51 protein-coding genes, 1 tRNA gene and 19 pseudogenes (2 of these 71 running past the window's edge) are annotated in these 57,671 nt (G+C 32.2%); 21 read left to right on the forward strand and 50 right to left on the reverse strand.

What is annotated here, in order from left to right:
- From IGI63_RS14845 to IGI63_RS14860, 4 genes and pseudogenes are all read right to left on the reverse strand, one after another.
- Positions 1 to 112: pseudogene (locus IGI63_RS14845) on the reverse strand (glycoside hydrolase family 125 protein) (it extends 1,005 nt beyond the left edge of the window).
- Positions 113 to 155: 43 nt separating this feature from the next.
- Positions 156 to 290 (reverse strand): hypothetical protein, encoded by a 135-nt coding sequence (locus tag IGI63_RS14850; RefSeq protein WP_429976126.1) that lies wholly within the window; start codon positions 288 to 290, stop codon positions 156 to 158.
- 15 nt (positions 291 to 305) lie between these two features.
- Complete coding sequence (locus IGI63_RS14855) at positions 306 to 2,927, reverse strand: glycoside hydrolase family 38 C-terminal domain-containing protein (RefSeq protein ID WP_429976127.1); 2,622 nt, start codon at positions 2,925 to 2,927, stop codon at positions 306 to 308.
- A gap of 30 nt (positions 2,928 to 2,957) precedes the next feature.
- Positions 2,958 to 4,292 carry a PTS sugar transporter subunit IIC gene (locus IGI63_RS14860; protein WP_429976128.1) on the reverse strand — a complete coding sequence of 445 codons (1,335 nt, stop codon included), beginning with the start codon at positions 4,290 to 4,292 and terminating at the stop codon, positions 2,958 to 2,960.
- A gap of 157 nt (positions 4,293 to 4,449) precedes the next feature.
- Between IGI63_RS14860 and IGI63_RS14865 the strand changes: the two are divergent.
- The 4 genes and pseudogenes from IGI63_RS14865 to IGI63_RS14880 all read left to right on the forward strand — a co-directional run bounded on the left by IGI63_RS14865 (position 4,450) and on the right by IGI63_RS14880 (position 9,374).
- Positions 4,450 to 5,166 (forward strand): annotated as a pseudogene (locus IGI63_RS14865) (GntR family transcriptional regulator).
- A 284-nt stretch (positions 5,167 to 5,450) separates the two neighbouring features.
- A complete protein-coding gene (locus IGI63_RS14870; protein ID WP_429976303.1) occupies positions 5,451 to 5,933 on the forward strand; it encodes an oligosaccharide flippase family protein in 483 nt (160 codons plus the stop codon).
- Between the two features lie 357 nt (positions 5,934 to 6,290).
- Complete coding sequence (locus IGI63_RS14875; protein ID WP_429976129.1) at positions 6,291 to 6,803, forward strand: polysaccharide biosynthesis C-terminal domain-containing protein; 513 nt, start codon at positions 6,291 to 6,293, stop codon at positions 6,801 to 6,803.
- A 1,152-nt stretch (positions 6,804 to 7,955) separates the two neighbouring features.
- Positions 7,956 to 9,374 (forward strand): annotated as a pseudogene (locus tag IGI63_RS14880) (IS1182 family transposase).
- Positions 9,375 to 9,398: 24 nt separating this feature from the next.
- On the opposite strand, the gene IGI63_RS14885 reads toward IGI63_RS14880, so the two are convergent.
- The 5 genes and pseudogenes from IGI63_RS14885 to IGI63_RS14905 all read right to left on the reverse strand — a co-directional run.
- Positions 9,399 to 9,536, reverse strand: coding sequence for a hypothetical protein (locus IGI63_RS14885; protein ID WP_429976080.1), 138 nt, complete (start codon positions 9,534 to 9,536; stop codon positions 9,399 to 9,401).
- Positions 9,537 to 10,249: 713 nt separating this feature from the next.
- Positions 10,250 to 10,384: pseudogene (locus IGI63_RS14890) on the reverse strand (LysM peptidoglycan-binding domain-containing protein); the annotation flags it as partial.
- A 25-nt stretch (positions 10,385 to 10,409) separates the two neighbouring features.
- Positions 10,410 to 11,084: pseudogene (locus tag IGI63_RS14895) on the reverse strand (IS3 family transposase).
- Positions 11,060 to 11,125, reverse strand: a pseudogene (locus tag IGI63_RS14900) (helix-turn-helix domain-containing protein); the annotation flags it as partial. The pseudogenes IGI63_RS14895 and IGI63_RS14900, both read right to left, overlap by 25 nt.
- A gap of 113 nt (positions 11,126 to 11,238) precedes the next feature.
- A pseudogene (locus tag IGI63_RS14905) lies at positions 11,239 to 11,447 on the reverse strand (transposase); the annotation flags it as partial.
- Between the two features lie 263 nt (positions 11,448 to 11,710).
- Here IGI63_RS14905 and IGI63_RS14910 point away from each other — a divergent pair.
- The 6 genes and pseudogenes from IGI63_RS14910 to IGI63_RS14935 all read left to right on the forward strand — a co-directional run.
- Positions 11,711 to 11,821 (forward strand): annotated as a pseudogene (locus tag IGI63_RS14910) (DDE-type integrase/transposase/recombinase); the annotation flags it as partial.
- Between the two features lie 242 nt (positions 11,822 to 12,063).
- Positions 12,064 to 12,615: an ATP-binding cassette domain-containing protein gene (locus IGI63_RS14915; RefSeq protein ID WP_429976130.1), complete on the forward strand. Its 552-nt coding sequence runs from the start codon at positions 12,064 to 12,066 to the stop codon at positions 12,613 to 12,615.
- Entirely contained in the window at positions 12,593 to 12,916 is a 324-nt protein-coding gene (locus tag IGI63_RS14920; protein WP_429976131.1) for a hypothetical protein, read from the forward strand. The genes IGI63_RS14915 and IGI63_RS14920 overlap by 23 nt, the downstream gene beginning before the upstream one ends.
- Before the next feature lie 13 nt (positions 12,917 to 12,929).
- Positions 12,930 to 13,499, forward strand: a complete 570-nt coding sequence (locus tag IGI63_RS14925) for an ABC transporter permease subunit (RefSeq protein WP_429976132.1) — start codon at positions 12,930 to 12,932, stop codon at positions 13,497 to 13,499.
- A 17-nt stretch (positions 13,500 to 13,516) separates the two neighbouring features.
- Positions 13,517 to 13,741, forward strand: coding sequence for a hypothetical protein (locus IGI63_RS14930; RefSeq protein ID WP_429976133.1), 225 nt, complete (start codon positions 13,517 to 13,519; stop codon positions 13,739 to 13,741).
- Positions 13,742 to 14,036: 295 nt separating this feature from the next.
- Positions 14,037 to 14,210, forward strand: a complete 174-nt coding sequence (locus tag IGI63_RS14935; RefSeq protein WP_429976134.1) for a hypothetical protein — start codon at positions 14,037 to 14,039, stop codon at positions 14,208 to 14,210.
- Positions 14,211 to 14,670: 460 nt separating this feature from the next.
- Here IGI63_RS14935 and IGI63_RS14940 read toward each other — a convergent pair.
- The 8 genes and pseudogenes from IGI63_RS14940 to IGI63_RS14975 all read right to left on the reverse strand — a co-directional run bounded on the left by IGI63_RS14940 (position 14,671) and on the right by IGI63_RS14975 (position 22,676).
- Positions 14,671 to 15,307, reverse strand: a pseudogene (locus IGI63_RS14940) (IS6 family transposase).
- A 217-nt stretch (positions 15,308 to 15,524) separates the two neighbouring features.
- Positions 15,525 to 15,677, reverse strand: a complete 153-nt coding sequence (locus tag IGI63_RS14945) for a hypothetical protein (RefSeq protein ID WP_429976135.1) — start codon at positions 15,675 to 15,677, stop codon at positions 15,525 to 15,527.
- 78 nt (positions 15,678 to 15,755) lie between these two features.
- The gene (locus IGI63_RS14950) at positions 15,756 to 16,091 is read right to left on the reverse strand and encodes a family 1 glycosylhydrolase (protein WP_429976136.1); all 336 of its coding nucleotides are present in this window, start codon (positions 16,089 to 16,091) and stop codon (positions 15,756 to 15,758) included.
- Positions 16,092 to 16,679: 588 nt separating this feature from the next.
- Positions 16,680 to 17,678, reverse strand: a complete 999-nt coding sequence (locus tag IGI63_RS14955; RefSeq protein WP_429976137.1) for a LacI family DNA-binding transcriptional regulator — start codon at positions 17,676 to 17,678, stop codon at positions 16,680 to 16,682.
- A gap of 19 nt (positions 17,679 to 17,697) precedes the next feature.
- Positions 17,698 to 19,986 (reverse strand): glycoside hydrolase family 3 N-terminal domain-containing protein, encoded by a 2,289-nt coding sequence (locus tag IGI63_RS14960; RefSeq protein WP_429976138.1) that lies wholly within the window; start codon positions 19,984 to 19,986, stop codon positions 17,698 to 17,700.
- A gap of 1 nt (position 19,987) precedes the next feature.
- A pseudogene (locus IGI63_RS14965) lies at positions 19,988 to 21,309 on the reverse strand (PTS sugar transporter subunit IIC).
- 257 nt (positions 21,310 to 21,566) lie between these two features.
- Complete coding sequence (locus IGI63_RS14970; protein WP_429976139.1) at positions 21,567 to 22,232, reverse strand: hypothetical protein; 666 nt, start codon at positions 22,230 to 22,232, stop codon at positions 21,567 to 21,569.
- Between the two features lie 21 nt (positions 22,233 to 22,253).
- Positions 22,254 to 22,676: a hypothetical protein gene (locus IGI63_RS14975; RefSeq protein ID WP_429976140.1), complete on the reverse strand. Its 423-nt coding sequence runs from the start codon at positions 22,674 to 22,676 to the stop codon at positions 22,254 to 22,256.
- 408 nt (positions 22,677 to 23,084) lie between these two features.
- Between IGI63_RS14975 and IGI63_RS14980 the strand changes: the two are divergent.
- Both IGI63_RS14980 and IGI63_RS14985 read left to right on the forward strand, forming a co-directional pair.
- A pseudogene (locus IGI63_RS14980) lies at positions 23,085 to 23,468 on the forward strand (transposase); the annotation flags it as partial.
- 309 nt (positions 23,469 to 23,777) lie between these two features.
- Positions 23,778 to 24,105: pseudogene (locus IGI63_RS14985) on the forward strand (type III secretion system protein PrgN).
- 657 nt (positions 24,106 to 24,762) lie between these two features.
- Here IGI63_RS14985 and IGI63_RS14990 read toward each other — a convergent pair.
- The 9 genes from IGI63_RS14990 to IGI63_RS15030 all read right to left on the reverse strand — a co-directional run bounded on the left by IGI63_RS14990 (position 24,763) and on the right by IGI63_RS15030 (position 31,281).
- On the reverse strand, positions 24,763 to 25,206 hold the full coding sequence (locus tag IGI63_RS14990) for a PTS sugar transporter subunit IIA (protein ID WP_429976141.1): 444 nt from the start codon (positions 25,204 to 25,206) through the stop codon (positions 24,763 to 24,765).
- A 2-nt stretch (positions 25,207 to 25,208) separates the two neighbouring features.
- Positions 25,209 to 26,096: a heparinase II/III domain-containing protein gene (locus IGI63_RS14995; protein ID WP_429976142.1), complete on the reverse strand. Its 888-nt coding sequence runs from the start codon at positions 26,094 to 26,096 to the stop codon at positions 25,209 to 25,211.
- On the reverse strand, positions 26,066 to 26,560 hold the full coding sequence (locus IGI63_RS15000; RefSeq protein WP_429976304.1) for a heparinase II/III family protein: 495 nt from the start codon (positions 26,558 to 26,560) through the stop codon (positions 26,066 to 26,068). The genes IGI63_RS14995 and IGI63_RS15000 overlap by 31 nt, the downstream gene beginning before the upstream one ends.
- Before the next feature lie 169 nt (positions 26,561 to 26,729).
- Positions 26,730 to 26,960, reverse strand: coding sequence for a hypothetical protein (locus IGI63_RS15005; protein WP_429976143.1), 231 nt, complete (start codon positions 26,958 to 26,960; stop codon positions 26,730 to 26,732).
- A 207-nt stretch (positions 26,961 to 27,167) separates the two neighbouring features.
- Complete coding sequence (locus IGI63_RS15010; RefSeq protein WP_429976144.1) at positions 27,168 to 27,983, reverse strand: PTS system mannose/fructose/sorbose family transporter subunit IID; 816 nt, start codon at positions 27,981 to 27,983, stop codon at positions 27,168 to 27,170.
- Positions 27,973 to 28,803 (reverse strand): PTS mannose/fructose/sorbose/N-acetylgalactosamine transporter subunit IIC, encoded by an 831-nt coding sequence (locus tag IGI63_RS15015; RefSeq protein ID WP_429976145.1) that lies wholly within the window; start codon positions 28,801 to 28,803, stop codon positions 27,973 to 27,975. The genes IGI63_RS15010 and IGI63_RS15015 overlap by 11 nt, the downstream gene beginning before the upstream one ends.
- Positions 28,804 to 28,814: 11 nt before the next feature.
- Positions 28,815 to 29,315, reverse strand: a complete 501-nt coding sequence (locus tag IGI63_RS15020; RefSeq protein ID WP_429976146.1) for a PTS sugar transporter subunit IIB — start codon at positions 29,313 to 29,315, stop codon at positions 28,815 to 28,817.
- A gap of 23 nt (positions 29,316 to 29,338) precedes the next feature.
- Positions 29,339 to 30,529, reverse strand: coding sequence for a glycoside hydrolase family 88 protein (locus IGI63_RS15025; RefSeq protein WP_429976305.1), 1,191 nt, complete (start codon positions 30,527 to 30,529; stop codon positions 29,339 to 29,341).
- Positions 30,526 to 31,281 (reverse strand): GntR family transcriptional regulator, encoded by a 756-nt coding sequence (locus tag IGI63_RS15030; RefSeq protein WP_429976147.1) that lies wholly within the window; start codon positions 31,279 to 31,281, stop codon positions 30,526 to 30,528. The genes IGI63_RS15025 and IGI63_RS15030 overlap by 4 nt, the downstream gene beginning before the upstream one ends.
- Before the next feature lie 400 nt (positions 31,282 to 31,681).
- Here IGI63_RS15030 and IGI63_RS15035 point away from each other — a divergent pair.
- Positions 31,682 to 32,366: pseudogene (locus IGI63_RS15035) on the forward strand (IS6 family transposase).
- Positions 32,367 to 33,506: 1,140 nt separating this feature from the next.
- Here the strand turns inward: IGI63_RS15035 and IGI63_RS15040 are convergent.
- The 3 genes from IGI63_RS15040 to IGI63_RS15050 form a co-directional block, all read right to left on the reverse strand.
- Positions 33,507 to 34,121: a hypothetical protein gene (locus IGI63_RS15040; RefSeq protein WP_429976148.1), complete on the reverse strand. Its 615-nt coding sequence runs from the start codon at positions 34,119 to 34,121 to the stop codon at positions 33,507 to 33,509.
- A gap of 841 nt (positions 34,122 to 34,962) precedes the next feature.
- Positions 34,963 to 35,340, reverse strand: a complete 378-nt coding sequence (locus IGI63_RS15045) for an NUDIX domain-containing protein (protein ID WP_429976149.1) — start codon at positions 35,338 to 35,340, stop codon at positions 34,963 to 34,965.
- Positions 35,341 to 35,346: 6 nt separating this feature from the next.
- On the reverse strand, positions 35,347 to 35,496 hold the full coding sequence (locus IGI63_RS15050; RefSeq protein ID WP_429976150.1) for a hypothetical protein: 150 nt from the start codon (positions 35,494 to 35,496) through the stop codon (positions 35,347 to 35,349).
- Positions 35,497 to 38,484: 2,988 nt separating this feature from the next.
- Between IGI63_RS15050 and IGI63_RS15055 the strand changes: the two genes are divergently transcribed.
- A complete protein-coding gene (locus tag IGI63_RS15055) occupies positions 38,485 to 38,730 on the forward strand; it encodes a hypothetical protein (protein WP_429976151.1) in 246 nt (81 codons plus the stop codon).
- Between the two features lie 743 nt (positions 38,731 to 39,473).
- Here the strand turns inward: IGI63_RS15055 and IGI63_RS15060 are convergent.
- The 3 genes and pseudogenes from IGI63_RS15060 to IGI63_RS15070 form a co-directional block, all read right to left on the reverse strand.
- Positions 39,474 to 39,758 carry a ribonuclease G gene (locus tag IGI63_RS15060; RefSeq protein ID WP_429976152.1) on the reverse strand — a complete coding sequence of 95 codons (285 nt, stop codon included), beginning with the start codon at positions 39,756 to 39,758 and terminating at the stop codon, positions 39,474 to 39,476.
- 151 nt (positions 39,759 to 39,909) lie between these two features.
- Positions 39,910 to 39,980, reverse strand: a tRNA-Met gene (locus tag IGI63_RS15065).
- 564 nt (positions 39,981 to 40,544) lie between these two features.
- A pseudogene (locus IGI63_RS15070) lies at positions 40,545 to 40,667 on the reverse strand (LysM peptidoglycan-binding domain-containing protein); the annotation flags it as partial.
- A 308-nt stretch (positions 40,668 to 40,975) separates the two neighbouring features.
- Here IGI63_RS15070 and IGI63_RS15075 point away from each other — a divergent pair.
- The 3 genes from IGI63_RS15075 (at position 40,976) to IGI63_RS15085 (ending at position 41,969) form a co-directional block, all read left to right on the forward strand.
- Positions 40,976 to 41,167, forward strand: coding sequence for a hypothetical protein (locus IGI63_RS15075; RefSeq protein WP_429976153.1), 192 nt, complete (start codon positions 40,976 to 40,978; stop codon positions 41,165 to 41,167).
- 210 nt (positions 41,168 to 41,377) lie between these two features.
- Positions 41,378 to 41,578: an SHOCT domain-containing protein gene (locus IGI63_RS15080; RefSeq protein WP_429976154.1), complete on the forward strand. Its 201-nt coding sequence runs from the start codon at positions 41,378 to 41,380 to the stop codon at positions 41,576 to 41,578.
- A 265-nt stretch (positions 41,579 to 41,843) separates the two neighbouring features.
- Entirely contained in the window at positions 41,844 to 41,969 is a 126-nt protein-coding gene (locus IGI63_RS15085; RefSeq protein ID WP_429976155.1) for a hypothetical protein, read from the forward strand.
- A gap of 594 nt (positions 41,970 to 42,563) precedes the next feature.
- On the opposite strand, the gene IGI63_RS15090 is transcribed toward IGI63_RS15085, so the two are convergent.
- The 7 genes and pseudogenes from IGI63_RS15090 to IGI63_RS15120 all read right to left on the reverse strand — a co-directional run bounded on the left by IGI63_RS15090 (position 42,564) and on the right by IGI63_RS15120 (position 47,324).
- Entirely contained in the window at positions 42,564 to 42,854 is a 291-nt protein-coding gene (locus IGI63_RS15090) for a DDE-type integrase/transposase/recombinase (protein ID WP_429976306.1), read from the reverse strand.
- Between the two features lie 154 nt (positions 42,855 to 43,008).
- A pseudogene (locus IGI63_RS15095) lies at positions 43,009 to 43,180 on the reverse strand (transcriptional regulator); the annotation flags it as partial.
- A gap of 185 nt (positions 43,181 to 43,365) precedes the next feature.
- The gene (locus IGI63_RS15100; protein WP_429976156.1) at positions 43,366 to 43,773 is read right to left on the reverse strand and encodes a NusG domain II-containing protein; all 408 of its coding nucleotides are present in this window, start codon (positions 43,771 to 43,773) and stop codon (positions 43,366 to 43,368) included.
- Positions 43,774 to 43,823: 50 nt separating this feature from the next.
- Positions 43,824 to 44,078 (reverse strand): annotated as a pseudogene (locus IGI63_RS15105) (ArpU family phage packaging/lysis transcriptional regulator); the annotation flags it as partial.
- A 1,028-nt stretch (positions 44,079 to 45,106) separates the two neighbouring features.
- Positions 45,107 to 46,080 (reverse strand): annotated as a pseudogene (locus IGI63_RS15110) (transposase).
- Positions 46,081 to 46,102: 22 nt separating this feature from the next.
- Positions 46,103 to 46,297 (reverse strand): hypothetical protein, encoded by a 195-nt coding sequence (locus tag IGI63_RS15115; RefSeq protein WP_429976157.1) that lies wholly within the window; start codon positions 46,295 to 46,297, stop codon positions 46,103 to 46,105.
- A gap of 355 nt (positions 46,298 to 46,652) precedes the next feature.
- Positions 46,653 to 47,324 carry a phage antirepressor KilAC domain-containing protein gene (locus tag IGI63_RS15120; RefSeq protein WP_429976307.1) on the reverse strand — a complete coding sequence of 224 codons (672 nt, stop codon included), beginning with the start codon at positions 47,322 to 47,324 and terminating at the stop codon, positions 46,653 to 46,655.
- Between the two features lie 78 nt (positions 47,325 to 47,402).
- Between IGI63_RS15120 and IGI63_RS15125 the strand changes: the two genes are divergently transcribed.
- Positions 47,403 to 47,609, forward strand: coding sequence for a hypothetical protein (locus IGI63_RS15125; RefSeq protein ID WP_429976158.1), 207 nt, complete (start codon positions 47,403 to 47,405; stop codon positions 47,607 to 47,609).
- Positions 47,610 to 47,688: 79 nt separating this feature from the next.
- Here the strand turns inward: IGI63_RS15125 and IGI63_RS15130 are convergent, their stop codons facing one another.
- Entirely contained in the window at positions 47,689 to 47,931 is a 243-nt protein-coding gene (locus IGI63_RS15130) for a hypothetical protein (protein ID WP_429976159.1), read from the reverse strand.
- Between the two features lie 73 nt (positions 47,932 to 48,004).
- On the opposite strand from IGI63_RS15130, the gene IGI63_RS15135 reads away from it, so the two are divergent.
- Positions 48,005 to 48,343: a hypothetical protein gene (locus IGI63_RS15135; RefSeq protein ID WP_429976160.1), complete on the forward strand. Its 339-nt coding sequence runs from the start codon at positions 48,005 to 48,007 to the stop codon at positions 48,341 to 48,343.
- Here the strand turns inward: IGI63_RS15135 and IGI63_RS15140 are convergent.
- From IGI63_RS15140 to IGI63_RS15175, 8 genes are all read right to left on the reverse strand, one after another.
- The gene (locus IGI63_RS15140) at positions 48,332 to 48,493 is read right to left on the reverse strand and encodes a hypothetical protein (protein ID WP_429976161.1); all 162 of its coding nucleotides are present in this window, start codon (positions 48,491 to 48,493) and stop codon (positions 48,332 to 48,334) included. The genes IGI63_RS15135 and IGI63_RS15140 overlap by 12 nt on opposite strands.
- A gap of 120 nt (positions 48,494 to 48,613) precedes the next feature.
- Entirely contained in the window at positions 48,614 to 48,820 is a 207-nt protein-coding gene (locus IGI63_RS15145) for a hypothetical protein (RefSeq protein ID WP_429976162.1), read from the reverse strand.
- 3 nt (positions 48,821 to 48,823) lie between these two features.
- Positions 48,824 to 48,955 carry a helix-turn-helix domain-containing protein gene (locus IGI63_RS15150; RefSeq protein WP_429976163.1) on the reverse strand — a complete coding sequence of 44 codons (132 nt, stop codon included), beginning with the start codon at positions 48,953 to 48,955 and terminating at the stop codon, positions 48,824 to 48,826.
- Positions 48,956 to 49,282: 327 nt separating this feature from the next.
- The gene (locus IGI63_RS15155; protein ID WP_429976164.1) at positions 49,283 to 50,146 is read right to left on the reverse strand and encodes a LysR family transcriptional regulator; all 864 of its coding nucleotides are present in this window, start codon (positions 50,144 to 50,146) and stop codon (positions 49,283 to 49,285) included.
- A gap of 556 nt (positions 50,147 to 50,702) precedes the next feature.
- A complete protein-coding gene (locus IGI63_RS15160; RefSeq protein WP_429976165.1) occupies positions 50,703 to 51,716 on the reverse strand; it encodes a DUF916 and DUF3324 domain-containing protein in 1,014 nt (337 codons plus the stop codon).
- Between the two features lie 69 nt (positions 51,717 to 51,785).
- Positions 51,786 to 52,316, reverse strand: a complete 531-nt coding sequence (locus tag IGI63_RS15165; protein WP_429976166.1) for a hypothetical protein — start codon at positions 52,314 to 52,316, stop codon at positions 51,786 to 51,788.
- Positions 52,313 to 52,666 carry a hypothetical protein gene (locus IGI63_RS15170; RefSeq protein WP_429976167.1) on the reverse strand — a complete coding sequence of 118 codons (354 nt, stop codon included), beginning with the start codon at positions 52,664 to 52,666 and terminating at the stop codon, positions 52,313 to 52,315. Before IGI63_RS15170 ends, IGI63_RS15165 begins: the two co-directional genes overlap by 4 nt.
- Before the next feature lie 43 nt (positions 52,667 to 52,709).
- Positions 52,710 to 54,248, reverse strand: coding sequence for a BspA family leucine-rich repeat surface protein (locus IGI63_RS15175; protein ID WP_429976168.1), 1,539 nt, complete (start codon positions 54,246 to 54,248; stop codon positions 52,710 to 52,712).
- Positions 54,249 to 55,282: 1,034 nt separating this feature from the next.
- Between IGI63_RS15175 and IGI63_RS15180 the strand changes: the two are divergent.
- Both IGI63_RS15180 and IGI63_RS15185 read left to right on the forward strand, forming a co-directional pair.
- Positions 55,283 to 55,534 (forward strand): annotated as a pseudogene (locus tag IGI63_RS15180) (IS3 family transposase); the annotation flags it as partial.
- Positions 55,535 to 55,589: 55 nt separating this feature from the next.
- A pseudogene (locus IGI63_RS15185) lies at positions 55,590 to 55,741 on the forward strand (IS6 family transposase); the annotation flags it as partial.
- 123 nt (positions 55,742 to 55,864) lie between these two features.
- Here the strand turns inward: IGI63_RS15185 and IGI63_RS15190 are convergent.
- Positions 55,865 to 57,511: a BglG family transcription antiterminator gene (locus tag IGI63_RS15190; RefSeq protein WP_429976169.1), complete on the reverse strand. Its 1,647-nt coding sequence runs from the start codon at positions 57,509 to 57,511 to the stop codon at positions 55,865 to 55,867.
- A gap of 26 nt (positions 57,512 to 57,537) precedes the next feature.
- On the reverse strand, positions 57,538 to 57,671 hold the 3' portion of the coding sequence (locus tag IGI63_RS15195) for an HTH domain-containing protein (protein ID WP_429976170.1). 61 nt of this gene lie beyond the right edge of the window; the window shows 134 of its 195 coding nt (coding positions 62–195); the start codon falls outside the window, past its right edge — the gene reads right to left on this strand; its stop codon occupies positions 57,538 to 57,540.

Here is a 57,671-nt window from a genome sequence, read left to right on the forward strand (position 1 = left end):
ATATATGTTAATTGTTGTTGTAATACTCCTTGAACTAATTCAATAATTTTAGGCACTTCTTTACAATTTCTAAATACGGCAATATTTGAAAAGTTGAATCTCTTAACCACATTGCTGGAATATCTCCTGTTGCTATAAAAATCTCTCCATTGTCTCTAAAAAAAAGTTGTATTAGTAATCGTATCAACTAAAGCAAGTTGAAATAATTTTTTTGTTGCTTTTCCATTATTTAATTTAACTGTAGTTGCATATTTTTGAATTTCTTTTATTAGTTCTTGTTGATTAATCACGTCATTACTCCATTTCTATTTAATAAAAACTCCGTATGTTCTAATTTCTCCTGGTTTAAATGGCTCCATAATTAATACTTCTAAATTTTCAGCTATTGAAACAAGTGATTTTCCTTCTAAATTAAGTAAGTTTACTTTAACAGGCTGATTAAACACTAGTGTCCCCGGTGATTTTTTTTCTTCATTGGTTGGATTATATAATCGTAATTCCATACCTGATTTATCTGTCATCGCATAAAGACTGCTAAATACAACATTCGAATGAACAAGTGTTACTTTCGTGTGAAGTTCTTCGTTCACTTTGATTGGATTTACTGGGAAATATTGAATAGGGGTCGTAAATCTATTGATTTCTTGTGTTTGATAATAAAGTGTATCTTGGGTTGTTTCTAAATATTTTGTTTGTAATTTTTGTATATCAAATATTGTATCTAATACTATACTACCTTCAAATATAATTGAGCCCACTAATTGACTATCCGGTGTAGGAACTTCTCTCATTTGTAAACCAGAAGCATCTCCAGGTCTTCTCAACGTATCTGGTCGCCCTAAAAATCCTACTCCTCTAAAAACAGTAATCGCTAAAATTTGCTTATTAATATCAAGTACTTGAAAATCTTTACTACCTCTTGTTAAAAACGACCAGCTTTCTTGTTCGTCATGTAAATTGGCTACATGTAACATTGGTCTCATACTTGTTGGCTCTTCTTTATATCCTATTTCTTTCCAATCAGATAAATGCTCTTCATTAATTGGACGTTGAATCATCCCAAACGGTGTATCACTTGTGGAAAATGCTGCATTTGTCTCTACTTCTAACATTAATCTTAGTCGATGATCCAATACCTGATTATCTAAGTTCAGTTTAACATCAATCAAATTTGTATATTTATTTAATTCTAAAATTAATTCATAATTTACTACTCCATCTAATTTTTTTTCTTTCCTAGAAATTAAGTTATACGGTACAGTCCAACTACCTTCAATAACCATTCGACTAATTAATTCACCTTGTTCAATAGAAAGGTGTTCGTAATTTTCAAAATCAAGTTGTACTATCCAATCATTAAATGCTGGTGAATAATCATACGTATCTCCTTCATCTCCACCATCTTCAAACCATAAAAAATTATGACACCATTTATCCAGTTCTTTTGAATAAAGACAAAGTTGTCCTTTTTTTAGTTGAATAGTATACCATTCGTTTGATATTTCAGTATCTCTTATACGTTTAGGAGGATTTTCAACTGTTTCTTCAATTTCATAACATTCATATCCCATTGAAGGTAATGAGCATTCAATCGCTATTTCAGTAACAAAATAATGTTCAGCTTCCATCATCTTTGGATTTCTTCTTAATAACGCAGCATTTTCTTTTCTCTGATTCAAAATTTCTACGTTAATATTTTTTCCCTTTGCATCAACTAGTGAAAAATTAGGCATTTTTGTAGAAATTTCTACTTTACGAATTGTCGTTAATTCAAAAGGCAGTGGATTCCAAAGAAAAACTTTATTATTCTGTCCTTTATTTAAAGAAATGCTTAGTTTCCGTAGTAAATAATCAATACATGCTTGTACTTCTTGTAATCCATTGATACCTCGCATATAAATATCTTGATTCGTTTTATCGCTATTGCAGCCGCCAGCACTATCATGAGCTTGTCCTCTCGCAACAACTTTCCAAAGACTAGTAATTAAACCTTGCTTAACAGAAATGCCATAATTTTTAGCTACAACAGATAGTGGCTCTAATTGATACGTTAGTTTACGCTCCAATCGATCATAAATTTGTTTCAAATCATATCTAGAAGAATAAATCCCTCGATGTATTTTTGAATCCGAAGGCTCAATAAATTCACCAGATAATTCCGGAAACTCAATCGATTCTTTTTCTAATGCTTTAAAAAAAGCTGGGTAGTTACTTTCGATAAAATGTATTGTATCTTTGCTTTCAGCATTTGCTAACGTAATTCGTTGTTTCAAATCAAAATCAACAGCTCTTTGGTCTCCGCCGACAGGCAATAAATGTGATTCATTAGTTGATTGTGTACTGATTTTTTCTACTAACTCATCAAATTTATTTTGTTCAATTAGTTCTACTCCAGCATAATAGCCATTTTTGATATTAGCTGTTAATACTTTTGAGCCATCATTGCTCGTCCAATAAAAATAACGAGCGTTTGCTTCTTTCGGCATTCCTCTCCAAAATAAAGCATGTTGAATATCAAAGCCTTGATAAATCTTTGGCATATCTTGCCCCTGTCCAAAAGAGTCGGGCAAATACCCAACTCGCATTACATTTCCTAAAGCTTTTGCTTCCGAAATTCCTATTTTTAAATTACGAATAATCGATTCACCAGAAGTGGTCATTTCATCAATTTGTGTAAACCATGGGCCAATAAACAATCGACCTTCTTCTACAAACTTTCTAATTTTCTCCTCTTTTTCTGGGAATAATACTAAGTAATCTTCAATAATCGACATTTGTCCATCCAGTGTGTAAAAATCTAATTGGTTTGTTTCAAATGCTTCTAAAACTTCATCCATATGAAATATAAATTGTACACGTGCTTCTTGGCGTGTGAAATACCATTCATAATCCCAATGAGTATGGGCAACAGTATATACATTTTTCATGAGTTTGCTCCTTTTCTTATAAAATTAATTTTATGATTCAATTGAACCTGCTGATAATCGTTCTTGTCTTTGATTTAACACAACAAAAGGTGCATACATAAGAACATCAAGAACAACCAATACAAGCGTTAAAATTACTGGGCTAATGTGAAAAGCTCCTAAAACCCATGTGCTAATAAAAATTGGTTCATTACCAGAATTTAAAACAACTAATGGCACTACCCATCCTATGGAAGTTACTATATATGCAATTACTGCATTAACAATAGGAACAACAATCCACGGGATAAACATCAAAGGATTTAAAACAATCGGTAACCCAAAGATAACTGGTTCATTAATTCCAAAGCATCCAGGAACTAACGATAGTTTAGCAACTTCTCGCTCTTTCTCTCCTTTTTTCGTAAAAATCAACATAGCTATAATTAAACCAAATGTAGCCCCTGAACCACCAATCATTGCATAAACATTTGTCATAGTATTCGGTGCTATAGAAATATCCGCAAAGCTTTGTGTTTTCGCGAATTTTGCCACATTTTCTAAGAAAACTGGTAACCAAAAAGCTGAAACTACCCCCCAAACAATATTAAATCCATGTAATCCTAAAAACCACAAAATTTGTTGTAACAAAATAACAATAATGATTGCTGGTAAGCCTGTTCCAACTGTCAATAATGGTTTAATTAAAACTTCTGAAATCATTTGTAATAACGATACATAGCCCAAAGATTGAATGATAATTCTAAGAATGCCAAATATTAGTAATACTTCACTAATAGGTATCAAAGAAAAGAAAGAATCAAAAACATTTTGTGGGACATTTCCTGGCATTTTAATTGTAAATTTACTTCGAGTAAAACGAGAAAACAGGGCTACTGCAAGCATCCCTACAATAAGGGCTGTAAACATCCCCTCATAACTGAAGAAAGAAGAGGCAAATCCTTCAACGATATCTGCCTTTGAATCCAAATAGTTCACATTATTAGGTACCATCACAAAATAAGCTGACAAAGCAAGTAATGTTGCTATAATCGGATTTAAACGTTCATTCTTTTCTTTATTTTTTAATTCAACTGCATATGAATAAGCAGAAGAAAAGACAACAATAATTGCTACAATACCTAAAGTTGCATTTCCTAAATAACCAAATAGATTACTTATATTTGACAAAATGGCATTTTCAATTCCTTGACTTTTTATCAAAGCATCTATTTGCATTTTAATTAAGTTTGAAAATGATCCTACAACTGTAAATGGAATTGTACGAACAAATGCATTTTTTATGGCTTGTAAAATAGTATTTCCTTCAACCCAAGCTGAAACTTTTAGTAATGGCTCTTGAAGTTTTTGAATATCAAATCTCATAAATAGCACACCCTCTCAAATTTTATAGAAAACGCTTCCTGATTTAATTATATACAAATATCTATATTTGTAAATACTATATATTAAATTTATGTTTACAAATTAATTTTTTTGGTGTATAATGTATATACAAATATAAAGAATAGGAGTTTACAAATTGTATAAATATCGCGAAATATATTCAGATATTAAAAAGGATATTTTAACTAATCACTATCGCGCCGGCACTTTATTACCCACTCAAGAATTTTTTGCTGAAAAATATAACGTTTCTCGAATTACTTAAAAAAAGCACTCTCATTATTAGAAAATGAAGGATTAATATACAGCAAACAAGGTTCTGGCACGTATATTCGGCCAATTATTGATAATAATACAAGTGAATTATTACCTTTAGATTTACCAATTGGAGTTACCTATTCTCATCGCGATCAAACAATTGAAAGTAAAATTTTATTTTTTGATGCACGTTTACCTACCAAAGATGAACAACAACAATTATCTTTAAATACACCTGACCCTATCTATGAATTTAAAAGAGTTCGCTTGTTAAATGGTAAAGTTTATAGTTTTGAACATGTAATTATGCCTGTGGCAATTGCGCCTATTACTAAAGAAATTTTACAAGGTTCTGTATATGATTATTTAGGAGAGAAATTAAAATTACAATTAGTTGATGCGCGTAGAATTATCTACGCCGACAAAGCAAGCGAAGAAATTAGTACTTCATTGAATATAAAAAGAAATGATGCAGTTCTTGTTATTGAACAAATTGGATATGATCAAAAAAGGCAGGGCATTCGAATTTTCTAAATCTTATTTTATTAACAATAAAAGTAAATTTGTCTTAGATGTTCATTTAAACAAATCATAAATTGTATAGTTCTTCACATTTAAAGTAAAGGTTCTCCTGCTAATCAAATGTTGAAAAAATTTTTTATCAACGCTTTTCTTCTAGCTTACATTAAGCAAATAGTCAGTAATCACCTAAAAAGTAAAAAGAACCCCACTGTCAATCAAGACAGTGGGGTTTTGTATGATAATATGCAAGTTGTAATTTTTATTAAAAAAATAAACCTTACCATAGAGATTTACTAACTAATTTATTTATACTTTTTATAATAGATTGGAGGTTGCTTATGGGGGAAAAAGTTATTAATAGGGAGTTTTTGGTTATCATTCTTTAATATTGTTTGTAAAATTCTCGGATTCATTTATCTAATACCTTGGCTAAAATTTATGGGAACTATCCACGATCAACAAACTGCTCAAGCTATTTATAATGTCGCATACTTGCCTTATGCTTTATTCTTATCACTTGGCACAGCTGGATTTCCTAGTGGTATTGCTAAAAAAATTGCTGAATTAAATATTAAAGGAAATAAAAACCAAATAAAAAAATTATTCAAAAGTGGTTTGATAGTTATGGAAATAATAGGAATTCTATCTGCTTTATTAATGTTTATTTTCGCTCCTACATTGAGTAAAATGAGTCCAATAGTTGATCATACTGCGGGTATCACAGCAATCCGTAGCCTTTGCTTTTCTTTATTAATTATTCCTATACTTAGCGCACTAAGAGGGTATTTTCAAGGTCTAAATTTTAGTTTTCCTTCTGGTGTTTCCCAACTATTAGAATAATTAGTTCGAATAATTTGTATTTTAGTAGGAACCTATCTAATTAGATTTCAATTTAATGGTAGTATTTTATCTGCAGTTATATTAAGTACATTTGCATCCTCCATAGGGGGAATAGTTGCATTTCTTTATCTACTTTTTATCGGAAAAAGGAATTTGTTTCAACTTAAAGATTTTTACTTCTTACCTTTTAAAATCTATATCTCACATGAAAGGTCTTGCTACAGATATAATCAAGGAATCATTGCCATTTGTATATGTAGGATCAGTTATTTCAATTTTATAATTAATTGATCAATTTTCTTTAAAGGTTTTGTATTCTTTGTTTTTCCTCAAAGTAGTTTAAACGAACTTCAAACATTGTATACATTAGCTTCTGCGAATCCTAATAAATTAGCTCCAGTACTACTAGGTATTATTGGATCAATTACTATTTCAGCTCTACCTTTAATAAGTACTGTAAAATCAAATCCTGAATTATTACAAGGTACCTCACAAATACTACAATTAGCCTTTACATTTTTACTACCTGCTTCAATAGGAATGATAATATTATGCAATCCTCTTAATACATTATTCTTTGGGTTTAATTTAGATGGAAGTAGATATTTAGCAGCAACAATTATTAGCACATCTATATTAGGGATATTTACAATAGTCTTATCTATTTTACAATCACTAGTTTTTCATAAGAAAGCTATACAGATCACTTCAATAACTCTTCTCTTGAAAATTATTATTCAAATTCCATGCATATATCTATTTAAAGAGTATGGGTTGTCAATTGCTACAATTATAATCACAATATTTACAACCATTATAGCTTATCGATTTCTAAATAGAAAATTTGATATTTATCCAATAAAAATATAACAGAAAGTATTATTCAAGATTAGTTTATTCAACTATAGTAATGACTATTTTAAGTCTATTAATGTTAAAAATAATTTCTAGTATTTATAAATTTGAAAGTACTCTTCAACTATTTTTTTAATAAGCTTAATCGGATGTTTTTTTTTTTTTTTAGGTGGACTAGTATTTTCTGTAACATTATTTAGAAATAAATTTATTTCTAAATTAGGTAAGCTCTTTTAAGATTTACACAGTATATACAAGTTTTGTAAACATTAAACTAAGCAGATTTTCCTAACATTTCTGTAAGTCGATACTTATTAAGTATTATTTTGTTTAACCTGATTTTTACGCTATTATATTCAAAACAAATATTGCTATCAATGCTTACTTTTTATAAAATAGTCTTCTATATAAAAATTTTCAAATTAACAAGGAGAAATGAAACCGATGCTTATCATACTGCTAGTCATTGTTGCTATGTATTTTTATCTGTTTCGTACACAAAAAAAGCAACAAAAAAACGTCAAGATTTTTCAAACAATTTACAACCAGGGAAGACGCTGTTGTGATTATTGGAAGGTTACATGGGGTAATTTCTGAAATATCTTCAGATAAAAAGAAGGTAACTCTTGACTATGAAGGTGCACTTTTCGACTTTAATCAACAATCTATAAGAGCAAAAAAAAAGCAGAAAGTAACCCCTCTCTGCTTATTTTTTTCTTTCATTTGGTTAAGAATACCCTGATTTTCTGTACACAATTATACATAGAAAAACCACTCAATTATTTTGGCTCTATACTTTCTGATGTTGGTAAAAATACCAACATCAGAAAGTATAGAGCCCATTTATACAATTATGGTAGTCATGCCCACCGTCTCTGGTAGGTTTTTGTTTTATTTTATGGTTGTGGTATATTTTTTTGAAAAGAGAGCGTTCAGTCAATGTTTATTCCGCGTTTATTACTTCTAATTTTAGCTGTATTAATTTTCTTTATTGCTGTTTTTGTATGTATCATTTTTTTTTATTCATGATAACTTTTTAATAAAAAAAGAAAAGACCATAGCGTTAGCTAGGGTCTCAGACTGTAGACAAACTTCCAAATTTTGAGTGTTGTTTGCAGTTTTTTTGTTTTATACTGATTGTATAAACTATTTTTGGGAGTGATTCTAATGATGAGAAAACAATCGATTGAAGGTAGAAATCAATTTGCTATGTTAACAATTGATGATCTTGTACCAAAAGATCATTTGGTACGAAAGATTGATGCTGCGATTCAGTTTGATTTTATTTATCCCATTGTAGAATCCACGTATTCGACCTATGGTCGTCCCAGTATTGATCCAGTGATCTTAATTAAATTAGTATTTATCCAATATTTATTTGGTATCCGTTCGATGAGACAGACAATTAAAGATGTTGAAACAAATGTTGCTTATCGTTGGTTTTAGGATATTCATTCGAGGATCCTATCCCACATTTCTCTACTTTTGGTAAAAACTATGTTCGAAGATTTAGAGAAACAACTTTTATTTGAGGATATTTTCTCTCATATTTTAGAACAAGCTGTCAAAGCTGGCTTCGTTACGGAAGACAACCTTTATATTGATTCTACTCATATCAAAGCAAATGCCAATAAACATAAGTTCACAAAAGAAATGACCTACGGTCAAGCTAAAGCTTATCAAGATGAATTAGAAGATGAAATAAATAAAGAACGTATTGCTGTAGGAAAACGTCCTTTTACATGGGACACAGAAAGTGAGTTGAGTCTTCAAAAAATTAGTCATTCAGATCCAGAAAGTGGCTACTATGTTAAAGGAGAACGAGAAAAACAATTTGCTTATTCTGCGCATACTTCCTGCGAAGATAACGGTTTTATCTTATCTACACTAATCACACCAGGAAATGTGCATGACAGCCAAGTCGCAATCGATCTGGTTAAACAGTCGAAAAGAGCTTTTCAAATATAAAGCGTGTTGTCGCTGATGCAGGATATAAGACCTAAATTTTGTTCATTTTCTGTCACACTTGAAACTCTACCCGATTCTTCCATATACTGCACCTCATGGAGTAAAAGGAATGTTTCCCAAAAAAGACTTTGTTTATGATGCCTATTTTGACTGTTATTTATGCCCTAATAATCAACCGTTGTTATTTTCAACTATCACTCGTGATGGCTATCGAACCTATAAATCAAATCCAAAATTTTGTAGGAGTTGTCCATTACTTGAAACCTGTACTTCGAGTGCAAACTATCAAAAAATTGTAACTCGGCATATTTGGGCTGATCTTATGGATGAACTTGAACACCAACGCCATACGGCGTTAAATAAAGAAATTTACAAAAAGAAAACAAACCATTGAACGAATATTTGCAGATTAAAAAGCATGGTATGCGCTGGACGAAATATCGAGGTCTTGAAAAAGTCGCTGCGCACACGATGCTTACGTTTGCTGCTATGAATTTAAAAAAACTAGCCACATGGCTATGGAAAATAAAAAAGCCTATGGCTTTTTATTTCAAATTTATACAAAAACTAACAAAAAGGAGTTGGCAATTAAGCCACTCCTTTTTGTCTACAGTCTGAGACCATAGCGTTAGCTAGGGTCTTTTAGTGTGAAAAAAAATAAAACATTGCTGCTATGATACACATAGCTATTGTAATAAATAAAAATATACATCCACAGCCATCATCTAATCGTTCTCTTGGTCCTGTTCCTCCTAGAATAAACCATAATAAGTTTCTCACTATATCTCCCCTCCAAAAGTCTTTACTTATATATTTTTCTAACAATTTTTAAATTTATGGACCATACAGGACTCAAACTGCAGTAAAAAAAGAACCACATACAATCAACTCCTAATTGTAGGTGGTTACACATTGGATTGGGACATCCAAAATGAAATATTAGCAAACAATGTCATTGACCGAAATATATCATAAGTAATTTTTTACGTAAAACAAAACCCATCCTTTGATAATCTTTGCAGTGAAATAATGTACATATAGATTAGTTGGTAAATGAATTACAAAGTGAAATTTCGTCTTTTTTTGGAAGTTAACAAAAATACTTTACAGTAATCTTATAAAGTATTACTGTAATATTATCTCCCTACCACAACGACAAAAAATATTACTTGGGGAAGTAGTGTGCATCGGTGGTAGGGAGTTATTATACAGATAAATGCCATATATAGAAAGGTTATTAAATTATAGTTTTTACAATTATATAACAATTGTTACTTAATTTCAACGAGTAATATAAAAAATCACATGCAATAAAACCGTCCTTGGATCAGGGCGGCTCAGAGAGAAAAAGTGTATATTGTTAATTTAACTATACTGCTACTTTTATTTTAAAGCAAGCTTTTTTTAATTATTAGAATAAATCAGAAGTACCTAACATATTAAGAATAGATCAAATATGTCCCCCTCGTTAAAAAAGAGCTTTTTTAATAATTTAAATTTTGACTAGTATAAATAAGATTTGGATTAGCCAACCTATTTAATGCAGTCAATGTTTGATAGTCTGTTCCATATTGATAAGCAATGCTTGATAATGTTTTGGCATCTTGCACCACGTTTGTTGCTTTTGGTTATTCGGGACCTGCAACAGTTTAGTTAACAGTCGGTTAGATTACTTATATTCTTCGCCTCAAATTGTCGAGAAGTCATCATAAATTTTTTATGAATTCTTTTGTTTGGATAGTAGTCTTCTAAATAATCTTGAATCAACACCTTCCTGTCTATTTTACTTTTATGCTTGTTGGGTTCAATTAATTTTCGTTTGATTGATCGATGAAACGATTCGATTACCTCATTGTCAACAGGAGTCCCAGGTTGGCTCATTGAATGTGTGATGTGGTGGTCGGTCAATAGCTCTTGATAGCTAAGAGACCGATATTGACTACCTCTATCGGAATGAATTACCATAGGCAATTATCCTTTATAACTTTGTAATGGACGGATGACAATTTCTTTTTTCATGTTTGAATCCACCATATAGCAACGTGGAATACGAGTAGCTAAATCAATGCAGGTTGACAAATAGAGACGACCGTGACCGTTATTACAAGGAATGTAAGTAATATCTGTCACCCAAACATCGTCGATTTGGCTCTGTTCTAATTGTCGATTCAATAAATTTTCTTTTACTATGTCTTTGATTGCTTTTCCTCTACCATGAGAAGATTGGCGTCGATGAAATCCTTTTGCATATAAATTCATTCCACGCATAAGGATCGCCACAACACGTCTATTGGTTTCGATTCCTACATCGTAAAATTGTTGAGCGATTCTTGGACATTCGTATCGACCTTTGTGTTCGTAGAACACTCGCTTAATATTCTGTTTAAAAAAATTATGGCGGAGTTGAGTCCTACTGGGGGCGACGATTCCGTCATAAATAATATCCTTGCCTACTTACATTTGTTAGGCGTTTATTTCCCTATTCAAGAATGTAGAAATCTGCTTTATCAGGTAATCTTTTTCCTAGCCCAACAAAAGTCTTGTTTCCGTATCGACTGTATTCTGAGATCCACCGAGAGATTATTGGACGAGAGGTATTATATTTTTCAGCGATTCTTTTGGCAGTTACTTTTTTTCAAGGAGATTCTGTGAAACCTTTAGTTTAAATTCACGATCATATGTTTTTCTCAATAGAGTTCATTCCTTCTGGTAAGGTAACTGATAGACAAGAAAAGCGTATCATGGCCACTTTATCAGGAACAAGGGTGTACAATATTTTTTGTAAGTTCCAAAATAGTAGAATAAACACATTTGGCTCCCATATCAAGATTTCTATAACCATAGAAAACCCCATTCAGCTATTGATATGCTTTCTCCGAATTTGAAAGAAGAAATCTATTGGCAATTACATAAAAAATATTCTTTTTTCTGTCTTCTTTATTGATATTTATCCACAGATTGATGAAACTTACGTCAAAGTAAAAGGCCGTTATCTCTATCGTGCGATTGATTCCAATGGCAATACAGTAGATATGTGGCTTCGCAATCATCGGGATACCATCTCTAACAAAGCTGTGACTTTGGCATTTAAATGTCCTCCTTTTTCGATAAATAGATGACTCAAGATTCAAAGTTTATTTAAAATAGTTTTGTTTTATTTATGATTTTTAAACTATCATTTTTTAAGAAGATACGCCTCAGGTCTGTTTTTTTATAAAAGCATTATTAGTATGATAATCAATATAGTAGTCTATATGCGTTATCAACTAATTGAAATTCTTTTATACTAAAACGGAGATGACAGACAATGGAAATAAGCTGTAAAGATCTTACCATGCGTTTTGGAAATAAAACAGCGCTTGAAAATGTAAGTTTAGAATTGAAATCAGGCAGTTTGATCGGCTTAATGGGATCAAATGGAGCTGGTAAAAGTACATTAATAAATCTTTTAGCAACTCTAAAAAAACCAACAACCGGAGACATTTTTCTAAACGGTAAAAGTATTCTCAAAAATCCAAATATTATGCGTAAAATACTTGGATATGTACCACAAAATGTTCCTGTATATCCAGAACTTTCTGCCAGTGAGTTTCTCTTTTACATGGCTGCAGCAAAAGGGATTCAACATACCGATGCAAAAAAACAGATTCCCCAATTATTGAAAAAATTTCATTTGTCAGATACCGGCAATCGTCCTCTTGCTGCTTTTTCAGGTGGAATGCGGCAACGTGTAGGACTTAGTGCTGCGCTATTAGGTAATCCGAAAGTTATTATTGCTGATGAGCCTTCTACAGGTTTAGATCCAGAAGAACGTGTAGGATTGCGCAACTTTCTCAGTGAACTTAGTACTGAACACTGAACGAATTGTTTTACTTAGTACTCACATTGTTTCCGATATTGAAGCAGTCGCTGGACAAATCCTATTATTGAAAAAAGGGCACTTAGTCTATGATGGTTCACCAGAAGATTTAATGACTACTGCAGATGGTCGAGTTTGGGAGTATACATTGCCACCAGAAACAGCTGTTATTAGTAGTTTGGTACAGACAGCTCAAGGTGTTTGTGTTCGTGAGATAGCAGAACATGTTCCTAAAGGAGGAACAGCAGTTGTAGCAACTCTTGAAGACGCCTGTCTGTCTGCTTTGAAAGCAGGTGTTTAATCTGAACACTTGGATGATCGCTTTATCTTCTATTAAACAAAAAATTCGTCGATTTTCTTTTTGGGCAATAGCCGCAGTAGCTCTAACTTCTTCATTTCTACTTGCACCTAAAAATGAAATAGGTGGAATACATGTAATGAATATTGAACCTAGTGTTTTTATTCAAGGTGGAAATCCTACATGGATACCTATTTCTTCTGCATTAATATTAACAATCTTTTTACCACTCATTGGTTTTGTTTATATTCGAGACTTAATAAATATAGATCGTAGTACAGGAACGATGGATATACTTTTAGCTAGTGGCGTAGGACGTTTTCAATATGTTTTCGGAAAAATCATTGCAGGATTCATTTTACTGTTGTTACTACTAGGAATAGTCATGTACGGATCATTAATTACGATACTTATAACTTTTCGCGGAGAGCCTTTTAGCATTTGGACATTTATATCTCCCTTCCTTACATTAGTTCCTGGATTACTATTTGTTTCGGCATTTTCTCTAATTTTAGAAACTGCCAGTATTTTTGGCAGGATAAATTCGAATGCATTGGCGATATTTTTGTTTGTCTATTTTTTCTAATCAGTCTGACTTATTCAATGAGTTTGACAGAAGAGAATCCATATCCTTCAGTTAATTTTGATTTTACAGGTATTCTTCTCTTAGAAAAAACTATAAATATTGCAGTTATTGCTAATATAGGAAAACCTGTAAATGATATGACTATTTTTGGCAGTAATAATTATTCATATATTGGAAATAATCAACTATACTTTACAGGTATACCAAAAGATATAAATGTTTTTTTAGTATATTTCTTGTGATTGGAGTAGCTTTGATAATAACTTTTGTAGCTGCTCTTTTATTAGAAAAGAGACCAGCTAAAGTTACGCAAAAGAAAAAAATTAAGTTTCAAAAGCAAGCAAAAGTTAAAGACAAAACACCCACAAAAAATTGGCAGCCTGTATCAAGCGGAAGTTTTAGTTTATTTTTCTTGATAAAAAATGAGCTCCACCGTCTATTGAGAGAATCGAATTTACGGTGGTTTATTACAATATTTGGGCTTTGGATAGGGTGTTGGCTTTAAGTCGGCTTGGTAGTAAAGAAGATCTTAGCGGTATGAGTGAACTGTTAAGAACAATTACAGGCGCACCGTTACGCCAGGCACTAGCTAGTATTTGTGGAGGTATGTTACTGTGCTTTTTCCTAGTTTCACCTGTGTTTATTCGTAGCTTTACGATTGATTTACTAGCGGTATTAGTAATTTTTAGCTTAGTAGTCTTCCTTCGGTAGCTTTATTTCTAGGGACATTTACTAAAACAGAACGCCCATTCCAGTTAACATTATTTCTATTTATATTATATATATTGTACTCAATTTGCCCGATTTGTTATTACCCACTGATGGGAACAACGCTATTGTAATAATAGTATCGTACTTTGTAGTAGCTGTTATTTCAACCATTGGAGCGATTGGACTTAAAGAAAAACAGATGCGGTAAGTAACTGGCATGTCAATACAAAAAAATTTTATATCAAAACCTTGGGCTGTCAATTTCCTTTTTAATGGCGGGATTTTAGCTTCGATAAATGGTACTTAGTTATATTGCAAATTATCTCACTTAAATACAGCATATAGAAAATAAAAATATAACAATTGAATTTTTTTGTTTTTGTCAGATATAACTGTTTCCACATGGTTGTGTTGTAAAATTAAAAAAACAAACAGGCTGTTCCAATTTTCAACTAGCTATTTATGCTGTTTTAAATAGCTGTTCAATTTCATTCCAAGGTGAAAAGTCGAAGAGAGCAATTTCTCTTCGACTTTCTTTGTATAAAGCCGAAACGACTTCAATCCCTTTAATGGTCTTAGCTGCTGTGTAAGTGAATTGGAAACTGTTTCCATAATGAAATTTTCCTTTAGTCTGTCGGTGATCTTGTTTCCAAATATTGTTTAGATACTGGGACTTCCAGTAAGTCACCTTTTCAACTAGAATTGCGTCTTCCTTCAGCTCTTTGATTGCTTTTAATGAATAAGCATATTTATCTGTTACAATCGATCGAGGCTGACTATAATCACGGATTAATCGCTTCATGAACGCTTTTGTAGAAACATTATCTCTATGATTACGCAGCTACATGTCTAACGTTTCACCATTAGAATCAATGGCCCGATAAAAATCTTTCGCTTATACGTTTCATCAATTCGCCAATGATAATGTTCTCCACTTGTTCCGTTTCTTCCATAAATGATACAGACTTTTCCGTATTGCTTATTCCAACAGTAAATGGTAGTGTGATGGACTCTAATACTGAATTTACGCATGATCTTGGTACAATCACAATAACTAAATCCAAAATGGTAGTTAAGCCTAAGGCTTTAATAATAATTCGATAATCGTATTGTTTTCTTTGAAATGATTATTCATGATTTTGTCCTCCCATTAGCTAGTTTGAATATGGATTATAGCGTAAAATGGTGGGCAAAAAAATGCGCAAAACAACCTCTTTTTTTGATGCTCTTCGAGTGTAACTTCTAATAAGATAAAAATACTCATTTAAAAATATATTCATGGTTAAGGCTAACTCTTGTTAAAAACCATTATCTTCAGATACTTGCTTGAACTAATAACCCCTGATAGTCATCACGATCACGAACCATCCCTTCTTCACTTAAGAAACGATTTTCATTTTCAACGCCAATGCCATTTTCTGAGATAAAGCATGACAGATTACCATAATCATCACAAATGTTAACCAATATATCATAAATTTATTTTTTCATAGATCTTCCATCTACTATAAAGATTCATTTTTTACCTTACGTATCATGGTAGCGCTACAGGATCGACAGGTATTTTCCCGACATAATTCTCTGTGGTTGATAATAATCAATCCCTAATAAATCGACGGGATTATTTTTGATTATGTTGAAGAAATCTTTCTCTTGCATATCAGGTATCATGTCTAACTTTTTCGCAATTTTAACCAGCAATTCAGGGAAGGTCCCTTTGACAGTCGGATAAAGAAACGAACGGTTATAAAAGATATCTGCGATTTCCGTTGCACGGACGCCTTTTGAGTTATTACTGTCTCTTGGATGACTTGTTGTTAGATTCAGTATGATGCCAATTTGACTAGTTTGTCCGCTTTCATGGTAATCCTTAATCAGCAAAGGCTTAATTGAGTCCAACTTGAACAGTATGTTTCACATTACTTTTTTGGATAATGCAATTGATAAAAAAAGTCAGTCTCAAATGGAGCGATTGATTCATTATTAGTTACCCATTTTTTGACTTTATACCAAGTCTTGGCAGGAATGACACAGGCTACCACGCGATATTCCAATATAACCAACCGCCTTTTTCTTGTAATGCCATGGTATATCAAAGTTATAAGATTGACGAATGGTTAAATCCCATTGTTGATCAATTCATCAAAATAATTATTGTAAAAAGAAACAGCCTATGGATTGACTACACCCTTTCCATTAGGAATTAAACGACTCTATTGAATCAAATTTCAAAAAGAGTTATCGTCAATCCGTTTGATCTCAACGATCATCTGCATACCCTCTTTGTATTGAGATAGACTTCCGATACTATGTCTGAACTTACCTAATTAAATTAAAAAATTTCAGGTTCTTTGACACACTAGTGGTCAAAAATATTCTCATTTTTGCTGTATCCTGATACCTGATCTTCTTTCTATGAACTGCTCACTGCGGTCCCCCATCAAAAAATCTCTGAAAATTGATAATTCATTACTCTGTTTTTTTCGGTAGTCCTAGTAATTGGTTTTTCATTAAGATTATTTGCTTTTCAGCGGTTTTAGTGGCTGCTTTTCCCCTTTTGATTCGTTCTAAGACAAGTTCTGTGGATATCTCACCCATTCTTTCTGCTGGAGGATTCACTGTTATTTGTGGTAACAAACTTTGTTCTTCTTCAAAAAGATAATCATAATGTCCAAAAGCGATATCTTTATCGATTATTAACCCTTTTTGATTGAAGTATTCCAATGCTCCTACTGACATGTTGTAACTACTGGCAAAAATCGCAGTCGCTCCCCATGCTACTAATTCTTCAGTACCGTGATAACCGCTTTGTCTCGTATAATCTCCCACCACAATTTTCATTTCTGCTTCACTTTCTGCATATGTCATAGCTGTCTGTGCGCCAGACAGTCGTTCTCTTGTAGTATAATCCGATTGCGATGCAGAAATATAACCGATTTTTTTGTGTCCAACTGCTAGATAATGGCTGATTACTTCATAAACACTTTGACGGTCGTTCAATAAGATAACATCGGCTACATTCGCAATATCCGGACTATTCAAGGACACGATTGGAACATGAATATGTGTTAGTTTCATGATATCTGTGCATTCTTCACCAGATAAGAAGACAATCATTCCATCAACAGCGTGTTTTAACAAGTATTCTACTTTTTCTTCGTTCTTTTTAGGACTATTTGAAAATCCGCTGAGTAACAAACTGTATCCATTTTTCTCAGCAACCTTTTCGATTCCAGAAACGACTTCAGAACCAAATCGACTGGAGATACTATTCATCAAAAGTCCCAATGAAAAACTACGGTTATTTTTTAGACCCTTTGCGATAATATTCTCCTTATAATCTAAGGTTTCAATAGCAGAAGCAATTTTTTCCATATTGGATTGTTTCAGTTGCCGGCCATTCAAATATCGCGAAACTGTGCCGACCGAAACACCTGCTAATTGTGCGACATCTCTTATTGACGCCATTTTAATCCACTCCCACTAATCAATCGAGATCGATCTCTTTTTCAAGATCTCCTATCATGATTTTTGCTTTTTTTACGTAATGCCAACAATCATCCGCACCCAGATATCGAAAATCATCAGATGATAACGTAAATACAATTATTTTTTCTTCATGAGGATTTAACGTCACTTTACAAAAATCTTTGAGTATTTTTGTTCGTTGAATGACTGAACCCCCGAGCAATTTAATAAATAAAAGTGTACTCACTTTGCCGGCAAGATTTCCTCTATTTTTAACTTTAACGGATACTTGGAGTTTGTCAACACTTCTTTGACAAGCAAGTGCTCCATAAGTAAACGTCGTATAACTTAATCCTTCTCCAAACTCATGAAGAGGACTTCCAGACAAATCATAATAGTCCTCTTGTTTAGATGCATCTCGTTGGTAATAATAAACAGGAAGTTGATTGCTATTTCTTGGGTAAGTGATACCTAATCTTCCACTTGGATTATTTTCTCCAATCAAAGTTTTGGCAATCGCTTGTCCACCTTCTTGACCAGGAAACCAACCAACAAGGACAGCATCTGAGTACTCTTCCACCAAAGTTATATCATGCGGGCGTCCCTGAATAAGGATTGCCACGGTTGGTTTATGCAATAAGGTCAGTTTGCTTAATAAATTCTCTTGTTTTCCACACAACGTAAGGGAAGCAACATCAACATTTTCACCTGAATCCATATTAATTCCCTTTGATGAGACAGCACCGTTTTGTAAAAATTCCATATCAAAATTTCGAGCACTAGACCCGCCTAAAACAGTGATAATAATATCTGCTTCCTTTGCTATTTTGATTGCTTCTTTAATTTTTAGTTCTTGGTGATTTTCATTTCTAACTTCACAACCTTCAGCATACATAATTTCTGCATCATCCATTGTATCTTTTAATGCTTGAAGGATGGTTTTCTGTTGTTGGATTCTCGTTTGTGGAGCAGAGTAATCCCCTAATAGATGATAAATACTATCAGCATTGGGACCTATGACTGCTATTTTTTTACCACTATAATTCAATGGTAAGATGCCATTATTTTTCAAAAGTACCAAACTCTCTTTGGCCACTTCTTCGTTCATTATTCTAGACTCTTCTAATAGTTGTTTTTGATCAATCGGTTGAATGAATGGATTCTCAAATAAGCCTAAAAGAAACTTCACTGCTAATACACGACTAACCGCATGATCCAAAACTTTTTCATCTATGATCCCATTCACGACACCTGCTTCGATTTTAGTATAAGTATCGTCCCACAAACTTAGATCTACGCCTGCAATTAGCGCCTGTCCAGCTGCTTCTATCTGATCTTGAAAGACATCACTCAGTCGATCTAATGCAATTCCATCAGCCATAACTAGTCCTTGGAAGCCACTTTCGTTACGTAAATGTTTTTCTAACAATGTTTGATTTACATGGCATGGAACACCGTCGATATCATTGTACGCAGCCATGACTCCAACTGCATTTCGAGCACTTTTTAAAAGTGGCATATAAACATCCGAAAATTCCCTTCTGCCAATTGGAACAGTCCCTGAATTATGGCCACCTAATGAGTCTCCCTGGGCAATACAATGCTTCAACACTACTCCAATTTGATCTGGATTTTTTTTTATATCCGAAACGCGTAGATCTAAGAAATTTACTTCATCTAAGATTAAACTTCCTTGAAATCCTTTAATTACAGCTTCGCTCATTCGAGCACTCAATATAGGGTCTTCACCAAAACACTCTTCCGTTCTTCCCCATCGCGGATCTTTTGCTAGATCAAGTGTTGATACTAACGCTATATGAACACCTTTTGTCGCCAATTCCTTAGCCATCAAACGACTGATTTTTTCAATCAACTGGGTATTGAAAGTGCTCCCACGACCGATGTTCGTTGGATAAGAGATACTATCTAAAGCTTGATGACCATGAGGGCATTCTTCAACAATCAATGCAGGTATTCCCCATCGTGAGTGACTGATCACATATTCTTGGATTTGATTTGCTACTTTCCAACTTTTTTGAACCGGAATTCCATTTGTATAATCGACTTTCGACCACGGGTCTGCACGAAATAGACCATAAAGCGCACCTAACCCATTTCCCCACTGAACATGTTCTTTAAAAGATTTTGTTAATTCAATTTTACCCTTTTGATAATCATAACAATTCCACCCGTATAAGTGTTGATTCACTTGTCCAACTTTTTCACTCAAACTTAAACGACTAATAAGGTCGGAAACTCGTTGTCGTATCGTTAGGTTTGGGTCTTGATATGGATATTTTTTGTCCAAGTCAATTCACTCCTTCTTGATTCACTTTATTAGCTGCTAAAACAAATGGAACAAATAAAAAAACATCTAGTGCGATTAAAATGACTGTAAGAATAGCTGCCTTAATGTCCCCTCCTGTAGCAATAAAAGATTGAATTACAGGTGGGGTAATCCACGGTGCTGCTGCCACTGTTTTTCCGATGAAACCTATGCTTGTTGCAAAATAAGCAATAATAAGGTTGATAGACGGAATCAAGGCACATGGAATCATATAAATTGGATTCATTACAACGGGCAATCCAAACATAATAGGTTCTGTAATATTGAATAAACAAGTCGTTAAACCAAACTTAGCAATTTGTCGTTGCTCTTGTCTTTTAGAGACCCAAAGTATAGCGATTACTAAGGGTAAAATACAGCCCCCACCGCCAATCAACCCAAAAGCATTTGTAAAAGGTTCTGTTATAATATTAGGGATTTCTTCCCCTGCAGAAAACGCATTCATATTCTCCTGAATAGACTGTAATAATGGTGCTTGTCTAATAGGCGCTAAGATACTAGAACCATGCATTCCAAATACCCAAAGAAAATCAGAGAAAAACTGTAAGAATAAAATACCAGGAACGGACAAAACAAACGCTTTAAGTGGTGTTTGAATAATTAGTTCAATCAAACTTGGGAAATCTAAGCCTACCAATCTGTTTAGTGCAAAAACAAAAATCGTAAAAATGAAAATCACGACTGTCTCCGGAATCAAAGAATTGAATGAGGTTGCTACTGCTGGTGGTACTCCATCAGGCATTTTTATTTTGATTCGTTTGATTTTAGCCAACTCATAAATAACTCTGTTCCTGTTAAGGAGGCAATCATTGCTGTAGCCAAACCAGACGAAGAAGTTAGGCTTTGCATAAATACGCCAGTTGCTTCGGCTGTTCTTCCATCTGTCAATGTTACAATGCTTTTAACTGGCATTAAAATAAATAAGAGCGCAACACTTAAAACACCAGCATGAACTGCACTAAAAGCAGGATCATTCATCTCTCCAGAACGAATATAATGATTCGCCAAGTTCCAACCGATGTTATAACAAACCACTACGGATAAAATACTCATTGTGCCATTGTTCACAATAACAGCTAAATCAGCTAAGGGACTTAAATTAATAAATTGCTGAACTGCTGTATTGGAAAAGAACAAAGCATTTAATAAGACCATGGTCGATGCAGCCATCACTAAAGGCATAGTGATAATAAAACTGTCACGGATAGCTAATAGATGACGTTGACTATTCATTTTTGAAACTATTGGTAACAGTTTTTCAGATAATTTGTCTACAAAACTCATAGATACATCTCCTTAAGTTTAAAATTGAACCGGTTTAATTTTAAACTATAACACTTTTTTTCAGAATTACAAGTTTTTTTGAATGCGTATTCATTTTCGTTTCTATGAATGGGTTCAGCGACTTTAATTCTACAGGATTTCGAGGTGTCTTTTTTGTGAATCAAAAAAGATGTTGGTAAAAATACCAACATCAGAAAGTATAGAGTCTTTAATCTTTGTCTTTTTCTCTATTTCATTTTCCATATAACTGAATTGTATTAAATATTTGCAACCTGGTACGTTTGAGCATAATGAAAATTATCTGGATAGTACGTGTAAATTGTATTGATCCCAGAAAAATATTGGTAGGCGTTTGCACTCAATTCAGTGCCTTGTAAATTTCCTAGAAATGTCTGTACCGCTTGTTGGCCTGTGCCTACTCTTGCAGAGTCACCAAATGTTCCAAATCTTGTGTATGGTCCCCCTGTAATTGATTGATAGACATACGGAATTGAGTGCCACCCAATACCTGAAGAAAACGCACCATTAACAATTGCTCCGTATTCCAATTGTCTTAACGTGAAAGTTGGAATTTCACCACGTAATAAAGCTTGTTGTGGAGGCACATCCTCTTCATTAAAAGACTTTTTAGCTTCTTCTAACGTCATTGCCTCTGGACTGGAACTACTATCTAATACAACTTCTGTTGAGCCTGTTTTTACAACCATTTTCCCTTGAATATACTCTCCACTTGGGAGCTTTAAAACTTTTTTAAATTCTGAGAACCCCATAAATCGATAATTTAATTGCTTCTCTTCTTGAAGATTTTCGGTCTTTGAAGGTTGTAAAAGATTGCCTCCTTCTCTGTACTCTGCCGCATTTACTTGTAATGTTCCACCAATGAAGACAGTACTAAGAATGAGTAAACTTAAAATTTTTTTCACAAATTTTCCCCCCTTAAATAATTATTTGTTAAAGTTTTCAATCTTTTCTTTATGCATTAATAATATTTCCTTCAGTTGTTTTAAAGTAAAACTATTGGTGTCTGTATTTGAGTTCACTTTTTTCAGCCCCATTATTGCTTCTCCATTCAACATTGTGTAATCTTCTAAAATAACAAATTTATCATTTTCGTTATAGTTTGTTGAAAAAAAAGTAATCCTCTCTTCAATATCATCTCCAAATATCTTGTACAGTTCTTCAGTACTCATTTTATTTAATGATAATGTTTTCCCTTGTTTATATTTAAATTTTATTTTTAATTGTTTTTCTTTTGCAGATTCTTCAATAGTTTTGTTGGTGTTGGTGTTCAAACTATGATCTGTACTACATCCAGTTAAAAACATTATTACCGATAGAACAACAACTAAAAATTTTATTTTTCTCAAAATAACCTTCTCCTTTTTAGGTAAAACAGAAATAGGAAGCGCTTTCTAAATCCGATATTACACTAAATAATAGTATTTTACAATAACTATTTAGGAGACACTGCTTAAACACCTTATTCTATAAACAAATGAAAATGTTATTATTAATATTTGTTCAAGTCTAACATTTACATTTCTTTTGTTAAAAAGCTATACTAGATATAAACAATGATAAGGAGGCTAAACGTTTTATTACAATAACATTTTTTTATTTAGCTAGTATATTAGCGGTGATTAGTGTTCTTTCTTTACTATTTTTCACTTATTTTTCTTTGAAAGAGTTACAATTTAAGTGCAACACAAAGAAATCATTGTAAAATTTCTTTATAATGTTGTTTGCGAGAACATTCATTAGGAGGAAATAATACAATGACTTCAAACAAACATATTACTACAGGTGAACGAGAATTAATATTCTTATACTCTAATATGGGTTATTCTATCCATAGGATAGGAAAATCATTAAAACGTAGTGCATCCACTATTAGCCGTGAGTTAAGAAGACATTCTGGTCGAGAATTATCGTACTCTCTTTCCAATGTACAAAGAAGATACAATAGAAACAAAAAGAAATGTGGTCGTAGACGTTTATTAAATACCTCTGTAATAAAACCTATTATCCAAACATTATTTATTGACCATCAATAGTCACCTGAACAAATTTCAAATCGATTAAAATTAGAGTGTCCAGAAGAATTTGTTAGTTATAATACAATCTATCATGCCATTTATCGTGGATATTTCAACCATTGTGGGCTCTTATGTCAAATTTTATGCATGAACCAAGGTTCCCAACTTTTTAGATATACAGTTTCATAATTGAGTGTTTAACCTCATTTTTTTTATTTAAAGAATATTTTGTTAAAAAATACACCCCAAAAATTGAATTTTTAAGTTCAACTTTTAGGATGCACTCCATACACAAGTCTAGGCTATTTTTTCCTGTTCACATTGAACCTACGACTTCAAAAATTGAATTATAACATATTTTTAGAAGAAGTCAAATAGAAAATAAGTAGGGATGCCCTTCCCTTATTGATTGTTTTTTTACTTTATTACTGCATATGTAGTAATAAAGTAAAATTATCCACCACGTCTCGAAATATTTTTGTATATCCACACCCTATCAACACCCACATTATCAAGAAATTAGAGATAACTGTAGAAGAATTTTGTGAATTACACGCTTTGTCACAAGGTACTGTCTCTTCTTAGATTATAAGAAGCAAAAAAAATAGAAACACTCCCTATTTCATTTATTTATTCTTTCTCTTTATTATCTAGCAAACCTATGGATCAGATCTATTCAGACCTACTCAAACTACAAGAGGATTACTTTTTACACCTGAAAAGTCACAAACGTTCCAAAACGGTTATTGATGACAAATAAACGTCTTGTTCAAATTGATTTGGAGATAAATAAACCAGTGCTCTGTGAATTCTATGATTATTTTAAAACCCTTGCACATAACTAAAAATATCAACTTTAGACTCTTCAAAATTTTGATGAATAAGTCTTTGATAAACACGTTCTTTCTGTACGAGTAATTAAAATATGAATTATATTTTATAATCTTATTATAAAAAAATACTATCTTTTCCAAATAGTCAAACATTGGATTTAACACAGAAGAAGAATTCATATTATTGATAATAACCCGCAGATACAGTAATATCTGGAACGTTCTGGAAAATTATCAGGAAACACCATGGAACCAATCGCTTTATACTAGGCTATTCGTGTTGTAAATCCTTGCATTGTCACCCAAATAATCGCTGAAAGGATAACGAAATCGGATTAGATTTGTTGGCCGATGATTCTACGATTTTTAATTTTCTGAGGAACAAACTCATTATAGAGAGGCAACACTTTTTCTTTTAGTTTTTAAAAAGATAGATGATAGTCTTGCAATATTTTTGTATTCTTTAACGAGCTTTGCCTAGAATTATCACTCATTTCGTCGATGTTTTAAGTTAACTTTAGGCAAAGTCCTTTTTATTTTCTATCTCTAAATTTAACTAGCACTTTAGGTAGAGTATATTTTACCTAAATTCCCACTGAAAAATCCTCTACGTCTACTTCATCGTTTTTACTAACGAGTTCTAATATATCAATTCCGTCTTTCCCAGTTTTAAGTAACTGGTTGGCTAATTCCTGAGAACTAATCATTTTTAATCTAAGAATAGACCCCTCTATTAACATTGATAAGTTGGTACCCGAAACTACTTCAATACCATTTTCCTTAATTACTTGTTCTGCCACAGTCTTGAATGGTGTTCCCCCTAAAAGATCTGTAAAAACAACTATTTCTGATACGGATTTTTTTAGAGAATTAATACTTGCAACAATTTCATTTTTATAAGTATCTGCTGTCATACCTGGTAAAAAAGAAATTACCTTAACCTTATCTTGAGTCCCAGTAATCATTTCCATGGCCTCGTAAATTCCTGACGCATAAGATCCATGTCCTGTAATAATAAAACCAATCATGTTCATTCTCCTAACTTTTTTTGATAAATTATATCTTTCCCATGTAAAATACGTTCTTGTTCTCCTATATACAACTTATCTCCTCTAAATGTATCGTATGAACTATGATAATACTCATATACTTTTCCTTTTCCTTTTTGAGTCATTTTTACTCCTAAAAATAAAGACTCACTACATGGGTATAGCTTATTATTTTGGTAGCAATTAATTTTTTCTATCTCAATTTGATCAAAAGGATAAAAGCATTCATAAGACACCAATCTATTGTTAAAAGATTGCTCCAATAATAACTCTTCATGCTGACATTTTTCATTGTATTTAGGTGATCCTACTTTATTATTAATGGTAATGGAAATTTCAGCTTGATTTCCTACGTACACGGCAAACGGAGTTGTTTTTAATAAAACATTATTTTCTTGTTTGTCTAATTTAAGCATATCTCCCATCTGATAACGCGTACTCAAATGATGTTCTCCAAGGCAATCTGTTGTATTTACCACTATAATAACCATTAACTTTTTTAAATAGATAATCGTTCTTTTAAAAATAACTAAATTATTTCCTGTGCTTCCATACCAACTAATTTCAAATGCTACCTGTTCTTTATTGTCTAAATACTTATGAAAAATTGGTTCTGGCATCGCTTTGTATGTCCAAGAAGACTCTATCTGGGTTAAAGGAGTTCTATCAACCATTAATGAACTGTGGCTAAATTCTTCTTTCAAATAACGTCTTAAGTATACTTCGAGATACGTGTACCTCCCTGGATCCTTTATTATTTCCTTTCCTTGATAACTTAAAGTAATAGAACCTAAAGACCCATGGCCATGGCCACTACCATGACGTCCATTAAATAGAGTTAAGTAAATATCCGAGTCTTTATAAGCCAAAAAGCCACTTTCACCTGTTTTAAATATTTTGGGTAAAATTTTTCTTTTTCTTTTGTAAACCTTTTTCCTGTATAAAAAATTCCAGGTGTTTTTTTCATATCAAGATCTAAAAAACCTGATAATTCATAAATATTGTAGATATAAGAAAAATCAACAGCATCGCTATCATTTAAAGATAACAATTTAAAAGTTTGGTCACAGTAATAATTACTAGTGTGAATCGCTTTTTCTAAAATAGAATATATCTGGCGTGGGAAAGGTTGTTTTAAATAATGACTATTTAACCATAATTGCAACATACACATGGTAACTTCATGATGATACATAGGGCTTTGTTCCCAATGAACTCCATCATCATAAAATTGGATTTTAAGCGCGTCTATTAAAGTTTTCCATCCCCATATCTTTGTTTCTTCATCAACTAATTCCGGTAATATTTGATTAGTAGATAAGATTCCTGTTATAGCTAATACACCCCAATTGCTTAAATAATTTTTTTAGGAAAATTATTTTTAAGATAATTTACTTGCTTAATTATCGCTTTTTCTAATTTAATTTTCTCAACATTCGATAATTTGCAAGTTATATCGGCAATATAAATAAAACTTTTCATCCAATTGTTTAAACGTAACCCTACATCCAAACTACGCCATACATGAGGGCTCTTTTCTTGCCATTCAATAAAAGAAAAATATATTTTTTCCAAAGATCAAAGTATTTCTCTTCCTTTGTATAAGCGTATAAAATACCTAAATCTACTATATATCCATTACGACTAACCATGTAACACCATTCTAAATCTCCATTTGGACTTTCCATTAAATTAGCTAATTCTAATCCATAAGGTGTACTTACAGCTTCCATATCTAATGGGTCATCAAATATAATTTTCCCTTTTTTAAATATTCTCCTCGATTTACAATCGTATCAAAAAATTTTTATTTTTAGATAATTCTTTTTCTATCGATTGATTTTCAAAAAAATCATTATGATAATTTTCAATACGTTCAAAATCCATCTGTTTATCCTTTCAAAAAAATTAATTCAATAATCAATCCTTTTTTATTTTATTTAACCTAATAGCCCTAGAATAGATCCTAAGATACCTATTGTAAATAATAAAGCTAATAAACGATATGTTGACCAATTACGTTTTTTTACTAAATAGTAAACAACAATAGTAAGTATTACAGGCAACATTTGAGGTAAAATTTTATCTAATATTTTCTGAACTGATATTACTTGTTTAGATCCGTCCGCCATTTTAGAAACATATTTAATAGGAATATTTGCTTTTACAAAAGTAGTTGAAAGTCCAGCTATTACTGTAACTCCTACAATATTAGCCGCTGCAGATATTTTACTTATTTTCTCACTCAATGTGTCTATGATACTTGTTCCTAATTTAAGTCCTAAGTAACCCATAAACATTTTTATGGCAAACATAGACAGCAACATTGATAGCCAGAATCCCATAGGAGCAAAACCTAAACCATCTAATGCTAAACCAGCAAAAATTGTCGAGAATAAGGGTGCTATACCAAATTGTGCTAACGAATCACCTATACCTGATAAAGGGCCCATTAAAGCCATTTTAATACTTCTTGTACTTTCAATCCCTTCTCCATGTTCATACATAGCTAGTTGCATACTTGTAATAAATGGAGCCATATGAGGATTAACATTATAAAACTCAATATTTGAAACTGCTATTTCTTTTAACTGATCATTATTGTCTGCGTATACTTTTTTTAAAGCTGGTAAAATACTATACAAATATCCAATTCCCTGATAAGAGTTATAATTAAATGAATTTTGTAAAAGATATGAGCGCATTGCAGTGAGCATATAGTCTTTTTGGGTTAGCTTCCTTTTTTTAGATTCCATCAGAAAAATCCTCCTCAGCAAAATTAGATAAATCATGATATAATTCTTTTGCATTTTTTTTATCAAAGTTGTCTACTGTTTTAGTGTCTGGATTTTCATAATACGTAATTAAGGCAAAGACTGTTCCTGCTAAAGCAATTGCGATTGTTGGTAATCGTAGATAAGCAGCACAAATATATCCAAGTAAAACATAGGGTGTCAGCTTTTTCTCTAACATAACAGACATGATCATTGCAAACCCAATTGCAGGAATTAAGCCACCTGAAACAGAGAAGCCGTTAATTAACCATTTCGGTAACGCTTCCACGAAACTTTGTAGTGCTGGCCGCGATACCGAAGCAAAGAAACCTATAGCAAATCCTGTAATAAAGAAACCTATAAATGTTAAGTTAGCTAACCAATTAAATTTCTTAAACTTACCTTCTTTAATTAATTTTTGTGCACTGTTTGTTGTTCCGGCAAATAGTGAATAAAGTACTGTTGTCACTAATTGGAATAAAACGGCAAAAGGAAATGATAAAGCTAATGCTGACTCTGGCGTAACACCTTGATTTTTTAATGTAATAGCCATAATTGTACCTACAATTCCAGGTCCTACTGGATTAGGGGGGACCGTTCCTCCTGCTCCTACACCAAATCCCATATAAGCAAGTTCTGCAATAGCCCCCATAGTAAGAGCTGTTGGAATATCATTTAAAATAACTCCCACAAAAAAGGACATTACAAGTGCACGATTTGAATAAATTCCTAATAATTGGCCTGAGTAACATAAACCTGTGGTCAAAGCAATGAATAATGCTTGAGTCATTGAAATTTCCATCTTTTTTCTCCTTATCCTAAAACATTTTTTAAGTTTTCTAATGATTGTGCTCCGTCATTTGATACTGGTGACGTTTTAGTATTAAATATACAGCCATATTTATCTCGTAATATTCTCAATGCTTCTTTGTCCTTTTCATCTAAATAAATAAATTGTGAAATTTTTTCTTTCCCTTCTTTGGCATGAATATTGCCAATATTCACTTCTTTAAGTGGAAACCCTTGTTCCGCTAAAGTTAGTGCATCTTTAGGCGACGATACAATAACAAAAATTGATTGAGTAGGCAAAGCTTTCCAAATTACTTTAGCAGTTCTATCAAGATTCCAAAAGCGTAGACCAACATCTTTTGACGCAACTGAACGCATCAAAGATTGTTGCATACTATCCGATGCTACTTTATCATCAGCACAAATTACTAAATTAACACCTAAACTTTTTATCCATAGCTGCCCTTGCCCGTGAATCAATCTCTCATCAATTCTAACCATCTTAATATTTGGTTCTCCATCCATTTTTTTTCCTCCTTCATATAAATCTACCAATACATTTTCCAATCTTTATAAAAACGAATTAGTGCTTCTAAATAATAATAATCTCCCCAAATATTTCCTTCATCTACTCCTTTACCACTATGCCAAGAATAAACGCCATGATTAATCAACGCTATGGTTCCTTGTCCTAACTGTTCTGTATATTTGTCTATTAAGCTTTCCAATATGCTATGTTGCGCATAAGTATAGACTTGTTTTTTTTCAAATGTTTCTGGCAAATACTTGTTCATTAAATTCATTCCACAGACAGCTATTGCAGAGGCAGATGAATCTCTTGCTTGCTGTGACTGGTCATCAAAAATCAAATCCCAATAACTTATTAAATCTTTGGGTAAACGATTTAAAAAGTAATTGGTAACTATTTCATACTTGATAAAATCTTCTTCTTTTGGTCGGAACTTATAATTTAGCGCAATACCATAAATCAACCAACTTTGCCCACGTGCCCAGCTTGAATCATCGGCGTATCCTTGACGTGTTCGACCACCGACAGGCTCTCCTGTTTTTGGATTAAAATAGAATGTGTGGAACGCTGATGCGTCTTCCCTTATTGCATTATTGATTGTTGTTTGATAGTGCTTATCTGCTATCTCACTATATTGAGGATTTCCTGTTTCTTCAGAAGCCCAATAAAGTAACGGAATATTTAATAAGCAATCAACAATTAAACGATAATTATCTTTCGCTCCTAATTTTCCCCAAGCTTGAATAAATTTTCCTTTTTCTTGATAACGAGTTATTAGCTTATCTGCTGCTAAAATACCTGCTATTTTTCCTTTTTCGTTACCTGTAAGTTTGTAAGCTGCTACACAAGAAGGGGTATACAAGAAACCTAAATCATGATGATCCACTTCAATATTTTTTTCAATTCGATCTAGAAAGCTATCAACATGTTTATCTGCTAAGTTTTTATATTTTTCATCTTGTGTATATTCATATGCTAGCCACAACATTCCTGTCCAAAAACCAGTTGTCCATTCAATATTTTCAATTGTTTGATAACTATGATTAATCGTACTAGGAGAAGGAAAATGTTCTCCCAAACGGCTCATATTATGATCAATTTTTTTTATAGCTTTTTCAATAGCTTTTTCAACTTTTTCTTTAGTCAGTAAACCATTATTCATAAAACGATGACTGTTATTTATGGTCTCAATATTTATCTTCATAGCTATATCCCTTCAAATTCAATATTAATTGCATAGTGTTCGTAATGGATTAATGTCGTCGAAAATTCAATTGGTTTTTTTTGATTATCAAAATAAATTTTATTAAGTTTGACAATAGGTAAATTTAAAGGCCAGTCAATATGAAGTACCTCTTCAGGAAGCAAATTTAAAATATCTCCTTCATTTGCTAATACACTAAATTTAATTTGTTGAGTCATTGGTAAACGATTTAAATGATTCGTTTTTTTGTACTCATCTGATAAACTACCCCCAGCTTTTAATTGAGCCTGCATCTCATCCGTTAACATATCATCTGATACATAACGAATTTGAATTTTCCAAATTAAATTATCAATCATTGCTATTTGAACAATCTGTGCTAAACTCGTCTCTTCTTTCAGATTCAATTTTTTTGCAATTTTCTTTTCTACAATACCTTGATGAATCTTTGTAATTGTTTTTTCAGTTGCTTCTTTACTAATTTTTTGTGGTTTTTTCTCAATTAGCGGGCCAAGCTCATCAAAAAAAACTTTCTTATGATGTAAATTTCTTCTAACGTATGTACCTTCTCCTTGACGTCTAATTAAGTAACCTTCTAATACTAAATCTTGCAAGGCTCGTACAACCGTTGTATTACTCACTTCATAAATTCTCTTAAGTTCTCCTTCAGAATATATCTTTTTCCCGGGTAAAAATTCACCACTATTAATCTTCTTTATGATGTCTTGTTTTATTATTTCATACTTAGGTTGTATCATTTTATCTCTCCTTCCCAAACTTAACACGTTAAGTAACTTTATAATAGCACATATTTCTATTTTGTAAATCATTTATTTAAAAAAAAACGAAACTTAACGTTATAAGTTAGAAGCGCGTATAAGAGTGTCATGTTTTCTATAAAATCTAAAAAAATCTATTTAACGAAAAAATAACCAACATATAATAATTGTTTAACTTCTATGAAAATTATAGTTTAGATTAGCTTCTTCCAAAAACAACTTCTAAAGAATACAACGATTTAAATCTTTATATTCTATATATGTCAAGAAAAAACAGATACTCAGAATAAAATCTCTGACTAGCTCTTCAGAGGATTTTATTCATTTTGGTGCTCTTTTAAGAACTGATAACAGACCTCTTGTTTAACCCCAAGGAGACCTGGAACTTTTTAATAAATCTAGCTCCTCCCTTAATTATCGTTTTATTATCGAAGCCATCGGCTTATACTACCATTTTTCTTTGAGTTATCGTGATTGTGCCAAGATTATGCATAAATTAAGTATTGGTATAGATAATACAACCATTTATTGCTGGAACAAACAACATGTGAAAGTACTCTATCAGTTATGGAAGAAGCAAAATAAAAAAAAGAATTTCATCTAAATACTGGTGGATTGATGAAGACTATCTCAAAAAAAGGAAAAGGCCGCTATCTTTAGCGTGCCATTGATTCCAATTGAAACACTTTAGAAATGTGGTTGCTTAGTCATCGGGATAAAATCTCCACAAAAACCTATATTAAGCGGTTAATCCGAGATTATGGCCAACCACATTCCATCATAACCGATAAGCAAGCCCTTCCTTAAAAGCAATTAAAGAGCTGAAAGAAAAAGGAATTTTTGAAGAAAAGAGGAACTACTGGAAATCCAAATATCTTAATAACATTTTGTAACAGGATCATTGACAAGTAAAAGGGAAAATTTCCAACGGGAATAGCTTTCAGCTCACTTATAAAGCAGCTACCACGATCATAGACATTAGTATTAAAGTGGTTTTAGCACTATACAAAGAAAGTCGAAGAGGAATTACCCTCTTCGACTTTTCCATATGGGATGAAATTTAAAATCTATTCAGCATTGCATGATGAATTGATCAAAAATTATGAGAATTTGTTGTATTTTGGAAGTTTGTAGCAAAACCAAATAAACGTCTTACATAATTTATATTCTCGCTTTTCTTTATCTTTTGGTCTAGTTCACTAGACCAATTCCAACAAAAAAGTTAGATTTTAGCCTAAGTATAATAGGGCGATTCATCTAATCATTAGCTAATTTCGTTTAGTTTTATTTGGCAATAGATGTAAATCTTTGTTCAAAAAAAAGAAAAATACGGTAATTGGTACAAGTGACAATCCTACAATAATGATATTTTCCATTGCTGACACCTCACATAATAATGTTTTCTAAAACAAGCATACTACTACTGAGAATAATTATCAATTAATTGTGTGTCATATAGGATTAAATATGCTATTCACACCGTATACATTACTGTTAACTTCTACCTTCATTATAATCTCATACAAGAAACCTTTATGATTGAAACATTCATGTTTCAATTTCACGAATTATCGGTAGTTTTAGGAATATGTAAAGATTCTTTATCAAATTTGAAAAAAGCAAATAGACAATCCATTCATTCGTGGAAAGATAAAACCTGTATCAAAATTACAGGAAAATAGTACTATTTATGTCATGCAATTAGCAAAGTAACTCAATAACTTAATTGAGTAATATCACTGTTCAATGAAGCATTGAAATAAATTTTATCAACGGATTCAGCTAAGATTAAAGGCAGCGAGCGAAACCATTCGAGAAATATATGATAAAATCAAAAATAAGGAAGGATCTACAAATTTTAAGTCTGTACTGAAATAAAAGTTTTACTGAGAATTTCAGTATGAAAAAGAAGTTAAAAAATAGCTGTTCATCTTAAAAGCTTACAATAAAATCCAGTAATTGATATTGTTTTCTTTGAAAAGAATATCCAGATTCCTGTTTCTACAAAAATATAGTGACGATGAATTCATAAATTAATGAACTTTTGAATTTATCTTTCAAGATTTTATTCTTTTGTTGAAACACAAACATAGATGAAAGTCATAAATATCTTCAATTTTATATATCAAAAAATAAATAATACCATTATTAAAATTATTTATTTATACTATGATTTTTATATAGTTAATTCCATTATGTTTTGCTTATGGCTCTTCCTTAACTTTAGAAAAATACAAAAAAGATAATATGCTGATTTGAAGAAAATAAATACACCAAAACTCTAATACAGCAGTCCCTATTAACTCATAACCACCCATATCAGGGGTTAATAAATTGAGCATAGGCAATATAAAACAAAAAATAAAAAATATTCCATGAATTAATAGTAAGGCTTTCAGCCACTTATCGCCTTTAGATCTTACATTATTGATAGTCAGTCCTGCAAAGAAAGTAGATAAAGCCATTAAAGCATATCCTAGCATATTATAATTAAAGAATAAACCAAACTTTTGATAGTCAAGAATATTGGTTGCTTGTACACTTAGCCCACCTCTCTGTATAGTTGTTATCTGTGCAAAATAAACAATGGAAATCAGATTTGCATACATAACTGCAAATCCTATTGAAATAATTCCTGCTAGTTTCATTTCTTGTTTGGAATAAAAAGTATATGCACATATCATAGCTACAAAACTAAAAGCGATAAAAGTCGAACTTAGACAACTAGTATAAAAATTTCCAAAAATCATTGATACTGCAAAGCTTAAAACAGCGGCTGCATTCGCAAATGATGCTATCATACTTATTTTTTTATTCATGATACTACTACCTTTCTACTCTAGAAAATAGAATTGGATTTAGGATAGAAGTTAAGAAAACTTTTGAGATAGGATAAACTAATCTCAAAGGTAGATTCGAGTCAATATCTTGGACACATTTTAGTAGATACGGTTACGCCATTTTTCCTTTTGACAACTCTTCAAACTTCTGTGGGATTAGATTAGAGAGTGAATGGAACTATGAATTAGATCCCGGTTATAAAATCCTTCAATATAGCTAAATAGCACACGATTTGCTTCTTAAAAATCTGAGTAGCTAATCGTGTAGTCTTCTTCATATTGCTTTTAATACTTTTTTCAAGTATTAAAATGATTACATCCTTGATGGAATAATTTTTCAATTTTATTTTGGCTTATAGGTATATAAATAAGCCAGTAAACAATTGCAATTAAAACTATTATTTTAGAAAGTTCACCATGAATACTAGATTGAAAGCGTATTTTAACCACAAAAGCCACAATATAATCGCGATAACTACTTTTCCAAAGGTATTCAATTTCTTAACCAATAACTTAAAGTCTCCTCCATTGTTTTTAGTAGCTTAATATTCTTCTAGAATATTTTTTCATATACCGGTAAATATGCAGACATGGTGCTTATTTCTTTTTAAAAATTTAACCCACTCTAAAAATTCTTTTAAGGTCTGTTTCTGTATATAAATATCATGAAGTTCTTCGTATAAAAATAAAAAAGTTTTATTCCTTTCTTTACGTTATTTTTATTCCTGATATTTTTCAATAATTAATTCTTATGATGAGCCAAACATTTTTTCTATTTCACTGTCTCGTAAAATATGATTATTATCCGTAAAGAAAACAATCAGAAAACATTGAAAGCAAAGGGCAAAGAATTAACAATAGTATCATCAAAATCAAAAATATATAATTTTTTATTCATGTACAACCCCCATGTAAAACTGTATATAATAAAGATATTCATCCTCAATTTCATCCGGTAAGTTTTCATAAGAAAAAATTTTAACTCTTTTGTTTCTGTGCCATCTGGAATCATCGTTCCACTGTACCGCTTTGCTCTATATAATGAAGTAACAACATATATTTGGTCTTTATTTTCTAATGTAAAAAAATAATTCTTTCCTGAAAATGTATTAACTAGTTTTAATTTTTCAATATCCAAATTTGTCTCTTCTTTCACTTCTCGAATTGCTGTTTGCTCAAGACTTTCTCCTATTTCCATTAACCCTCAGGAAGCCCCCCAAGAGTTTGAATTTCTTTTTTGTAATAAAAATTCGTCATTTTTATTTTGAATAATTACATTTGAACCTATTAATATTAGTGGGTCATGACCAATTTTTTTTCGAATGTCATGAACATAATTTCTTTGATTACTCATGGCAACCTCCATTTTCCTTTATTTGTTCAGTATATCCTTGAATGCTGTTTAAATCATTGCATATATTTTTCGATTTTTTCCGTTATTGGTAGCACTGATTGTGAGTATTGTTTATAACAATCCATTTTGAGAACTGCACGATAAAAGTAGTTCCATTAAGGGATTACTTTTAAGTCTAATGACTTTAGATTATAGTATCTCTAGCCAATACAAAACTTCTGAGTCCACATTTATTCCCATATCTTTATAAGTACTAATAATTTCTTGAAGTTTAACACCATTAATTTTACTTAAAAATTACTGATATAAATTTTCAATTTTATGCTTCTTTTTTCAAATCCTCCAATACATCTAGTGATATTATTCTTGTTATAGATACAGTCTCACTTAACCTACCGTTTATTCCAGCCTCCGTACAATTATAATTTCTGGGATTCTCATACTCGCTAAACAAATTTTTTCAGAAATTTTAAAATCAGAATTAGTCACGAGTCCGCTTTCCTCCATAACTAGAGTTTTTTCAAAGACGTACTAAAAACAGAAATGTCTCCGAAATTACTTACGGTTTAGGCTGTTCATCAATTTTTCCCCAAAAGTATGAGCGGTATCATAAATTGTTTTTTAGTTTATTCTTTTTTACTATTTTTTCTAAAGAATTTATTTCTTAGGAATATCAAAAATATGAACTTATATAATACATATTGTTTTGTCTGTGGCTGTCTTTTTTACTTCATTTTGGTCAATAATAAAAAAATTTTCCAAGCAATTAAAAAATATAGGTTTTGTAACTCACCTACTTGGATAATTATATGAATAGTTATACAAAAGTAAAACTTGGAACAATAACTTAATTGCCAATTCCTAGTACTAAAACTTTATGCGATAAGATGATATCGGTTGTTCCAGATGAGACTGCTAAGATATTTTTGTTTTAAGATAGTTACTTATCTTTGATTTATATTCTTCTATGAATCTATTTTTTAAATGCTTGTAGAAAAAAATTCATTAAATGAATTTTCATAAATTTAATATACTGAGAAGTAAGGGTTGCTCCAAAAATACCCGCAGAGAATTTTTTTGACTATCCCAAAATGCTGGTTTTTCATTAATTTGTTTCTCAAAATACATCTTTTTAACAATTTAAAAAGTTATTGCACAAATCAGAGAAAGAGAAGATACTATTTCCGATTCAATGGCATAATTTAATTCTCTTCTCACTGTAAATCCAAGATTTTCAAGATTATTAAAAGAAACGTTGTAGCTTCTTTTATAAATATCATCTTTATGTTCAAGCATTGGTGTTTGATTAGAAGAGGAGTAAATGATTTTACCTTCTATAAAAATAATATAATTATGATCAGTATTATTAATATTATATATGTCTAATCTAGAGCAATCAGTATCTAGATTTATTAAAAAATTGACGGCTTCACTATATATTCACAATGAAAAAACGAACGTTCTTGACTAATACCGTATACATTTATCTCATTATTTAGAAAACTATTGATAGTCATAATATTTATTGCTAAATCAAATCTGATTCTGCTTAATACACCAAACACAGTTGAAATCATTCTTATAAGTTGTTGAGTCACCCTCTAAGCTTAATTTTATTTCAACATAATAATCCACTAAATTTAAAATCCAATTTTCTTTGAAGATTTTAGTTTCATCTCCATATAAACTATAGTTAGAATCGAAATTAAAATGATAACCTCTTGAAGTTTGCAATATTCCAATAGATCGCGTATTCCTTGAAAAATCGTATCACAAGTAATATCTTTGCTTATAGTACATGCGAAATTTTCAACACGTCTTTCTAAATGAGCAACAATGTGCACGTCTTTTAAACTAGTAATAATATCTTTTCTCTTTCTAATATTCTAATATCACTTCGTATTAGAGTACATTTTTTATTGAATAGATATTCCAACAGAGAATCATACCCAAAAGTTCATTGCCTAGCACAACTACTTTACTTCAAAATATAACCTACTCTACCAGTTACTCACACTTTATCCTTACTATACCTGTGGTAAACGTTTTCAAATCAATTTTATAATAACATATAATAATAAAAATTGAAAATACTCTTAAATCATGTAATCGCTTGCATTATTCTGGAGTTTTTGTATAATATAAATGTAAGGAATCAAGATTCCCATAATTAGTTTTCAAGTAGAGATTTTTTAAAGAAACGTTATATACAATATTTGGAAGAAAAGAGGCTGATTGACACGCTCAGAAAAGCTGCGTGTAAGTGAATTAAAGTTTTAAAAACAGGAAAGAAAGGCGTGGGAATTTGAGAACTTCCTTACTAACTGAATATGGCCTAACAGGTGTTTAACGTAAAATTGGAGCAACAACAGACACTCCATCATGTACTATATAACAAAAAATCCTGTTAGGCTTTTTTGTTATATAGTTTAATAGAGTATATTGTTTTTTTAATACCTATACCCTTCCATGCCCTTATAAAAAAACGCCAAATCAGCATTTTCAACTTTTTTACTCTGCAAATTTTTGCAACCTTTTAGAACTTTTGCCCCTTTTTGCCCTTCATTTTGACGAACACATAATTGATATATGGTGTTATATAGCATTGATAACTTAAATGGTTACCCTTAAGGTGACTACGAAAAGAGACCTTATTCTGCAAAGAACAGAGTTTTTTTGTATACATAATCAACCATTCACAACTTTTACACTAGTATGCTCTTCAAATAGTAGTCACGCCCAACGTTTTGTTACAATGTTAAGAAAGTTTCTGTTATCAAAACTTATTCATTGCTTTATCATTAAAGAAAATGCGAGGAAAGGATGATGACAAATGGCTAAATATGAATTTTCTGTACGCTATGCGGGCGAATCACTATCGGACGGAAGAATTCTCCAATTAGTGACCTAGCACCTTCTTTACTCGCGCTATCAGAAGCCTTTCAAGAAGTGTAACAAATTACTTATCCAAATTAACAACCTGTTTCTTTGGACATTAAAGCTACGTATAAAGGCTCTTTCATTGTAGATTTAATATTAGGCAATGGTGGTGATTTGTTAACTCAAGCAATTGACTTACTTAATGGAAAAGAGAGCAAAGCGCATAAGAGTTTAATTGAAATATTTGATGGTGTTTACGGAGCAATTTTATTTACTAAAACAGTAGGTAAAAGAATTATTAAGTCAAAAAAAGATTTACCTTCAGGTGAAGTGAAAATTACATTGGACGACTAAACTTCTGTTACTACATCAAAAGAAGCATTCAAAGCCTATACAAATATCGAATTTAGAAAATCAGTAAAAGAGTTTGTCAGGCCATTGGAAGTCGACGGATTAAGCACCATTGAATTTTCAACAGAGAAAAAAACTTCTCTTTCTGTTTCAAAATCTGATATGGAATCTTTTTTATCCCACCTTCTAAGGATGAAGAATTACCTACTTCAGAAAGTGACGTTTTCTTACAGATTGTAAGTGTTTCGTTTGCTGGTGAAAAATTGAAGTTTACTTCTGGTGATAAACCATTTTTAGGCAAATATAGCTGATAAAGAATTTCTAAAATCAGTAAGCGATAATTAACAGCAATTTGGTGCAAGCGACACGCTTAGAGTTCGCCTACTAATGGAACAACGATTAGCCGAGAACGGATTAAAAGTTAAATACACCCTTTTAAAAGTCTTAGAACATATAAAAAGAGCTCGTCAAATTGAACTCGATTTTGACGAAGACTAACTCACGCCACCGCCTCTGGTGGTTTTTTGTTTTATTCTATTTTATGGTTGTGGTATAGTTTTTTAAAAAAAGTGAAAGCTGTTTATCATTTTCGATTTTGAATTACTCATTCGTGATTTACCCATGCCGATTTTAATGATTTTAATCATCGCTGTATTCGTTGAAATCGTTTATGCTCATAATAAATTTGAGGATAATAAAAAGCCTTAGCTCTTAGTGATCTATGGTCTTTTTGTTTCATAGTGAAGCTAGTAATTATAAGTTCTATCAAGTGTTGATTTAGTAAGTGTATATAAAAAGAAAATATATCCTGCTAAAGCTATAATCGTGATAACAAACTGAAAAATTCCTGCACGATTCCAAGTTTTTTGAACAGCTAAGAAAGCGTCTGTATCTTTGTAGTTTTCCTTTTTCCAAGCCCACTCATTACCTTTAGTACCGCATACCAATATCCATACTATATTGAATATTGGTATTAAGCACATTAAAGGCAAATAAGTTTTATTGCCTAATCCCCAAAAAATATTATACATAAAAGCTCCTCTGTTCCAACCTTTTATCTCTTATGGAACAAATCAACTTGATTGTTCATCCATATTTTTTCCACTCCTTTAATAATAATAGATATTAATAAGTAAAACGAATATTTTAAAATATTAAAAGTAATCACCTTCTAATTTTTTATGGACCATAAAGAACTCTAACTGACCGAACAGTTATGGACCATTTGCTCTAACCAGCTGAGCTAATGGTCCAAGTAAGAACCACTTTATTTAGAATAAAATAGTTTTTACTGACTATAACTAAATATATAATAATTTTACTTTACTGATTTTCAATTTTCAACAAAAAACGACTATCTTGTTAGGGAAAGGCGGTCTACATGAAAAAATAAGAGTTTTAAATATGTATCAATATTTAAAATATCTGTTTTTTGAGTTCAATATTTTTTATGTCAAAAGATGCCGCCTTGTTTGGGAAAGGCGGCAAGAGGGTAAACTTGAAAAGTAATACATTTAGGCAATTACATTTTTAACTCTTTCTCTTTTAATTTCAACATAAAATAAAGCTCTCTATACAGAATATAGAGAGCTTCGTCAAATTGAGAAAACCATGTGACCCTATCAAAAAAATCTAAGTTTATTTTATACAAGCTTTCGATATATTTCAACAAAAAACGCTCCTATCTTAGGACTTGGGAAAAGATAGGAGCACCCTTCTTATATTCTTCATAAAAAGAAGGTCAAAATATGGAAATATCAAAAGGTAACTATATTTTAAATCAAATTTTTTTAAATTTCAACAGATTTTAAAAAAAATCAATAGCTCAATGTTTGACCAGGATAAATCAAGTTAGAATTTGCTAATCCGTTTAAGGAAGCTAAGTTTTGATAAGTCGTACCAAGTTTAGCCGCAACACTTGATAAGTTATCACCAAACTGATACTTTTAGATTTTTATTTTCTGGTAATCGTTAACTTATCTTAAATTTTCTAAATTAACATTTATATTAATTCTAGTTTCTTCACTTTCACTCCTTTTTTCTGATAAGTATGGTCATTTTATGTATTTAATATTTCTCTTTGTAAAATCTTTATTAAATGATAACATTAACTTAAATTAATAAGCCGGAGTGTGCGTTAGAGTTTGGAAAGAAGTTGAAAAAAACATTAGATGTTAGTAAATAGGCTACCAAGGAAGTATTTATTCATTCTAAGAATAGATAAATGATACTGGAAGAATAAGAAAAGTTGAAGAAAGAAAAGATAGATAAAATTATGGGTTTATTCAAGCATAAAAAGAAAGATGATATTGAATTTACAGAAACTAGCTCTTATGGTCCTATAAAAATAGATGAAACAAGAAAACTATTTAAATATAAAAATGAAATTTTTAATTATACTGATTTAATTAACTTTGAACTAATCGAAGATGGAAATTGAGTTACTCCTGGAGGCATAAGCTTAGGAAGAGCGGCGTTAGGTGGAATACTATTTGGAGCTTCAGGTACTGCGATTACTGGAGCATCAAAAATAAAAAAAGAAGATAAAAATTATTGTTCCCAATTAGATATAATGATTAACGTTAAAAATAGTCCTAAACCTATTAAATTCATAAAATTAATAACTTTAAAAATTGAAAAGTCAAAATTTATGTATAAGCAAATGGCTACCACTGTAAAGAAACTTTCAGGTGGTTTAAACTATATATTGGATAGCATAGAAACACAGACATCAAGTGATAATGCAATAGACCAATTTGATAATTTGAACAAATTAAAAGAACTTTTAGATATGGAAATACTCTCTCAAGAAGAATTTGATGAAAAGAAACAGAAATTATTAGATTTATAATGGATTATATGAGTTATTAGTTAAATGAGCACACAGTTCACTTTTATATTATATATTTTATAATAAATTCGATTTAATGATTTATCTGCTAAGCGACTTTGAAAAAAAACTTATTCTTTAGATAATGGAGGTCTTTTTTGTATAATAATAATAGTCACACCCACTGCCTCTGGTGAATTTTTGTTTCAATTTTGTAAGTCAATCGTTAGATATATCAATGGATAAGTAGGAGATTTCGTTCTATTCTCTTCTTGAGGTGAATACAATGAAAAAAATAATTAAATATTTTATGAAACCTGTTGAAGTTTTTGAAACATTAGATGATGACATTGGAATGTTTTTAATCATTTCTATTTGTGCAGCTCTGATTTTTACTTTCTTTGAAAAATAAAAAAGTGTGCGGATTAAATTTCCAGATACTTTCCGATGCACTAGCCGGGCCAATACTTCTCTCAACTATTGACCTAATATACATAAGATGATTTGTCCGTTTTTTATGTTATTATCTTTCGTTATAACTTGTGACAGAGCGGTTATGAGCCGTATACTCTAACACGTCCAAATCAAAATTAATGAAATATTTTATCTAGTAGTTAAAAAGCATTTAATCTATAATGGCTCCTATGTTAAACCTTCGGACAAAAAAAGACGAATACTTTTCTAAATAATTTTCAATTCTACTCTTTCTATCAAAAATGGATAAATAAAGCAGGCCAATCTAACTTCAATCATTCTTTTTTTGGATAAAAGACAGCTCAAAAAACCGTTTTTAGTGAAATTTTTAAAAACGGTGAGAACGTTTATTTATAGGTGTTTAAGCAATTAATGAAATACGCAGCGGATATAGCGATCAATTCCAACAATGGCTTCTTCAAGTGATTGAAAAGACTAGGAATTCATATATTTTCTCTTTAAAATCGAATGAAAGCTTTCGATGCGTGCATTATCTCCAGGGCATCCCTTACGGGAATAGGAATGTTTAACCTCACCACGATTGAGCGTTTTTTTCAAACACATCGCTTGTATATTGGCTGCCCATATCACTATGAATAATTTTTATTTCTAATGCTTTTAGGATGTTCAGTTGAATCACACTCGTTGCTAATTCTTTTGTCATGTTCCGTCCCATCTTATATGCTTCAGCCCGACGGGTTACAGGATTATAGAGACTGACTAAGTAAACCCACTGCTTTTTCACTGGAGTGTATGTTATATCTGTTAATAAAACACTTGATTTATCGTGTGATTTTTTTATTAAGTTCAGACGTTGAGAGATTTAACACCTTTTTAAAGTATTTTACGATACGTGGATACCCGTACATCGGGTACTTCAACCAACAATTTAAGACCTGTTCCTTAAATTGTTGGCGTTTTTGTGCGGATTTACTCGGCTTCCACTTCAAATAATCATAGTAAGCGGAGCGAGGAATAGCCAATCGTTTAGTCGTAGCCGAATTAGTTCCTTTACCTTGAATATCACCATTGATGTCCGTTTCTTTATACGGATGCTGTAGTTCTAACTCTCGTTGCCTAATATAGTCATCGGTTTTGTAATAGTCCCCCTAAAATATCTTTGATATAGTTGAATGTTGACGTCCACAACTAATCATCATCTCCTACTTTCTTTAAATATATCTAGATATCATTATGCGTAATTGATCCATAAAATATTACAAAACAAATTGCTTAATCTGCAATCGGTTTTGTATTTTACATATTTTTCTATACTAGTATAATATCATTGGTTTTATAACTTTATCTGCCATAAAACCACTAAAAAACCATAATTAATAAATAGGATAGGCATCATCTTCATTTTTATTTGACACAATTTCTATTACTAAGTCATGAGGAATACAAATAGACGTTTGACCCTTTTTACTTATCCAACCAGTTTTTACAGCAATTTGGTCTGGGCTATTATCTTGTTTGTCTCTTATCCTACCTTTTTGTATTTCTATAATATTATATTGTCCCTTTGCAGGATAATAAGTTTTTTCAAAATGATCAATTTTATCAATTTCAAATCGGTCTACTTCTTTGCCATGTATTTTTATAATAGCAATTTTTGCTACGGTCTCATTTTGACCTAATTCTTGAGCAGTAAAGATTGCTAGCGGAACTAAAGATAATATTATACATAATACAACTAGTATAACGTCATACAACTTAAATTGTTTCAATACTGCCTTCATTTCATCACCTTTTTTTATTATATTATGTTAAAAAAATTACATTCAACTTTTTAAATATTCCAAACTACAAGTTTTCCATTATCATATACTTCAGCAAATTCAAGAAGTGCTACACATTTTAAAGTTTCAACACTGCTAACCGAATAACCTAATTCTGAAGCAATCCAAACATTGGTTTTCTTTTCAATACTGCAGTAAGTATAATATAATAATTGTCTATTTATCAATGACAATCTAACTAATACATTATCTATTTTTAATTTTTCTTTTTCCGCATCAATTTTTCTAATAAAGCGCTGTTGAGAATGATGAGTATTTTTTTCTGAGTAGACACTTCTTTAATTGTCGGTGATGTTATATCAAATTGGGGCGTACCAGCAATTCTTTGCAACCATCTATATTTTTTTAAAATATTGCGTGTATTCTGTTTTGTTTTTTTCATCAATATCAGTAAATAATCGCAAATTCTCCACCTCCATGGTATACTAGTAGTAACTTTCTTGGTGGTTTATTTTGGATAAGTCATCATTTTTTTGAGGCAATTGGCGGAAAACAGTTAGATTTTTGCATTTTTCCGACGAAAGGTGTATAACAATCGTGTAGGAAGCTTTATTCACTTCTTTACAAATCTTTTTCGTCTAGCCAGTCGGCGGAAAACGGCTGGCTTTTTATCAGGTATAATATTTCTTTTAGTCAGCCAGTGGACGGTTGGCTTTTTTTGTTATACACATATACACAGGTTTATCCACAATATCTAGTGGGAACTAATTTTCGCATACAATATGTTGTAATCAATTGCCTGTTTCCTCTTTAAACAGCCAATAGCGCTCGTTAATTGCTTTGATTTCTTTCTCTGTGAACATTTCTTGAACCAATCCAATTAAAGTCAACAATATTGTATTTACCGTTCTCATGATCCAGAATTAATCGTTTGTACACATCCCCATCATTTATAAAATCGGCATAGTAAAGTGGTTCTTTCTCGACTTCGCAGTCATTTAATATAGCATTAATAATTTTATCGTATGCGCCTTCATGCCTATCATAATAGTTATATACTTATCTGGCAAAGCCACATCATTATATTGACACATGAAACGTTCCAAACATGCATGTTTACCAAGGTAAATACGTTGGGCTCCTTTGTCAAGGCTTCGGACAAAAAAAGACGAATACTTTTCAAAATAGTTTTCTGTCCTACTCTTTCTATCAAAAATGGATAGATAAAGCAGGCCAATCTAACTTCAATCATTCTTTTTTTGGATAAAAGACAGCTCAAAAACCGTTTTTAGTGAAATTTTTAAAAACGGTGAGCACGTTTATTTATAGGTGTTTAAGCAACCAATGAAATACGCTCATTATTATACCAGCGGATATAGCGATCAATCCCAATAATGGATTCTTCAAGCGATTGAAAAGACTAGGAATTCACATATTCTCTCTTTAAAATCAAATGAGAGCTTTCGATGCGTGCATTATCTCCAGAGCACTCCTTACGGGAATAGGCATGTTTAACCTCACAATGATTGAGCGTTTTTTCAAACACATCACTTGTATATTACTATGAATAATTTTTATTTCTAATACTTTTAGGATGTTCGGTTGAATCACACTCGTTGCTAATTCTTTTGTCATGTTCCGTCCTATCTTATATGCTTCAAACCGACGGGTTACAGGGTTATAGAGACTGGCTAAGTAAACCCACTTCTTTTTCACTGGAATGTATGTTATATCTGTTAATAAAACACTTGACTTATTGTGTAATTTTTTTATTAAGTTCGGACGTTGAGAGATTTAACACCTCTTTAAAGTATTTTACGTTACGTGGATACCCGTACATCAGGTACTTCAACCAACAATTTAAGACCTGTTCCTTAAATTGTTGGCGTTTTTGTGCGGATTTACTCGGCCTCTACTTCAAATAATCATAGTAAGTAGAGTGAGGAATAGCAAAAACCTGCAAAATTCGGGTAATGCGGTTGTCCAGTCTCTAAATTAAGACGAATCACCCTTAATACAGTGGCTCGCCCTTTATTGATCAATTTTTTGCCAGAAACAACGCTGCTCGCTTTAAACTATCTATCTCTTCTTTTAAGCGTTTGTTTTCGGTTACTAATTCCCATTTCCCCTTAACGAAAGAACATTTCTGTCATTGGGATCTGCTTGTCGTATCCATTTACTGATTGTCGAGACACTGACATTTTATTCTTTCGACAGTGAATTGGCAGATCGCCCGGTCTGATTCAGAGAAACCATCGATTCTTTAAATTCTTGTGAATACCGTGTAGCTGAATTTTGGGTTTGCATAATAAAAAACTCCTTTACTAGATTATAGCGAACAATCTGTCCGTATTTCTAGTATAGGAGCCAAGGCTCTGAACTGATGTGTAAGCCTTCTTTTACGGACCACTACGCTTGTTTGTCCATAGCTTGAAGTTGTGTGGCTGGCTTTGACTACTTCATTTTGTTCGTAAGCTAACATATTTTCATGAATAGAATCGTTTAATCCAGTAATATCAATCATTACCTCCCCCCAAAAAAACATATATGTTATAATCATGTTATAATATAGTTACTTTAATTTTGTCTGTGACTAATTTGGATGACCGTCCTTGTTAGTCTTTTTTTCATAATCATATCCATATAATATAGCCAAATAATAGGACATTTATTACGAGCCTTACGTAGGCAATCCCTTAAGCTTGTCTCGTTCGATGCAGCAAGTGTCGATGTAAATTTGCTAACCCTCTTTTTTAGTTCCCCTGATGGGTATCTCTCGTCTAATATACATAGTTAACACTTCCTCGTTGTTTTAAAAAGTAATAATTTATTCCCTAAGCAGTCTTTTCTTCTATAAATTTATTGACAAAGTAGATTTGCTATTTGCCAGTAATTTTCAGCGTTCGACTAATTTGAATGTTTCCATCTGGATTGTTGTGTGTTCGTTCTTTAATTTCTGCAATGTCTAGCTCAAGCGATCGCTGAGTCGGCATATTGTAGCTTTCACTTTTTCGAGCGATTAAACATCCGTTATCACGTAGCCATTGAAATAAACGATTTTGACCGATATCAACACCATTTTGCTTAATTAGCTTAGCTAGGTCACCAATTAAAATGGATGTTTTACTTGCGTCTACAGCATCAGCAAATAATGCTTTGGGTCTCAACTCTTGATTTTCTAGTTGAAGGGTATCAATTTTCTTTTGTTGGATCAGCACTGCACGTTTGACAAACACATCCGGATTGTTCCATGCTTGCTCTACTGAAATATAATCTCTAACTTCAAACCCTTTTGGTGCACCCGTCATCATAACAATATGTTTTGCAATTTCAACGGATAACGCATAATCTTGTAATTCTCGCAATGCTCCGTTATTAACAACCGCAGTTGAAACTACACTTGTAAAATCGATGTTTTTTCTAAATAGTTTGAAGTTTTGTGTTACCCATTGGCTAAATCGTGTTTTTAATTCTAAGCTCTTATGCAACTCTCTTGCACTAACGAGCTGTTCATCATTTTCGTTCGATGTGACTCTTACTAATTCATTCATTCGATCGGTTTCTTTCTGGTATAATTTTCTTATCAGCAAGTGGTCTGCTGAAATAAATTATGAATGGAGGCGCACTCTATGTTGCTAGATATTTTCTTACGAGATGGTAAAAATATTCAGGTTCCATCTTTCGAGAGCTTTACTACGGCACATCACGAATGGAAAAATCACGATGCTGAAAAGATCAGTTCTGTAAAGCTAATTGATAATGCTACTTTTACATTCAAAGGTGAAAATGTTGTCGTGATAGCAGGCAAGGATATTTTGTATCTAAACATTCAATAACTTTTCAAAATCTCTGCAATGGCTGCAACCATTGTGGAGTTTCTTTTAGCGTTTGGCTGAATGCTTGTTCAGCTTGTTGTTAAATATCTAATTTTAATAACATGACTTGTTTAGTTATTTCTTGAGGCGTTAACTTTTGATTGACTAATTCTTCAATATCCCCAGTAGTGATATATTTTCCAGCGATTAAAAATTGACTTTCTTTTTTTGAAGCTTCGCTTTTATATACAATTCCTTCCTTGTCTATTACTAATTTCCAAGCATCACTTTCAAAAATAATTCGTTTTGGGTTTTTGTCATTATCAAAATTTACTGCTACCATTTTGTTTCCTCGTAAGTTGGTTGTTTTATTTCCACACCCGCAGTATGATATTTGCGGAAGGGAGGTAAATATAATGGATGAATTAACCAATGAATCTAAGTTTGTTTTAGAAACTTTGTATAAAGAGTACTTAGACAAAATCAATAACGGAATCTCAAAATCAGAAGCTAAAAATATGAACAGTGGTCAGACTATTCACGATGCTTTATTTCCGTATATGATGTATGAAGACTTTTTAGATTCCTGTAGAGAACTTGGGAAAAATGATTTTCTTGACAATAAATGGGCAAGCAGTAAGCCTTTCAGAGTTTGCTTGACAGACAAGTCTATCGTAGAAATGGAAAACAAGTTTGCTAATAATATCAAAAAAATAACAAATTCGATTCTTTCACTAAAAAAGTTACTCTTCTAATATCCAATCTTTAGCTATCAAGTCATCCAGCGTAGGATCCCAGTAGGTCCCTATGTTGGATGCATCCTTTTTATCTTCAACTATAGGTATTAATATACAACATGTTTTTCGGTTTGTTGGTAAAACAACCATATCCATACCATTATTCAAATCACATTCTCTGATGATTCCTTTACCCTTTTTTTTGATTCTAAAAGAGCTTCTATAATGTTCATTTTTATTCCTCCTATTATTCCGTCTGTACTTATTCTTGGCGTGCCAGATTAAAAATTAATCAAATTTCTTAATATTGATAATCGGCATATTAGAAGTAACAAGTCGGTAGTCATCTTTAAAATCTTTATGCTCTTTAAATTTTTTCAACAAAGCTTGAAACGTTGGTTTGTGGTTTTGACAGCCAAAGTAAACGATTGCTTCGTCCTTCGCCATCCGTGCTTGCTCAACTTCAATAACTTTAGTTAGTGTGACTTGTGGCATAGGTTACACCTCTTGTTTTTCATCTTCTAGTAAGTATTCCAATGTTACCCCAAGATATTCGGCTACTTTTTTTAAATTCTCTGCAGAAGGCATTGAATTATTCCATTTAGAAATAGTTCCATTTGAAAAATTCAAAGCTCTTTCAATTTTGTAAACTGATAATTTTTTTATTACAAAGTTGTTTTATTCGTTCATAAAGCAATTCCATATTCATTATTAGCTAAATGAATAGGAAAACTTAATAAAGTAATAATCGTTTTACAAATTTACGTATAAAATAGTTATTGAGTGAAAGTGTTCTATCTATGAAAAAGAAAACCAACATCACTATTAAAGATTTGGATAAAACTTCTAATTTAAACAGAACAAAGAATAAAAAATCACTTACATTCGTATTTTTTGTCTCGATACTTGCCATAAGTGCCTTGTACTTGTTGGAAAACTTTATAATAGAACCATTGATCACATTTTATTGCAGGCGCTTTTTAAGTAATTTTTAGCTCCCTCCACATTAAACGTAAAAGGATAACTTTTGTTCTTATACAGATAGTAATCAATATAAATTTGATTTTCTAGTGAAAGAAATCTAATAGTCTCATCTTCTAGTAATTCTTTTTCAGTGGAATGAATTACTAATACCCCTTTATTGGCGCACAACCATTTATGGATACCTAAGCTATCTGCACAATAGATAAAAGTGGGGGTTATTTTAAGAACATTGGTAACCATTTTTGTCAATGTTTCATGTTCTACATGATCTTCTAAAATAAGAAACGGTACGTTTTCCAACGTCTGAGCTGTCCCTACTAGTACATGATTCGATATTAGCGTACAGCTCGTGGCTATTAATACCTCCGTTTGGAATAAAAAGGTTCGTTCAAACTGTGGATCGTCCACTTTATTACTAGTAATTCCTAATTCTATCTCCTGATTCCTTAATTTATTCAAAACATCCAGTGGCGTACTTTTAACGAAGGTAAAATTGTATGCTTGTTCTTCTACATTTTGCTTGTGAGTAATCGTTTGTACGGCAATTTCACTGATTCCAACTTTAAATGAAAACTGATTCAGTTTATCATAAAGTGAAGAACGAATCATTTCTACATTCTCAAGAATTTTTTTTACATATGGAAGAATCTCTCTTCCGGCTGTACTAAGCTCTAATTTTTTTCCTTGACGGACAAATAAATCAAATCCTAATTCACTTTCAAGGCTTTTGATTGCAGAGCTCAACGATGAGATCCCCACATAAAGTTCCTGGGATGCTCTAGTAAGACTAACATATTTAGCAACAACATAAAAATACTCTAGTTTTTCAATTGACATGTTTCCAAATCCCTTCGTATTTCATAAAAAAAATATCTTATACAACTCTTTCTGATCATTTTTTGTCACATAGGCATCATATATCAGTCAAAAAAATGGCAGTCATTCTCAAAGTGCGGAGGAACGATATGATAAAAATAATAACCTTACCCCAGACTAATCGAATTAGTTTACCTTGTAGATGTAGCTAACTGGGCTTTTCGTTAATCCGTAATAGCATGGTCGATAATGGATATTTCATTTCATCTTGTTTGTCGATCTCCAACAAAGTTTCTACTGAAAAGATAATTGTAGAGCATAGATTTTTAGTTTTAGTAACGTGCTTTCTATTACTCTTTTAAGAACTGTGTAACTAGTAACTATCCCTGATAAAATCATTGATGCTTCGCTCTAGAGTATTTTTAAAAACACTTTCTAATTAATGACTGAGAAGAAAACAGCTCATAAGTAAGTTCCTACATGAGCTGTTAAAATAATTGATGAGACAAGTTATTTTTTGTTAATACAACAAATCGTTTCATTGTTTTTCCACCCCATATGTATATATATCATACGGTCAGTTTCTCTTTTTCTTTCCTAAATAGTAGAATAGCCCACATAAGATTAAAATCAGTAGAACAATTCCTCCGTAGAGCGCCCACCTTTCCCATGGAGATTTGGTGTGATCAACGGACGTTTGGTTATACTTTTTCGCTTCACTTGCCTTAATTGTAAAGTCTTTTGAGAACTTCCACTCTCCATTCGCATTTTTTAATAAAATCGTGTAGGTGTAATCTCCTGCTTTAAAGTCTTGATCCAATGCTAAAGGTAAGGTAAATGAACTATTAGGTGCAATACTGAGGTCTTTCTGCTTCTTCTGTGCTAGTGGTTTTGATTGGGCTTTTTTGGTCACTGTAAAGGTTCCTTCCAATTGTGTGAGCAACTTTGGTTCTGGATTGCGTAAGGCCATCGACACTTGATTGTGTAAATTATTTTGACCAATCGTCACGTCACCACCAATCACTTTTGTTGGTACGGGGTCGTCTGTTTGATCCACACGGATTGCTAGGGTATGCATAAAGACATTTTGAATACCTTCGCCTTGTTTCTTCTCTTGGATTGGACGCACCACCACCCCACCTAACAAAATTCCTGTTAAAGCGCGATCAGGCATCGTCAATCGGAAGCGAACTGTCTGTGATTGATTGGCAGGAATCGTGACTTTCGGTTGGTCAATCGTAATCAGGTCCTTAATCGCAAGTGTCATCGATGGATCTTTTGGAAAATCTGTCTTGGTGTAATCTACAATCCCATTTTGATTGGTTGTAGCAGTAGTTATCATAACTTGAAAGGTTTGCGGTTGTTTGGCTTGATTAGTAATGGTTAATTGAAAGGTATCCGTTTGTTTAGGTTGTACTCTCATATCATAAAAATTGGTTGTTTCTTTCTTTTGTGTTGCACCAAAGCTAGGTGAGATACTATAGTTATTTGCTTGTTCCACAGAGGAATTGTCTTGTGCATGACCTACTGCTGGCTGGAGCATTCCTAAACATAGTAGGATAGAGAAAAAATTGATAACTTTTATTTTCATGATGTTCTCCCTTTAATGAAAAGAACCATTCTCGTTAGAGAATAGCTCCCTTTCGTTTTAGTTGTTTCTCTATGCTGGTGCTCCTTCTACCGCATTCCATACAATCGTTCCTGTATAGTTTGTAGCAGGTGTATTTGCTGGAACATCAATAGTTGGGTTCAAGGTAAGATTTGTATCTTGCTTGTCTAAGTCGGCTTTTGTTAACTTATAAATTAGAGCCATTGTAGTACTTAAAGATACTTGAGAAACTGTTCCTCCTTGATCGGATGAAGGATTTAGTTTTAACGTCATTCCTCCACCAAGAGCTTTATCTTTTTCATACCCTGCTTGTAACGACCAGCCATCTGTTTTTCCACGATAATCATGGATGGTTAAAGTGGGGGTTTTTGGCTCTGTTGGTTGTGAGGTTTGTTCTTGGCCATTCAATGTAATCGCCTCGAAGTTAATTTTTCTTAACTCTTCAATGTTTAGCCCACCACCATTAACCGTGATATTCGCTTCCGTTTTGTTGCTCTCTGCCGCATGGACGGGTGTTTGAATGAATAACATAGTCCCCATTAGTCCTCCTAAAAGTACCGTACTTAAAATCATTTTTCTCATAATCCATTCCTTCTTTCCATTTTATTTTTATCATAGTGAAAAAGTAATAAAGCGGCTAAACATAGCAAAGCTCCTAATGGGACTGACCACCGCGAAGTCTGCTCTTCATTGGTTCGTGGATACTGTGAATATGCCTTATCTTTAATTGATTCCGTATGCCCCCGAATACTTGATGGAGATTCCCCTCCTCGAACCATTTGATTCGCATTTGGAACAACCGGGGGTGCCTCTTTGATCGTAACTACCACGTCCGTCTGTGAAGGCATTGCTGCTGTAACTTGTTGTGCGGAGATTCCAAACAAACATCCGACTCCTAGAATAAGTAAAAAGCTACAAACCAAGCGCTTCATTTATTCGCTCCTTTCTCTAACTGCCTTTTCTACTGTTATTTTACTAGTCTTTACTAGGACTCTGTTCAATAACCCAATCAATAACTACTGAATATCTCTTAGCTAAAATATTTTGAGGAACCGTTACTTTTGGTAAAACATCAATACTCCCAGAATAATAAGAAGACTCTTTTTTATCCTCATTAAATATAATTAAAGGCGTTACTTTCGAATCTACCTTAACAGAAAAAGCTTCTATATATGGACTCGTACTTTTAGGATTAAGACTTAATGACACTCCTGAATTTATCCAATCTGCAGTGGTAGGATCACTTAAGTCATAAGAAACCAACACTTTTCTATTTTGCTTACTTAATCGAGGTAACGTATCTATAAAAGTCGTCTTCCCTTGATTAGCATCCTTTAATGAAGACTCTTGGGGTTTACTGGAAATTGTTATATCCGTAAAAATAAAGTTGTCTGGTACAGACCACTCAAAAGACCCAGCAGAACTCCTCGGCTGCCAGACATAGATGTCCGCATCTTTACTTCCTTGATAGTTAGTAACAAATTCTTCTGTACTCCAGATATTTTCTCCAACCGGATTTTCTTTTGTTCCATCCTTGCCAATATTTTGCCAGTTTCCTGTATATTTTTCATTATTTGGTGGGTTAACTAGCTTGCTATATGACACGCTCTTCTTAACTTCAAATTTAAAGTTTGAACCTAAAACTAGTTCATTTAAACTGTTCGCCTTATCAAACATACAATACATAGCATTGTCATCCAGTTTTTGCGTATCAAAACTGCTTAAATTTAAAGTTTTCAAAGAAGTGTCTCCTGAAAACATTTCACTCATTTCGTTAACATTCTGAGTATTGAAACTACTCAAATCTAAATTAGTTAAAGAAGTATCTCCTGAAAACATACTTCTCATATTGCTAACATCTTGAGTGTCAAGTCCTGACAAAATAATTTTTGATAGATTAGGAAGATCTGCAAACATATTTGATGAATCTTTAGGTGCTTTTGCTCTATCATCAACGCCTACAAAAGAAATAGTTTGTATATCATTCGCCTGAATAAATCCCGTTTTCCATGGAGCTTTTTTAACATCTTTTAAGCTCCCTTTTCCATATAATCCTAATGTACGTGTGTTAGAGTCCCAGGCACATCTGATATCTCCCCAAGTAATAGCCACATTTTCATTTGTGATTTCATGATCATTGATAGTTGAACTATTTTCGGTTGAATTATCTATGCTTGCTTTAGCTTTTGAATCAGATGTGTTACTTGTGGTAGACGGTTGTTCTGAACTTTCTGGAATTTTGGAGGTTTTTGTAGCAGTCTCCTTCGTTGTTTCGGCTGGAACGACATCTGTCCTTGATTTAATAGTTGAATCAGAACTTTCAGTTGTGGTAGCGGTAGTTAGTACATTTTCAGTTCCACTAGTAGTTTCCATCGTAGAATATAATGACGTTTTTCCCCCTTTATTTAGAGTCGTCTGATTTAGTGTTGATGATTGTGCTGCAAATACCATACTCATTGGTTGTAACAAGCCTACCGTTAGAGTAACTAACAAGAAAAGATTTTGTTTTTTCATAAAGCACCTCTTTGAATTGATTGAAAATTTCGATTTATCAGGATTTAAAAAATGTATACGACGTTATCAACACTAGATTTTTTCTTGTCAAAGATAAAAAATAACTAAACTACTTGTTTAAAATATAAAATTTTTTCAAAGGCCTCTGAACTTTCTTTATTATAAAGGAAAAAAAAAGCTATGTTTAGCTCAATAACACAATTCGTTTCCTGAATTTTTGAAAAGAATATTTCGGCCAAATTGGAAACAATTGCTACAAACGAAAATATATGAAGATTTAATAGATTATAAATTATGTATGAACTAGCAAAGTTTAAAAAGCAAAAGTAGTTTATTACCAAGTCTTCTAACAAGTACATTGATGTTAGTATCAAATCTTAGACATCTTTTTCGTAGAGACAAAAATAAATTAAAATTACCTACAAGAGGGTGAATTTTAAGGGGGGTTCTTATGTCCGATAATTTTTTTACGGAAAATACTATCCTAGTAATGATATTTTTTCTTCTTTTGGTGCTTTTTTCTTTTTTGAAGATAGGTAACTGTGCTTATCAATTGTACTCTTTCAAGAAAAGCATTGTAAAAGGAAAAAAAGATATTCTCTCTGTTAATCAACAGATTAAGCTAGTTCCCACTGACATCCAACACACGTATAATGCCATCACTAGAATAGATAATTGCTTAGGTATTTTTATTCTATTGGTTTGTGCATACAATCAGCTACTAATCCACCATCTTTTTCTTTCGTATATTTTTATGGCTATTATGGGTATTTTAGCGTGCGAGCGGTGGAAATTTTTTTTACATTTGATAGAAGATGGGTATCTGCTTATAAAAAAAGCATTGGTCCATTATTTGTACGTCTTTCCAAGTCTAGATGAACAACGCCAGGTACTAACTATCCAAAAAAACAGCTTTTTTGTTTTATCTTCTTATGACGCTTGATGTTATCTTGGGGTGTTTGGGCACTACCAGTCTTTTACTTATGTGAGAAATGGGCAGCTGACATTACCCACATTCCGATTAAGAAAAATGGCTTGAAAACAACAAAATAAGGTATTCCTATAGTAGAAAAGGAATACCTTATGATAAGGCAGGAATCGAATCTTTTCATGCCTCGTTGAAGAAGGAAGAAGTATATACAACGAATTACTCAGATTTTGAAAAAATAAATTGTGCGCTATTTAGCTACATTGAAGAATTTTATAACCGTAATCGAATGCACAGCTCGATTCACTATCTAACTGCACAAGAGTTTGAAAGATTGGCAAAAGAAACAATTACATAACCGTCTCTGCTAAAATGTGTACAAGATATTGACTCAAATCCAAGTGAAATGATGGAATAAATTTTATCAAAATTTGCACACCGCCTCAACCAAGATTAAAGACATGGAAACCATATACAGAAGCTATAAAAAAGTCGAAAAGAAAGGACTCTTTTTGGCTATTCCGTCCGCACTAAAATCAAAATATTACTGGAAATTCCATCTTAATTTACACTAACACAAGTAGACGCCTGATTAATTTTTTACTTAGCAACAGAACCTAAACGAATCAACAGATCTAAAATAATTTCAGGCTTTTTTGGGGCACATGGAGCCGATTATTTATTCTCCTTAATTCTGACAGATTGCCATAAATTCTTGAAAACTTGTTTGCCGTGAAAGTTTCTTTACTCGTGATGCATCATTTAGCACATATACAAGTTCTTCAAATAGCTGTTCATAGGAATTATCTCGCTCTTCCTTCAAGGCCAACAACAAGACTAATCTAACCTTTTTTTCTTTCCATTGTAACGGTTTTTCCAGTGAGCAAATGGCTACCACATTTTGTTTTGCCTCACGTTTGACGGCATGAGGCAATGCATAAAAATCACCAAAATCCGTACTGGATAATGCTTCTCGCTGCAGTACCTTCTCCACAAAGTTCTTTTCACAATAGCCCTTTTTATATAATTCCTGACAAAGAAATCGGATTACTTTATTTTTGTCTGTGAACATTTTTTTTGGAAAAAACAGCTCTTCCTTCAAAAAGGTCATCAAAACGGAAGACGGCTGATTTTCTTCGAACAATATGTTCCTAATTTTCTTTAAATCAACATCTCTCAAAAATGAATCATAGTGATAAACTGGAACGGTTGTTGTTAGATTTAACTTTTCCGTCGTTAAAATCAATGATTTTTCTTTTGTAATATCATTTGTCACCGAAAATATGGATTTCGCAACGAATAGTTCAATTTCAAACTCCTGGATTTTATCCAATTGATTTCTGACAATTCGTTGATTTCCCACCCCATAAGGAGAGATCAGCAGTACACGTTTCTTTTTATGAGCGCGGATATTTTCTAATGCTGAAAGAAAATGAAGTGTTAGGTACGCCACTTCATCTTCTGGAAATTGAATATTCAGCTTCTCTTGAAGATAACCAGAGGCATAGACACTGATATTATAAACAAAAGGAAACTTACTTTTGATTTCTTCAAGTAACGGGTTTACCAAATATTGTTTATGCATAGCACGCTTATATAATAATAAAACATGAGTCATCAAATAATCCGTAATTTTCTTATCATGCGTAAAATCAATAAAAAAAATTGAGTCGATATTTGTTAAGCTGCCTTCAATCACCTGCTTTAGTTTTTTACCAGCTAGATCTTCATCAGAAACAAGAGAACCGGAATACAGTCGATAAATGTATACGTATTCTTGCTCTGGAATCTTAACTCCAAGATTCATTTCTAATTCCTTAACCAACGCCAAAGTCAAGGTCATTTGATCACTCTTAGTCTCTTTTAACGAAGCCCGAGAGGAATTCAAGTAGCTTTTTTTGCTGACTCTTTCCAAAAGTACTGCGAGATGTAAAATAAATGAAATCATTGAGAAATCATTGACAAAAAAATCTCCCTTTCGATGAACATTCATAACCACTTTAGATAAGCTTGTTAGATCAACCTGTTCAAAATAATCTGAATAATTGTCTAAACTCAATTTATTTGTCTCAATCTCTCGATTTAAAAATAACGTAAACACACGACGCTTAGCAGCTTCATCCCCTTCTATCAAAAGCTGGTTTTGTTTCCGTTTAATTATCAGCCTCTGATCACTTTTCCCAATCAATATATTGAGTTTTTTCACTATTCGATCAAGCGTAGATTCACTAATGAAGAATTCATCTGCTAGTTTGTAAAAGTCACAGGCTTTTTGATCTATTAATCGTATAAGTATATCAAATGGTAGATTCTTCGATTTCTTATCTGACGTCATATTCTGAAGGTGATTGTTTTCAGGGTTTAAATAGAACCCTGCTCCCCTCCCGCCTTTGATAGGACTATGGCTCGTTCAGTAAGTTGGTTTAACTGCTGAACATCATTTCGAATCGTTTTCGACGAAACCCCAATATCTTTTGACAGCTGCTCAGCGGTAA

It is taken from the genome of Enterococcus sp. DIV0086 (assembly GCF_050498705.1).
Lineage (GTDB): Bacteria > Bacillota > Bacilli > Lactobacillales > Enterococcaceae > Enterococcus > Enterococcus faecalis.

Bases quoted from the DNA above. Each gene is read 5' to 3' on its own strand.
- IGI63_RS15060 (WP_429976152.1), bottom strand. From the start codon at position 39,758: ATGTATAATATTTTTTGGGGATTAGGCAATAAAACTTATTTGCCTTTA.
- IGI63_RS15010 (WP_429976144.1), bottom strand. From the start codon at position 27,983: ATGGAATCTAAAAAAAGGAAGCTAACCCAAAAAGACTATATGCTCACT.
- IGI63_RS15080 (WP_429976154.1), top strand. From the start codon at position 41,378: ATGTATAAGCAAATGGCTACCACTGTAAAGAAACTTTCAGGTGGTTTA.
- IGI63_RS15005 (WP_429976143.1), bottom strand. From the start codon at position 26,960: ATGGAAGCTGTAAGTACACCTTATGGATTAGAATTAGCTAATTTAATG.
- IGI63_RS14925 (WP_429976132.1), top strand. From the start codon at position 12,930: ATGATCGCTTTATCTTCTATTAAACAAAAAATTCGTCGATTTTCTTTT.
- IGI63_RS15190 (WP_429976169.1), bottom strand. From the start codon at position 57,511: ATGACGTCAGATAAGAAATCGAAGAATCTACCATTTGATATACTTATA.
- IGI63_RS15125 (WP_429976158.1), top strand. From the start codon at position 47,403: ATGTTGCTAGATATTTTCTTACGAGATGGTAAAAATATTCAGGTTCCA.
- IGI63_RS15030 (WP_429976147.1), bottom strand. From the start codon at position 31,281: ATGATACAACCTAAGTATGAAATAATAAAACAAGACATCATAAAGAAG.
- IGI63_RS14930 (WP_429976133.1), top strand. From the start codon at position 13,517: ATGAGTTTGACAGAAGAGAATCCATATCCTTCAGTTAATTTTGATTTT.
- IGI63_RS15165 (WP_429976166.1), bottom strand. From the start codon at position 52,316: ATGAGAAAAATGATTTTAAGTACGGTACTTTTAGGAGGACTAATGGGG.
- IGI63_RS14955 (WP_429976137.1), bottom strand. From the start codon at position 17,678: ATGGCGTCAATAAGAGATGTCGCACAATTAGCAGGTGTTTCGGTCGGC.
- IGI63_RS15015 (WP_429976145.1), bottom strand. From the start codon at position 28,803: ATGGAAATTTCAATGACTCAAGCATTATTCATTGCTTTGACCACAGGT.
- IGI63_RS15040 (WP_429976148.1), bottom strand. From the start codon at position 34,121: ATGAATAAAAAAATAAGTATGATAGCATCATTTGCGAATGCAGCCGCT.
- IGI63_RS15135 (WP_429976160.1), top strand. From the start codon at position 48,005: ATGGATGAATTAACCAATGAATCTAAGTTTGTTTTAGAAACTTTGTAT.
- IGI63_RS15085 (WP_429976155.1), top strand. From the start codon at position 41,844: ATGAAAAAAATAATTAAATATTTTATGAAACCTGTTGAAGTTTTTGAA.
- IGI63_RS15020 (WP_429976146.1), bottom strand. From the start codon at position 29,315: ATGGATGGAGAACCAAATATTAAGATGGTTAGAATTGATGAGAGATTG.
- IGI63_RS15175 (WP_429976168.1), bottom strand. From the start codon at position 54,248: ATGAAAAAACAAAATCTTTTCTTGTTAGTTACTCTAACGGTAGGCTTG.
- IGI63_RS15120 (WP_429976307.1), bottom strand. From the start codon at position 47,324: ATGAATGAATTAGTAAGAGTCACATCGAACGAAAATGATGAACAGCTC.
- IGI63_RS14935 (WP_429976134.1), top strand. From the start codon at position 14,037: ATGAGTGAACTGTTAAGAACAATTACAGGCGCACCGTTACGCCAGGCA.
- IGI63_RS15145 (WP_429976162.1), bottom strand. From the start codon at position 48,820: ATGCCACAAGTCACACTAACTAAAGTTATTGAAGTTGAGCAAGCACGG.
- IGI63_RS15100 (WP_429976156.1), bottom strand. From the start codon at position 43,773: ATGAAGGCAGTATTGAAACAATTTAAGTTGTATGACGTTATACTAGTT.
- IGI63_RS14915 (WP_429976130.1), top strand. From the start codon at position 12,064: ATGGAAATAAGCTGTAAAGATCTTACCATGCGTTTTGGAAATAAAACA.
- IGI63_RS14990 (WP_429976141.1), bottom strand. From the start codon at position 25,206: ATGATTGGTTTTATTATTACAGGACATGGATCTTATGCGTCAGGAATT.
- IGI63_RS15160 (WP_429976165.1), bottom strand. From the start codon at position 51,716: ATGAAAATAAAAGTTATCAATTTTTTCTCTATCCTACTATGTTTAGGA.
- IGI63_RS15155 (WP_429976164.1), bottom strand. From the start codon at position 50,146: ATGTCAATTGAAAAACTAGAGTATTTTTATGTTGTTGCTAAATATGTT.
- IGI63_RS15115 (WP_429976157.1), bottom strand. From the start codon at position 46,297: ATGATTGATATTACTGGATTAAACGATTCTATTCATGAAAATATGTTA.
- IGI63_RS14860 (WP_429976128.1), bottom strand. From the start codon at position 4,292: ATGAGATTTGATATTCAAAAACTTCAAGAGCCATTACTAAAAGTTTCA.
- IGI63_RS15045 (WP_429976149.1), bottom strand. From the start codon at position 35,340: ATGGAAATAGGAGAAAGTCTTGAGCAAACAGCAATTCGAGAAGTGAAA.
- IGI63_RS15170 (WP_429976167.1), bottom strand. From the start codon at position 52,666: ATGAAGCGCTTGGTTTGTAGCTTTTTACTTATTCTAGGAGTCGGATGT.
- IGI63_RS14855 (WP_429976127.1), bottom strand. From the start codon at position 2,927: ATGAAAAATGTATATACTGTTGCCCATACTCATTGGGATTATGAATGG.
- IGI63_RS15130 (WP_429976159.1), bottom strand. From the start codon at position 47,931: ATGGTAGCAGTAAATTTTGATAATGACAAAAACCCAAAACGAATTATT.
- IGI63_RS15050 (WP_429976150.1), bottom strand. From the start codon at position 35,496: ATGAGTAATCAAAGAAATTATGTTCATGACATTCGAAAAAAAATTGGT.